The 57,671-nt window shown below is 36.1% G+C and carries 48 protein-coding genes and 2 tRNA genes (1 of these 50 running past the window's edge); 28 read left to right on the top strand and 22 right to left on the bottom strand.

Annotated features, from left to right (window positions below):
- Together porU and porV are read left to right on the top strand one after the other, a co-directional pair.
- On the top strand, positions 1 to 262 hold the end of the coding sequence (gene porU / locus PHP31_00580) for a type IX secretion system sortase PorU (protein MDD3737776.1). 3,557 nt of this gene lie to the left of the window's left edge; 262 of the gene's 3,819 nt are visible here — the last part of the coding sequence; its start codon lies beyond the left edge, outside the window; it ends in the stop codon at positions 260 to 262.
- Positions 263 to 360: 98 nt separating this feature from the next.
- Positions 361 to 1,515 (top strand): type IX secretion system outer membrane channel protein PorV, encoded by a 1,155-nt coding sequence (gene porV, locus PHP31_00575; GenBank protein ID MDD3737775.1) that lies wholly within the window; start codon positions 361 to 363, stop codon positions 1,513 to 1,515.
- A 197-nt stretch (positions 1,516 to 1,712) separates the two neighbouring features.
- Here porV and ispF read toward each other — a convergent pair whose 3' ends face one another.
- From ispF to PHP31_00560, 3 genes are read right to left on the bottom strand one after another with little or no spacing between them, the layout of a single operon-like run.
- Complete coding sequence (ispF, locus tag PHP31_00570) at positions 1,713 to 2,192, bottom strand: 2-C-methyl-D-erythritol 2,4-cyclodiphosphate synthase (GenBank protein ID MDD3737774.1); 480 nt, start codon at positions 2,190 to 2,192, stop codon at positions 1,713 to 1,715.
- A gap of 6 nt (positions 2,193 to 2,198) precedes the next feature.
- Complete coding sequence (locus PHP31_00565) at positions 2,199 to 3,617, bottom strand: AAA family ATPase (GenBank protein ID MDD3737773.1); 1,419 nt, start codon at positions 3,615 to 3,617, stop codon at positions 2,199 to 2,201.
- Between the two features lie 9 nt (positions 3,618 to 3,626).
- Entirely contained in the window at positions 3,627 to 5,969 is a 2,343-nt protein-coding gene (locus PHP31_00560; protein MDD3737772.1) for a BamA/TamA family outer membrane protein, read from the bottom strand.
- Positions 5,970 to 6,098: 129 nt separating this feature from the next.
- Between PHP31_00560 and PHP31_00555 the strand changes: the two genes are divergently transcribed.
- Positions 6,099 to 6,176: transfer RNA gene (locus tag PHP31_00555), tRNA-Val, on the top strand.
- A gap of 117 nt (positions 6,177 to 6,293) precedes the next feature.
- Here PHP31_00555 and PHP31_00550 read toward each other — a convergent pair.
- The 3 genes from PHP31_00550 to sucC all read right to left on the bottom strand — a co-directional run bounded on the left by PHP31_00550 (position 6,294) and on the right by sucC (position 9,206).
- Positions 6,294 to 6,366, bottom strand: a tRNA-Lys gene (locus tag PHP31_00550).
- Positions 6,367 to 6,430: 64 nt separating this feature from the next.
- Positions 6,431 to 7,939: a potassium/proton antiporter gene (locus PHP31_00545; protein ID MDD3737771.1), complete on the bottom strand. Its 1,509-nt coding sequence runs from the start codon at positions 7,937 to 7,939 to the stop codon at positions 6,431 to 6,433.
- Between the two features lie 76 nt (positions 7,940 to 8,015).
- Positions 8,016 to 9,206: an ADP-forming succinate--CoA ligase subunit beta gene (gene sucC, locus PHP31_00540; GenBank protein MDD3737770.1), complete on the bottom strand. Its 1,191-nt coding sequence runs from the start codon at positions 9,204 to 9,206 to the stop codon at positions 8,016 to 8,018.
- A gap of 262 nt (positions 9,207 to 9,468) precedes the next feature.
- Between sucC and PHP31_00535 the strand changes: the two genes are divergently transcribed.
- Both PHP31_00535 and PHP31_00530 read left to right on the top strand, forming a co-directional pair.
- Positions 9,469 to 10,119, top strand: coding sequence for an ABC transporter ATP-binding protein (locus tag PHP31_00535; protein MDD3737769.1), 651 nt, complete (start codon positions 9,469 to 9,471; stop codon positions 10,117 to 10,119).
- A gap of 184 nt (positions 10,120 to 10,303) precedes the next feature.
- Positions 10,304 to 13,279 carry a tetratricopeptide repeat protein gene (locus tag PHP31_00530; protein MDD3737768.1) on the top strand — a complete coding sequence of 992 codons (2,976 nt, stop codon included), beginning with the start codon at positions 10,304 to 10,306 and terminating at the stop codon, positions 13,277 to 13,279.
- 5 nt (positions 13,280 to 13,284) lie between these two features.
- Here the strand turns inward: PHP31_00530 and PHP31_00525 are convergent, their stop codons facing one another.
- From PHP31_00525 to queA, 4 genes are all read right to left on the bottom strand, one after another.
- Entirely contained in the window at positions 13,285 to 14,475 is a 1,191-nt protein-coding gene (locus tag PHP31_00525) for an amidohydrolase family protein (protein MDD3737767.1), read from the bottom strand.
- A 28-nt stretch (positions 14,476 to 14,503) separates the two neighbouring features.
- Positions 14,504 to 15,202 (bottom strand): hypothetical protein, encoded by a 699-nt coding sequence (locus PHP31_00520; protein MDD3737766.1) that lies wholly within the window; start codon positions 15,200 to 15,202, stop codon positions 14,504 to 14,506.
- Positions 15,203 to 15,583: 381 nt separating this feature from the next.
- A complete protein-coding gene (locus PHP31_00515; protein ID MDD3737765.1) occupies positions 15,584 to 16,249 on the bottom strand; it encodes a 2-C-methyl-D-erythritol 4-phosphate cytidylyltransferase in 666 nt (221 codons plus the stop codon).
- A gap of 6 nt (positions 16,250 to 16,255) precedes the next feature.
- The gene (queA, locus tag PHP31_00510; protein MDD3737764.1) at positions 16,256 to 17,311 is read right to left on the bottom strand and encodes a tRNA preQ1(34) S-adenosylmethionine ribosyltransferase-isomerase QueA; all 1,056 of its coding nucleotides are present in this window, start codon (positions 17,309 to 17,311) and stop codon (positions 16,256 to 16,258) included.
- A gap of 391 nt (positions 17,312 to 17,702) precedes the next feature.
- On the opposite strand from queA, the gene PHP31_00505 reads away from it, so the two are divergent.
- Positions 17,703 to 18,596, top strand: a complete 894-nt coding sequence (locus PHP31_00505; GenBank protein MDD3737763.1) for a T9SS sorting signal type C domain-containing protein — start codon at positions 17,703 to 17,705, stop codon at positions 18,594 to 18,596.
- A gap of 14 nt (positions 18,597 to 18,610) precedes the next feature.
- Here the strand turns inward: PHP31_00505 and PHP31_00500 are convergent, their stop codons facing one another.
- From PHP31_00500 to PHP31_00470, 7 genes are all read right to left on the bottom strand, one after another.
- Positions 18,611 to 18,934 (bottom strand): iron-sulfur cluster assembly protein, encoded by a 324-nt coding sequence (locus PHP31_00500; GenBank protein ID MDD3737762.1) that lies wholly within the window; start codon positions 18,932 to 18,934, stop codon positions 18,611 to 18,613.
- Between the two features lie 11 nt (positions 18,935 to 18,945).
- Entirely contained in the window at positions 18,946 to 19,365 is a 420-nt protein-coding gene (locus PHP31_00495) for a SufE family protein (protein MDD3737761.1), read from the bottom strand.
- Positions 19,366 to 19,370: 5 nt separating this feature from the next.
- Positions 19,371 to 20,624 (bottom strand): cysteine desulfurase, encoded by a 1,254-nt coding sequence (locus tag PHP31_00490; GenBank protein ID MDD3737760.1) that lies wholly within the window; start codon positions 20,622 to 20,624, stop codon positions 19,371 to 19,373.
- Entirely contained in the window at positions 20,625 to 22,037 is a 1,413-nt protein-coding gene (gene sufD / locus PHP31_00485) for a Fe-S cluster assembly protein SufD (protein MDD3737759.1), read from the bottom strand.
- Between the two features lie 21 nt (positions 22,038 to 22,058).
- Positions 22,059 to 22,808 (bottom strand): Fe-S cluster assembly ATPase SufC, encoded by a 750-nt coding sequence (sufC, locus tag PHP31_00480; protein ID MDD3737758.1) that lies wholly within the window; start codon positions 22,806 to 22,808, stop codon positions 22,059 to 22,061.
- A 34-nt stretch (positions 22,809 to 22,842) separates the two neighbouring features.
- Positions 22,843 to 24,291 carry a Fe-S cluster assembly protein SufB gene (gene sufB / locus PHP31_00475; GenBank protein MDD3737757.1) on the bottom strand — a complete coding sequence of 483 codons (1,449 nt, stop codon included), beginning with the start codon at positions 24,289 to 24,291 and terminating at the stop codon, positions 22,843 to 22,845.
- 152 nt (positions 24,292 to 24,443) lie between these two features.
- Positions 24,444 to 25,448 (bottom strand): ATP-dependent 6-phosphofructokinase, encoded by a 1,005-nt coding sequence (locus PHP31_00470; protein MDD3737756.1) that lies wholly within the window; start codon positions 25,446 to 25,448, stop codon positions 24,444 to 24,446.
- 251 nt (positions 25,449 to 25,699) lie between these two features.
- Here PHP31_00470 and PHP31_00465 point away from each other — a divergent pair, with 251 nt between their 5' ends.
- From PHP31_00465 to PHP31_00405, 13 genes are all read left to right on the top strand, one after another.
- A complete protein-coding gene (locus PHP31_00465) occupies positions 25,700 to 27,832 on the top strand; it encodes an elongation factor G (protein MDD3737755.1) in 2,133 nt (710 codons plus the stop codon).
- A 269-nt stretch (positions 27,833 to 28,101) separates the two neighbouring features.
- Positions 28,102 to 30,489: a patatin-like phospholipase family protein gene (locus PHP31_00460; GenBank protein ID MDD3737754.1), complete on the top strand. Its 2,388-nt coding sequence runs from the start codon at positions 28,102 to 28,104 to the stop codon at positions 30,487 to 30,489.
- Between the two features lie 11 nt (positions 30,490 to 30,500).
- On the top strand, positions 30,501 to 31,367 hold the full coding sequence (locus PHP31_00455; GenBank protein MDD3737753.1) for an NAD kinase: 867 nt from the start codon (positions 30,501 to 30,503) through the stop codon (positions 31,365 to 31,367).
- 29 nt (positions 31,368 to 31,396) lie between these two features.
- Entirely contained in the window at positions 31,397 to 32,233 is an 837-nt protein-coding gene (locus tag PHP31_00450) for a DUF6089 family protein (GenBank protein ID MDD3737752.1), read from the top strand.
- Positions 32,234 to 32,330: 97 nt separating this feature from the next.
- Positions 32,331 to 33,095, top strand: a complete 765-nt coding sequence (locus PHP31_00445; GenBank protein MDD3737751.1) for an isoprenyl transferase — start codon at positions 32,331 to 32,333, stop codon at positions 33,093 to 33,095.
- A 55-nt stretch (positions 33,096 to 33,150) separates the two neighbouring features.
- Positions 33,151 to 35,772: a POTRA domain-containing protein gene (locus PHP31_00440; GenBank protein ID MDD3737750.1), complete on the top strand. Its 2,622-nt coding sequence runs from the start codon at positions 33,151 to 33,153 to the stop codon at positions 35,770 to 35,772.
- 70 nt (positions 35,773 to 35,842) lie between these two features.
- Positions 35,843 to 36,361: an OmpH family outer membrane protein gene (locus PHP31_00435; GenBank protein MDD3737749.1), complete on the top strand. Its 519-nt coding sequence runs from the start codon at positions 35,843 to 35,845 to the stop codon at positions 36,359 to 36,361.
- An 89-nt stretch (positions 36,362 to 36,450) separates the two neighbouring features.
- Positions 36,451 to 36,969 carry an OmpH family outer membrane protein gene (locus tag PHP31_00430; GenBank protein ID MDD3737748.1) on the top strand — a complete coding sequence of 173 codons (519 nt, stop codon included), beginning with the start codon at positions 36,451 to 36,453 and terminating at the stop codon, positions 36,967 to 36,969.
- A gap of 465 nt (positions 36,970 to 37,434) precedes the next feature.
- Complete coding sequence (gene rplM / locus PHP31_00425) at positions 37,435 to 37,890, top strand: 50S ribosomal protein L13 (protein MDD3737747.1); 456 nt, start codon at positions 37,435 to 37,437, stop codon at positions 37,888 to 37,890.
- A gap of 2 nt (positions 37,891 to 37,892) precedes the next feature.
- Positions 37,893 to 38,279 (top strand): 30S ribosomal protein S9, encoded by a 387-nt coding sequence (gene rpsI, locus PHP31_00420; GenBank protein ID MDD3737746.1) that lies wholly within the window; start codon positions 37,893 to 37,895, stop codon positions 38,277 to 38,279.
- A gap of 108 nt (positions 38,280 to 38,387) precedes the next feature.
- Positions 38,388 to 39,275, top strand: coding sequence for a 30S ribosomal protein S2 (gene rpsB / locus PHP31_00415; GenBank protein ID MDD3737745.1), 888 nt, complete (start codon positions 38,388 to 38,390; stop codon positions 39,273 to 39,275).
- A 45-nt stretch (positions 39,276 to 39,320) separates the two neighbouring features.
- On the top strand, positions 39,321 to 40,157 hold the full coding sequence (gene tsf / locus PHP31_00410) for a translation elongation factor Ts (GenBank protein ID MDD3737744.1): 837 nt from the start codon (positions 39,321 to 39,323) through the stop codon (positions 40,155 to 40,157).
- Between the two features lie 178 nt (positions 40,158 to 40,335).
- Entirely contained in the window at positions 40,336 to 41,004 is a 669-nt protein-coding gene (locus tag PHP31_00405; protein ID MDD3737743.1) for a carbonic anhydrase, read from the top strand.
- Between the two features lie 207 nt (positions 41,005 to 41,211).
- Here PHP31_00405 and PHP31_00400 read toward each other — a convergent pair whose 3' ends face one another.
- Both PHP31_00400 and trkA read right to left on the bottom strand, forming a co-directional pair.
- Complete coding sequence (locus PHP31_00400) at positions 41,212 to 42,684, bottom strand: TrkH family potassium uptake protein (GenBank protein MDD3737742.1); 1,473 nt, start codon at positions 42,682 to 42,684, stop codon at positions 41,212 to 41,214.
- A gap of 8 nt (positions 42,685 to 42,692) precedes the next feature.
- Complete coding sequence (gene trkA / locus PHP31_00395; protein MDD3737741.1) at positions 42,693 to 44,030, bottom strand: Trk system potassium transporter TrkA; 1,338 nt, start codon at positions 44,028 to 44,030, stop codon at positions 42,693 to 42,695.
- A 156-nt stretch (positions 44,031 to 44,186) separates the two neighbouring features.
- Between trkA and pruA the strand changes: the two genes are divergently transcribed.
- Positions 44,187 to 45,812, top strand: coding sequence for an L-glutamate gamma-semialdehyde dehydrogenase (gene pruA / locus PHP31_00390; GenBank protein ID MDD3737740.1), 1,626 nt, complete (start codon positions 44,187 to 44,189; stop codon positions 45,810 to 45,812).
- Between the two features lie 61 nt (positions 45,813 to 45,873).
- Positions 45,874 to 46,707, top strand: coding sequence for a 4-(cytidine 5'-diphospho)-2-C-methyl-D-erythritol kinase (gene ispE, locus PHP31_00385; protein ID MDD3737739.1), 834 nt, complete (start codon positions 45,874 to 45,876; stop codon positions 46,705 to 46,707).
- Here ispE and PHP31_00380 read toward each other — a convergent pair.
- A complete protein-coding gene (locus PHP31_00380) occupies positions 46,672 to 47,757 on the bottom strand; it encodes an LptF/LptG family permease (GenBank protein MDD3737738.1) in 1,086 nt (361 codons plus the stop codon). The two genes, ispE and PHP31_00380, sit on opposite strands and share 36 nt — an antisense overlap.
- 251 nt (positions 47,758 to 48,008) lie before the next feature.
- Positions 48,009 to 49,253, bottom strand: a complete 1,245-nt coding sequence (locus PHP31_00375) for an HD domain-containing protein (protein MDD3737737.1) — start codon at positions 49,251 to 49,253, stop codon at positions 48,009 to 48,011.
- Positions 49,254 to 49,380: 127 nt separating this feature from the next.
- Here PHP31_00375 and PHP31_00370 point away from each other — a divergent pair, with 127 nt between their 5' ends.
- From PHP31_00370 to PHP31_00345, 6 genes are all read left to right on the top strand, one after another.
- Complete coding sequence (locus tag PHP31_00370) at positions 49,381 to 50,940, top strand: bifunctional response regulator/alkaline phosphatase family protein (protein ID MDD3737736.1); 1,560 nt, start codon at positions 49,381 to 49,383, stop codon at positions 50,938 to 50,940.
- A gap of 5 nt (positions 50,941 to 50,945) precedes the next feature.
- Positions 50,946 to 51,371, top strand: a complete 426-nt coding sequence (gene tsaE / locus PHP31_00365) for a tRNA (adenosine(37)-N6)-threonylcarbamoyltransferase complex ATPase subunit type 1 TsaE (protein ID MDD3737735.1) — start codon at positions 50,946 to 50,948, stop codon at positions 51,369 to 51,371.
- 138 nt (positions 51,372 to 51,509) lie between these two features.
- Complete coding sequence (locus PHP31_00360) at positions 51,510 to 51,809, top strand: hypothetical protein (protein MDD3737734.1); 300 nt, start codon at positions 51,510 to 51,512, stop codon at positions 51,807 to 51,809.
- Entirely contained in the window at positions 51,806 to 52,102 is a 297-nt protein-coding gene (locus tag PHP31_00355) for a cell division protein ZapA (protein MDD3737733.1), read from the top strand. Before PHP31_00360 ends, PHP31_00355 begins: the two co-directional genes overlap by 4 nt.
- A gap of 259 nt (positions 52,103 to 52,361) precedes the next feature.
- Positions 52,362 to 53,927, top strand: coding sequence for a ribonuclease Y (rny, locus tag PHP31_00350; GenBank protein ID MDD3737732.1), 1,566 nt, complete (start codon positions 52,362 to 52,364; stop codon positions 53,925 to 53,927).
- A gap of 27 nt (positions 53,928 to 53,954) precedes the next feature.
- Positions 53,955 to 55,016 (top strand): NUDIX domain-containing protein, encoded by a 1,062-nt coding sequence (locus tag PHP31_00345; protein ID MDD3737731.1) that lies wholly within the window; start codon positions 53,955 to 53,957, stop codon positions 55,014 to 55,016.
- 8 nt (positions 55,017 to 55,024) lie between these two features.
- Here PHP31_00345 and PHP31_00340 read toward each other — a convergent pair whose 3' ends face one another.
- Positions 55,025 to 56,269 carry a T9SS type A sorting domain-containing protein gene (locus PHP31_00340; protein MDD3737730.1) on the bottom strand — a complete coding sequence of 415 codons (1,245 nt, stop codon included), beginning with the start codon at positions 56,267 to 56,269 and terminating at the stop codon, positions 55,025 to 55,027.
- A 56-nt stretch (positions 56,270 to 56,325) separates the two neighbouring features.
- Here PHP31_00340 and PHP31_00335 point away from each other — a divergent pair, with 56 nt between their 5' ends.
- A complete protein-coding gene (locus PHP31_00335) occupies positions 56,326 to 57,225 on the top strand; it encodes a purine-nucleoside phosphorylase (GenBank protein ID MDD3737729.1) in 900 nt (299 codons plus the stop codon).
- Positions 57,226 to 57,671 lie beyond the last annotated feature (446 nt).

Raw genomic sequence — 57,671 nt, 5'->3', positions numbered from 1 at the left:
CCAATATTTCTTTTTAGAATTTGATATAAATTTATTCGATGAAGATGTAGATGTTTTGGTTCAATTAGTTGATATTACAGGAAAACAGGTCAGTTATATTCCAAACCGCAGATATAAATCGCAAGGATTCCACATAGGACCTATTGAGTGGCGCAATGCTATGAGTAAAAATCATTTGGAAAAAGGCGTTTATGCATTACAAATTAATGTGAAATACTCAGGAAACAAAACTCACAAAGGTGCTAAACTGATAAAATTCTAATTTTTAGTTTAAAAGCACAATATTTATACTTTTGCACCGTTATCCGATAAACAATTATTTGCAAATAAATTATTAAAAACTATAACAAAAAAAACATAATGAAATACTTAAACAAGTTACTTATAGCTATTTTAACTCTAACAACTATAGGGATTTCAGCACAAAACTCATATACAGGAGCCTATAATCCAATAACTACAACAGTTCCATTTTTAACTATATCGCCTGATGCACGCGGCGGCTCACTTGCCGATATGGGCGTTGCTTCCGAACCCGACGCATTTTCTATGCACTACAATCCTGCAAAATATGCTTATACAAAAAGCAAAATGGGTGTAGGTGTTGCATATAGTCCTTGGCTTGCAAGTATAGCAAAAGACATAGACTTAGCTTACCTGTCGGGATACGCTCGTATTGATAGAAATCAGGTAATAGCTGCTTCGCTAAGATATTTTAATTTAGGAAATATAGCATTTACCGACGAATACAATTATAGCATAGGTAATTATGTTCCACACGAATTTGCTTTTGATGTAACTTACTCTCGAATGCTTACCGCTACATTGTCGGGAGGTATTTCAGCCCGATATATATACTCAAATCTGACTTTGGGACAATCAATTGGGTCGCAAAGCACTAAACCTGGCAACTCAATTGCGGCAGACGTATCGGTATATCAACGTTTGCCCATAGTTATTTCAAATTACGAAGGTTATTTTGCATGGGGTGTCAATATTTCTAATATCGGTAGTAAAATATCTTATACCGACGATAATACCGAAAAAGAATTTATTCCGGCAAACTTGCGTATAGGTCCTGCTTTACACATTGATTTTGACAACTACAATAAAGCAACTTTTATGTTGGAAATCAATAAACTATTGGTTCCAACACCCAGAAGGGTTGGAGAAGACGGCACATTACTTGGGTTAGATGACGATGTTTCGGTTCCTGTGGGAATTATTCACTCGTTTTATGATGCTCCCGGCGGTTTTCAAGAAGAAATGCAAGAATATAACGTTGCTACCGGTGTTGAATATTGGTACGCTGAACAGTTTGCTTTAAGAGGCGGTTTCTTTTACGAAAATAAAAACAAAGGTGGAAGGTCGTTTGCTACATTAGGAGCCGGTTTTAAATACAACGTAATTGGAATTGACGTTTCGTACATTATTCCTGTAGTGAACTACACAACCAACTCTAAACACCCGCTTGCAAATACAATGCGTTTTAGCCTATCGTTTGATATTAATTAGTGTTGGGTGAATGGTGATGAGTGATGAGTGGTGGGTGATAGACTTCGGTTACTAAACTTGTCGAAGAGCCGAAGTCCAAAGCGTTCTCCATTTTCGGCACTTCGATACGCTTTCGGCACTCAGTGACTCCCGAAACTTCGGGATAACCCGTAACCCGCACCCCGAAACCCGCACCACGCACCACGCAACCCGAAACACTACACAAATTCCTTTTCAACCAAAACAACAGCTTGTGCCGAAACTCCTTCTTCACGACCTTCAAAACCAAGATGTTCGGTAGTTGTGGCTTTTATAGAAATCTGATTTACGTCTATACCTAAGCATTTAGCAATTTCTTCTTTCATCTGCGGTATATACGGTGCTATCTTTGGTTTTTGTATCACTACAACCGAATCTATATTAACTATTTTGTATCCTATGTTTTTATACTTTTCGGCTACTGCCTTAAGCAAGACCATACTTCTGATATCCTTGTATTTTTGGTCGCTGTCAGGAAAATTGGAGCCTATATCACCCAAATTAACTGCTCCTAACAATGCATCGCAAATACTGTGTATAAGCACATCGGCATCGGAATGACCAGCCAAACCTTGGTAATGGTCTATTAAAACGCCGCCCAACCAAAATTCTCTGTTCTTTTCAAAAGCATGCACATCAAAGCCTAAACCTATTCTCATAATTAATTATTTTATAAATTGTTTCTCAAAATTAACCAAATATAATTTATCGGTTGCTCTGGTTATCGCAGTGTACAACCATTTTAAATTTTCAACTGTTTGCATGCTCTCGTTGTAAAAAGGATTTTCTACAAACACCGCTTTCCACTGTCCGCCTTGAGTTTTGTGGCAAGTTAGCGAATACGAAAATTTAATATGTAGAGCATTGTAATACTCATCGTTTCTAATACTTTCGTTCCTTTTGGCTTTAGAAGCAATATGAGCATACTTTTGAGCTACCATATTGTACAGCTGATAACTTTTGTCGGAACCAAGTCCTGCCTGCTCCGACCATAAAGTATTGAGCAAAACTTTAACTTCAACTGTAAGCGGCTGCTCGTAATCGATGAGTTTAATTTGAGCATCGGCAAATTTGAATTCGCCAATTTCTTCAAAATTTCTGATGCTCAGCACTTCGCCTATATCGCCATTGGCAATAAAACCACCTTGATCAATATCTTTGAGCCAAAAATAATTGTTTTTTACCACCATTATCATGTCGCCTGCGTTGATTTCAAAATCTTGATAAAAAACGCGTTCGCGAATAGTTTTATTGAATAAATTTGCTCGTTTGTTCGACATTGTAACCAGGACCACATCGTTTTTCCCAAAACGAGAATATGCTGTTTCCAAATTATCTATAAATTCATATCCATCAACAACAGTAACATCTGCAGCATTTTCCTCAATCATTAGATATGGTAAATCTGCATTATTATTTGATATTTTGGTTCTGACAAATTCGGCGAGCGACAGAATTGCCGAATCTTCCGACTGCCGCACAACCTGACTTAAATTCGAATCGGAGACATTTAACGAAAACAACGACTCCATTGTTTTTGCATCCATGGCAGGACTTATAGTGCTATCAATAGGGGGAAGCTGACAAGTGTCGCCTATAAAAATGAGTTTATTATTAGGTTTTGAAAAAACGAAATTAATCAGGTCGGGTAAAACTTGTTGGTAGTTATCAAAGGCACTTGCATTGTACGAAAGTAGCGAGGCTTCATCGACCATAAAAACTGCATTTTCCGATTTATTATTTTTCAACTGCGATTTCCAATCCCCCGACTCATCATAGCTGTAGTAATACAAAAACTTGTGCAAGGTAAGAGCCGTTTCTCCTGTATAGTTTGCCATAACCTTAGCTGCTCTTCCGGTTGGAGCTAATAGCACATAAGGAGTTCTGGTGTTTTTTAAAGTTTTTACAATTGCATTTATCAAGGTTGTTTTACCTGTACCAGCCGAACCGTTGAGTACAAATAGCGAGTACGGGTCTTTTTGCAACAAAAAATCCGAAATTTTGCCTACAACACTCCTTTGATTATCGGTTGGGACATAACCGATATTTGAAATAATAGCATCTTCGAGTAATTGTTTTTGCATTTTATATTTTTAGAACGGATAACCTATCCCAAAATTAAAGTTTCCGTTGCGTAATTTAATTTTATCGACATTGATAAATGCCGAATTGTCGTCGGGATACGATAGAGGTAAAGCCCAATCGACTCTGAAAACAAAAAAGTTGAAATTAAACCTCAAGCCAAGACCAACATCCAAGGCTATCTGCTTGTAAAATTCGGAGAAATTAAATTCGGCTCCTTCAAAATCTTCTACTTTATTTAGCATCCAAATATTACCGGCATCGGCAAATATAGCTCCGTTCAAGAAGCTATAAATTGGAAAACGTTGCTCAATACTACTATGAAGTACGATGTTACCCGATTTATCGAAAACATTAGTCCCTTCTTTCGAATAACTACCAGGTCCAAGCGTACGAAGCTTCCAGCCACGCATGTCATTAGCTCCGCCTAACCAAAAACTTTTTTCAAACGGAACAACTTGAGAATTTCCGTAAGGAATAGATATACCTGCCAAAAACCTGAAAGCTACATTGGCGTCAGGAGCGTAATTCCAATATGAACGGTAATCGACATCGGTGCGGAAATATTGCGCATACCTAACGCCCAAACGACTATAATAGTCTTCTGTAGCAAGTTTAGTTATATACTTATCGTACAAGTAAAAAGCATTTCCCGATGTTTCAATATTGAAACGTACGGAATATTGCCGGGCACTTTTTGAGTCGAAATCGTTGGTCAAAACCATGTTATACCTAATAGTTGTGAGCAAGTGATTGGTAAAAACCGATTTGAAATGCGGGTCGGATAAGGAATCGAGGTAGTTTTGAAAATCCTCTCTAATGTTCAACACATTGATATAGCTAAGTTCTACAGGAGTGAATGTGTGTTTTAAATTTTGATGAAACTGCCAATTGTAGTTCCACGAAAGTGAAATCAGACTTCTTGAGTATTGAGGTCTCAACATGTATCCTATACCAAAATTCAGCGATGAACTTGCCTCTTGAATACCCCAACCGCTTGTTAATTTTAGAGGCAATAATATGCTGGGGAAAGACAAACTAGTTTCGCCACTTGCTTCCAAAGTGTTGAAAATGAGGAATAGATTATCGGCATCTTCCCTCATTGTTAATGGCTGAATTTCGGCATTGGTTCTCAAATTGAACGAAAAAACTTCGGCTCCTCTGAAAATGTTTTTGTGCACTATTCCTGTTCTAATTCCGGTACCGAGCATACCTGCCGAGTTTGTACCTTCTACACCGAAATTGAAAATTTTATTCTTGTTGTGCAACAATCTAATCCTACAATCGACGAAATTTGAGTCGGGACTGTGCTTTTTCGACTCTTGCATGGTAATACTTGCACTTTTTATTATAGGCAACTTTATAAAACGTTTGTAAGTATTATTTACGTTTTGCTGGCTAAACAGCTGATTGTCGTGCACTTGTAAAATAGAGGTCAAAACCGATGGTCGTATCTGCAACTTATCTTGCCAAAATACGTTAGCAGTGTTGACATTGGGAGATTTTCTTCTGGGTTTATAATGAACCGTAAGCGAATCGTACTGCTGAAAACCTACTTCAGGTTTGGCATTAGTAATAATATCTATTTTATTTATGTAAAATTTAGGATGTGAAAGTTCTTGCACAACATCGCTTGTGTCACTCTTTCGCTTCCACTTTTTCATCCTGACTTCAACATCTGCTACGCTTTTATCGTCCGACATATCTACTACATAGTAAATTTCGTTTGGCGAAACCGAATAATAGCCGTTATCTCTGAGTATATCCGACATATATGTTCTTTCTTCGTTCAAAAGATAGGTGTCGAAAATCATCTTAGGCTTAAGTTTGGACGATGTTCCTTGCTCTTTAATGAGATTAATAATATTCGTATCGGGAATAGCATAGTTGATAGTATCTACAATGCATGGCGAGCCACACAAAACGTTGTAATACACCTTAGCGGTTTTTCTTGACAACTTAACCGAATAATCTACAGAAGCGTGATAAAAGCCTTTATTTTTCAGGTATGCATTAAAGTTATCTATGGTTTGCGAAATATGAGCCGAATCCATGTACACTGGCTCTTTTCCAAAGGCTTTGCGTTGAAACCTTTTAAAACCGTTTTCTTTGCCTTGCATACTTTTTTTGTAAAACCAAATTCCGGGTCTGAAAAATGAAGATGTAATGCCTTTGATAGGTTTTTGTGTGGTAAGTCCGGATAAGTCGCCGGATTTAACATACGATTTATCGACTTTGATTGAATTTTTTATCAATAAATACTCTCTCTTTTGTGACGCATTTTTAGTACTTGTACACGAAACAAATAGCAACGATATTATAAAAAGCAGGACAAAAGATTTCTTCATCTTCATAAAACAGAAAAGTAACGACTGCAAATTTAAGTAATTACCGTAATAAACAGATTGATATGAAAATTTTTTATTTTTTTTCTGATTTTTGGTCTGTATATTAAAAAAATATTATCTTTGCACTCTGTTTTTGGGAGCATAGCTCAGTTGGTTTAGAGCACCTGCCTTACAAGCAGGGGGTCACAGGTTCAACTCCTGTTGCTCCCACCACAATAAAAAGCACCTGTCGAATTATCGGTAGGTGCTTTTTTAATTGCTACGTTTATATTCTATTTCAGCAAAAAAAAAGACCTGCAATTGTAACAATGCAAGCCTTTGTATATCAAGTGACCTCGGAGGGATTCGAACCCTCGACCCATTGATTAAGAGTCAATTGCTCTACCAGCTGAGCTACGAAGTCATTTTTTGAGTTTGCAAAAGTAAAGAAAAATTGTTTTTTTGTTCTATTCCAAACTTGTTTTTTTCTATATCTCTTCAAAAAAGTTTTCGCCTTTAATGAACTCGTAGGTTGTTTCCAAAGCTTCCTCGTCGTCAGTAATAACCAAAATTTCATCTCCAACCTTTAGCTCTGTGTTACCACGTGGGACAAAAAAATGCTCATCACGTTTTACCATTATAACTAGCGTATTGTCCGGTATTTTTATGTCCTTTAATTGCGAGCCGTTGGCTAAGTACTCCTCCTTTATAGATATTTCGCTCATAAAAGATTTTATTTCGTCTGCAATCTCTACATCAAACTTTTTTAACTTCCTTTTTTTAGGTGCCACTTCCGATAGCTTTAGCCATTTTGCCATAGCGCCAACTGTGGTTCCCTGTACCAAAAGCGATATGATAGTTATAAAAAACACAATGTTGAAAATCGTTTTAGCATGTTCAAGTTCTGCTACCCAAGGATATGTGGCAAAAATAATTGGTACAGCGCCGCGTAAACCAACCCACGAAACGTAGTGCTTCGCTCTTAGAGTCATTTTTCTGAATGGCAATAAGCAAGCGTGAACGGTGATAGGACGCGAAACAAAAATCATAAACAATCCTATAGGAATTCCCACATTCGCTATCAGCAACAACTCCGAAGGATTAACGAGCAAACCTAATGAAAGGAACATCAGAATTTGCACCAACCAAGTCATTCCATCGAAAAACTTAAGCGTACTACGTCTGTGCACAAATTTACTATTACCAATAAACAGACCTCCTATATAAACTGCCAAATATCCGTTACCTCCGATAAATGTTGTAATTCCGAACAAAAAGAACATGAGCGTAATAAGCAGTACAGAGTACAGAGCATCATTTTCTAATTCAATTTTATTAATAATGCGAACAAATAGCATTTTCCCTAACAAATAACCTGCTAATCCGCCTAAAATTAACTGTTGGAAAAACATTATTATTGCTTTCAAAGTATCTATTTCGGGCGACTGAATAAGTTGAACGAATACAATTGTAAGTATGTACGCCATTGGGTCGTTACTTCCACTCTCAAACTCTAACAAAGGGCGCAGATTTTCTTTTAGCGAAAGGTTTTTTGAACGCAGGATAGAGAATACGGAAGCTGAGTCGGTAGATGACATAACACTGGCAAGCAACAGAGATTCAAGAAGCGTAAATGTTACGGCACTAAAATAGTTGTTGGTTAACCAATATATAAAAACTCCTGTAATAACTGCCGTAAGCAAAACTCCCACAGTGGCAAGTATAAAGCCCTGTACGGCAACAGGCTTTATCTCAGACATTCGAGTATCTAATCCACCGGAGAATAGAATAATATTCAGAGCAACTACGCCTATAGCTTGGGCTATCTTTGGCGAATGAAATTGAATACCTAACCCATCAGAGCCAAACAGTATACCAATGAGTAAAAAAAGCAACAGCGTAGGTACACCAAATCGGCTTCCCATCTTTCCAACCACTAAGCTGACAAAGACGAGAATCGAAACAACTAATAAAAATAATTCTACCGATATGTTCATAATTTTGCAAAAGTAATTTTTTGTTAATTATGAAATAAAAAATTGTAAGAAAATTTGATTTTTTTGAGATATTTCCCTACTTCAGCACCTGATTAATTAAATCGGCTGCCTCTTGCAATTCTATAGCCGGCAGTACGTTGAGCCCCGAATTTTTAATCATTTCCTTGCCTTCAGTTGCGTTGGTTCCTTGCAAACGCACAATAATTGGAACTTCAATATTTCCTATGTTTTTGTACGCATCTACAATACCCTGTGCAACTCTGTCGCAACGGACAATCCCTCCAAAAATATTAACCAAAATAGCCTTCACCGACTTGTCGTTCAAAATAATTCTGAACGCTTGCTCAACTCTTTCGGCATTTGCCGAGCCTCCAACGTCTAAAAAGTTAGCAGGTTCACCACCGCTAAGTTTTATTATATCCATTGTTGCCATTGCAAGTCCGGCTCCATTTACCATACAGCCAACGTTGCCATCTAATTTAACGTAGTTAAGGTCGTGTTTTCCGGCTTCAACTTCGGCAGGATCTTCTTCGTGTATATCTCTGAGCTCAACAAAATCCGGATGCCTATACATAGCGTTATCATCTATTTTAACCTTACTATCAACTGCTAAAATTTTGTCGTCGCTGGTTTTAAGCACAGGATTTATCTCCAACAGCGAAAAATCGGCTCCAATGTAGGCATTGTACAAGTTTTGAACAAACTTTACCATGTTTTTGAAAGCCAATCCGCTCAACCCCAAGTTAAAAGCCACCTTCCTACATTGATGCGTTTGCAAACCTATACTTGGCTCAATTAGTTCAATAAATATACGCTCGGGAGTTTTTTCGGCAACGGCTTCAATATCCATACCTCCGTCGGGCGAATACATGATCATTATTTTATTTTCGGCTCTGTTTAAAAGCAAACTAACGTAAAACTCTTGAGTTGGCGAGTTACCCGGGTAGTAAACATCTTGCTGCACCAAAACTTTTCTTACAAGTTTGCCTTTGGGTCCAGTTTGTGGTGTAACTAAAGTCATACCAAGTATTTGCGATGCTATTTCTTCAACATCTTTCAAAGATTTTGCAAGTTTAACGCCGCCGCCTTTTCCGCGTCCGCCGGCATGTATTTGCGCTTTTATAACGCAAAAATCGGAGTTGGTTTCTTTTTTTATTTGCTTTGCAGCTTCAATGGCTTCGCTAACGTTGTGAGCTACTATTCCTATAGGAATATCAACATTATAGGATGCTAATATTTCTTTTGCCTGATATTCGTGTAAATTCATTTGCGATTTATATTTTTAAAATGATTAATAATGCCAACAACTATACGTATTTCAATATAACAATTGTACTTACCACTGTTGTTTGTTTAAAATAGCCATTAAGTATTTTTTTAAATTTATATCTATTCTAACACCACAACAAGATATATTTTTTGCAAATCTATAATAAATTTAATTATAAAAACACTATCAAAAAAATATTATCAACGCAAACTCATTAATAACGATTTGTAAATAATTGCATACTTTTGTAAAAAAACATATGATAAAAGGTAAAGGCATATACAAGCAATACGGCTCTTTAGAAGTCCTGAAAGGCATTGATATTGAAATTCAAGCAGGAGAAATAGTTACTATTATGGGAGCTTCGGGAGCCGGCAAAACGACTCTGTTGCAAATACTTAGTTCGTTGGACAAGCCTACTAAAGGAGAAGTTTTTGTCGATGGTGTTGAAGTCCACAAACTTAGTGGCAACAAGCTATCGGAATTTAGAAACGCCAAGATAGGTTTCGTTTTTCAGTTTCATCACCTATTACCCGAATTTACCGCACTTGAAAACGTTGCAATGCCTGCTCTTATAAAGGGATTATCCTTAAAAGAAGCCAAAAACCAAGCACGCGATTTATTAAACATGCTAAACCTGTCGGATAGAAGCGAGCACAAGCCTTCGGAACTTTCGGGTGGCGAACAGCAGCGTGTCGCAGTTGCCAGAGCTCTAGTTAACAAGCCTGCAATTATTATGGCTGACGAACCTTCGGGAAACTTGGACTCAAAAAATGCTTTAGAATTGCACAACCTGTTTTTGAACCTCAGAGATGAGCTAAAACAAACCTTTTTAATAGTAACTCATAACAAAGATTTAAGCAATATCAGTTCCAGAACTCTTGTAATGAAAGACGGAGTTTTTGTTTAATCGATTATTAGCTCAAAACCCTTAATTAGTTATGGATTTGCGACATTTATTGTATTATTTTACGGTAAATCTTATTGATAATTTGTCGATTGGTATAAAATTTGCAAATAATATTAACTTTTTTACGTTATACATGTAATTTATAACAACTTAAACTAAAATTTTTGCACAAAAATATTTACAAATGAAGTTTTTAAAACGATTCTGCCTACTGACAGCAACGCTATTAATAAACACTTTTGTCTTAGCACAAGAAAATTCATCTTTTGATTTTCATACACTGATGCAACAAGGCAATGCAGCATTTAATGATAAGGATTACGCAAAAGCAAATTATTGTTTTGAAACTGCTTTGAAAATGGATCAGGAGTCTATTGAAGCAATAAAAATGAAATACAAAGTTGATGAAATTTTTGAAAAGGATCCTAACATTAAAAACAGCATATTTGAAAACATTGTAATAAAAGGAGAAGAATATTACTTAGACGGCTATTACGAACAGGCTCAAACTCTGTTTTTACAAGCTCTTTCACTAAATCACGAATCTCAGTTTATAAAAGACAGGCTTACATCTATTGGTAGAGTTTATACCAATCCAATCCATAAACAATATTATTTGAACGCTATTAACTCCGGCGACCAGCTTATGAAAGAAAAAAAATACAAGTTGGCAATTGCCGAATACGAAAAGGCGTACATTGTTAGACCAGGCGATAGAAACGTAAAATCAATAATTGAAGATGCAATTTTTAAGCTAAATGAAGTTGAAGATAATGAAGTTAGAGTAAACGATTTGATGGCTGCAGGCGACAGACTTTTTGAAAAAAACGAATTTGAACTGGCTCTATATAAATATAAAGCTGTGTTGAAGATGTTTCCCGATAATGCCGAAGTTTTACAAAAATTATCCGAAACCGAAGACATTATCAACAAAAGGATAAACATACAAGCCAACTACGATAAGGCAATTAAAGATGCCGATAGTTTGTACGTGAATAAACTTTTTGAAGCCTCTGCCCTACTTTACAAAGAAGCCATTTACCTTAACCCTGATGCCGTATACCCGAAAGAGATGTTGGAAAAAGCTAATCAGGCGGTAGCAGAACAGAAAAGTATTGATGAAAAATATTTTTCTTTTATCGCAAGTGCCGACAAATTCTTTGATTTGAAAGATTATCAAAACGCTATTACAAGCTATAAATCAGCATCTGAAATCAAACCCGATGAAAAATATCCTAAAATTAAAATTTCGGAAATAGAAGAAATATTTGCCGAAGCTAGACATATTGAAGAAAATTACAATAGAATTATTGAAAAAGCCGACGATTTTTACTTAAAACAAAAATGGGAAGAAGCCTTAGCCGAATATTCTACTGCCATCAAAATAAAACCTTCGGAAAAACTACATGCTCAGCGCATAGCCGAAATAAAAGATTTTATGGCTCAAAAAGCGGAAACGGAATTAAAATACATTGCAGCCATAGATAAAGCCGACTCGCTGTTTAATAAAAAATTGTACGAAAACAGTATTGTAGCATATAAAGACGCATTGGCAATTAAGCAAGGCGAAACCTATCCTAAACAACAAATTGCTGAAGCCGAAAAACTAATAACCGAACAAAAAGATGCCATTCAGCGATACAACTCATTAATTGCCAGCGCTGATGGTTTTGCCGAAAGCAACAAACTTGAAGATGCTATTAGTTCGTACAAAGAAGCTTTGAAGATAAAGCCCGACGAAACTTATCCAAAAGAAAAAATCTCGACACTACAAGCAATTATTAATAAAAACGCAGAAAACGACAGACTGTACAACGAAGCTATCAGTTTGGCTGACAATTTTTTCAACAATGAAAAATATCACGAAGCATTAGAACCCTACTACAGAGCGCTAACTATCAAGCCTGACGAAACTTACCCTAATAGTAAAATTGCCGAAATAAACCAAATTATTAAGGATATAGAAAATAGAGAGAAAGAATATAACAGCATTCTATCCGAAGCTGATAAAAATTTTGAAAACAAAATGTATAGCGAAGCTCTAACCGGCTACAAAAACCTGAACAAACTTAACAGCAACGATGAATATGTTATTGGTAGAATTTCTGAAACCGAAAAAATATTAAGCGATATTGAAGCTAAAAACAAGGCTTACAATCAGAATATTTCGGAAGCTAACTCTTTGTTTGAACAAAAGCAGTACTCGCAAGCTATTGCTGCATACAACAAAGCATTAGAATACAAGCCTAAAGATAAGTTTGCAAGCGATAGAATCGAAGAAATCAATACCATCATCGCCGATATTGATAAAAATTACAATTTGTTTATAGAAGCCGGCGATTTGGCTTTTGAAAACAAAGACTACGACCTAGCTATTGAAAAATACGAGTCAGCCTCCGAACTTAAACCAAAAGAAGAATATCCGAAAAAACAAATAAACGACATAAAAGCTAAAAAACAGGCTATCATCGACGAAATTAACAATAAGTACAATGCACTCATCAGCACAGCCGACGGGCTTATGCAGATAGAAGATTATGACGAAGCCATAAACTATTATAATAAAGCTTTGGAAGTCAAGCCATCGGAAAGCTATCCTAATCAGCAAATTTCGAAAATAAATACATTGTTAGAAAAAATTAAAGCTCAACGTTCGGAAGAGTTTAACGCAGCCATTGCCAAAGCCGACAATTTGTACAAAAACAAAATTTACGACCAAGCAATAGAAGCTTACGAAAGTGCAATATTGATTGTACCTACCGACAAGTATCCGCAAAATCAAATTGCAAAGATTAGAAAATACTTAGCCGACCACGCAATTATTAACATTGCTAATCAGAATATTGTTGTTAATGTTGGAGATGAACATAAATTTGATTTCAATGTTGTAGAATTCCGACTTCGCAAAAACAACTATCTCATAATTAAGGCAAAGGCAGCCGATAACAGCAACCCAAACATTTTTATAAATTACGGTAAAGACGGCATTAAAAACGGCGGTTTTGTTATTAGAGATATTAAACCGGGCGAATATAGCGAATACCTTATCGGAGTTAGCGCCCAGACCAAATGGCAACGCGAAGACAATAATTGGATAATTATTTTTTCCGAAGGTGGCAAAGTGGAAATTTCCGATATTCAGCTATCTATAGGCGACTAATTAAATTACAAATAGCTATTAGCGGCACATACCAAACTGCACTTGCTGTTCGTCGGAACTCCTTTTTCAACATCAAAATTCGGAATATTTACAATTCCGGGAGCTTTCCCAACTTCGATACTACCTAACATCTTGTCAAATTTTATCAACTCCGCTCCGTTTAAGGTTGCCCAACGTAATAGTTGATTAAATTTCAACTGCGGAAAATTATTCATAAAGGTCATAATTTCCGATAGCATATTTAGTTCCGTATTAGAAGCCAAACTATCGGTACCAATAGTGTTTTTGGTATTTTTGTCGACGAATAATGGAACGTTGGGAAGCTTATTTTCTATGTGCAAATTTGAATTCGGACAAAACGCCCAATACAAATCGCTGAAATTTTGAAGTGCAAAGTCAATATCTTCTTCCAAAGCCACAGTATTGTGGACAAACAATGTGCTTACATCTCTGCTCATATTGCCGGATACGCTTTGTAAAGAACGTTTTCCGGTAGCATCGCAACCTGCGTAATTCGGATTGAAATACTTTCGCCTTTCTACGATTGTTCCCGTTCCTTTTATAAAAAGTTCGTTTTCGTCGTCGTTTTCCAACAGATGAATACTTTGCAGAGATTTATTGTTATCGCTAATTTTTTGCATCAACTCCAACGACACCGAATAAGGTGCGTGAGCGGTAATTTCAGAAATTAATTGGTTCGATTGGAATTTGTTTTTCAAACTAAGTCCTTCGGCGAAAATTTTATCAGCATGCTCACTTTCAGAACCGTACAACTCAATAAGATTGTAAAACAAAATATTACTTTTTAATTTTGGAGAAATGCTTATGTCGGTATTGCAAATATCAATCATAGCAACGGTTCCGCTTTTGTATGCCAAATCTAATTCCGACGATATTTTTTCAATTTTCGTACTGTTACTAATTTCAGTCTTAGCCTTTTCCAAATTTTTAATAAAAGAATCCAATCCGGTTTTGGCAGGAATTAAACCCTTAGCCCAACTTAGTTCCGAATGACAATGCGTATTAACAAAACCCGGACAAAGCGCCCCTTTGTAATAAATTACATCATCACGCAAACCGATTTTGTCGGCACTAACAATATCTACAACAACGTTCCTATCATCAATTACCAAAACGCTATTGGTAATTGGTTCCGACGAGACAGGGAAAATAATATCGGCTTGCAAAAATTTCATAAAAGTATTTTGGCAAGATTTTTAGCACTTATTTTTCTATTTCAAATTCAACAGGATATTTGACACTTTGAGGGTAGGCATATTCAAATAGACCTGTTTCTTGAAAATAGTTTGCCATTTTTAAAGCATCTCCTTTAGAGTTTTTGGTAGCTCTTACAGTAAACAGGGTAAGTCTAGAACCATTTTGTCTTACCAATTCAGTATTTGTTTCTTCAATTGTTTGGTTTAAAGCAGTTAAATCGTTTTCGTCAAACACTGAAACATAAAAATTGTTTGTGTAGCTATTTACACATAAATCTCCCATCTTCTCAAAAATCATGTTTGTACAATCGTCTGTCTTCATAGTATAATGAGCATACAATATTATCGGGTTTCGTTTCAAGTAGGAAATTAGTTGGGTAATTTGTTCGCAAGTTTGAGCAGTCCTAAGCTTTATAGGAATTTCTTTGGCATCGAAATGCTGTTGGTCGTAGATTATATACTCGTAGTTCTGGTCAAATTGCTTCACAGTTGAAATAAAACTTCTAATTTGCTCGTCGCTGTATTTTCTGTCAATACCAAGCAAAATATAATCATTCTGCATTTCTCCTAAATCATATTGCTCACCATAATAATACATAAAACCTACAAAATCACATTTAGTATTTTGCTGTTCCGTGCCGTTATCCTTTTTACAACCTGTAAAAAGTAACGCAATAATCGTTGTTAATAAAACCAATTTTTTCATACCTATTCTATTTTTTTGTTAATATATAATTCACTTAACTTTTTTTGCACAAAAAGCACACCATAAATAACAAATATGCATTTTATTATAGAAAAGTTTTTATATTTTATTTCACTAATGAATAAAGTATTCTGTTTTTCAACTCTCTGTTTATGATGAATTAATGCTGCTTTTTTAAACAACATTGCCTAATCTTTTACAAAGTATGTGTTATAGAAATATTGAATAAGATAACAAATTCGCGGATACTCGAAACCCGTAACTCGTAACCCGCAACCTCATCTTACTCTCCATTTTCGGCATTTCGATACACCGATATTTCGCTTCGCTCAACATCGGCACTCAATGACCGAAAATGTCGCACCACTCACCACTCACCACTCACCACTCACTAATTGCTTTAGCAACTTCAATATCATACGGATACGTAATTTTTATATTCCTATTCAGTCCTTCGCAAAGCGATACCGAATATCCTGCATTTTCAACTACCGATGCATCGTCGGTGAACTTTTCGGTATATGGTTGTTGGTAAGCCTTTTTTAAAATACTTGTCTGAAAAAACTGCGGAGTTTGTACTATTTTGTAATCGCTTCTGTTTACAGCTTCCGAAGTATTGTTTTTTACGGCTCTAATCGAATAAACCAAATCAACAACCGGCACAGCCGATTTGTTTTTTACTGCATGCGAAAAAATATCTTTAAGCCATGGTTTTGTGATTATAGGACGAGCCGCATCGTGCACTGCAATGTACTCGGTGTTAATATCAAGAGCTATGGAGTTTTTTACCGACATAAATCGGGTGTCGCCGCCTATTGTTACATTTACTGCGGAATATTCAGGATTTTTAGCTACTATTTCTTTCCAAAGGGGTAATAATTTTTCCGATAAGGCTAAAACTACTTTATCGCAATTTTCATCTGACAAAAACACATCGATAGAATGCAGCAACAATGGTTTATCTATAAACATTGCAAACTGCTTGGGTTTATCGCCAAACCTTGTGCCATCGCCCGAAGCTAATACAATTGCGGTATATAATTCCATTAGATATTACAAAATAAGCATTGCATCGCCGTAGGCAAAAAATCTGTATTTCTGCTGAACGGCTTCTTTGTATGCAGTCATTAGTAAATTATAGCCCGCAAAAGCACTGGTAGTCATCATCATTATTGATTGTGGCAAATGGAAGTTAGTTACCATTGTTGTAGGTACGGTAATATCGTAAGGTGGAAATATAAATTTATTCGTCCACTGATGTCCGGGTTTCAAAAAGCCGTCTATCGTATGCGATGATTCTACAGCTTTTAGTGATGTAACGCCAACAACACAAACCTTTTTACCGTTTTCAATTGCCTTGTTTACGGTATCGCAAGTGTCTTGTTCAATAATCAGCTCTTCCGAGTCCATTTTAAACTTTGTCAAATCTTCAACATCAATTGGTCGGAAATTTCCTAAGCCCGAATGAAGAGTAATTTCGGCAACATCAACACCTTTTATCTCAAAACGTTTTAATAATTCACGACTAAAATGCAGTCCGGCGTATGGAGCAGCAACAGCTCCTTCGTGTTTTGCAATCAGTGTTTGGTAGCGTTCTTTATCTTCATCTTCAATGTCTCTGAGTCTTTGCAACTCGATTGGCAAAGGTGTTCTGCCCAAGCTGTCTATCAAGCTTTTAAATTCCTCGTCGGTTCCATCAAATAAAAAACGTAGGATTCTGCCTCTGGATGTAGTATTATCAATTACCTCAGCCATCAGCACATCGTTTTCGCCAAAAAACAATTTATTTCCTATTCTGATTTTGCGAGCAGGATCGACGAGTACGTCCCACAAACGGCTTTCTCTTTTCAACTCACGAAGTAAAAACACAGTAATTTGAGCTCCAGTTTTTTCCTTTTCGCCTACAAGCAACGCCGGAAACACTTTGGTATTGTTCATTATCAAGCAATCTCCTTCGTCGAAGTAGTTTATAATGTCTTTGAACAACTTGTGTTCTATGGTTTTGGTTGCTCTATCAACGACCATAAGTCTTGAGTCGTCGCGGTGGGTTGTAGGATATTTTGCTATAAGTTCTGTTGGTAAATGGTAACGAAATTGCGAAAGTTTCATATATTAGTTTTTTATTTTTTAAAAGAAGTGTGCAAAGGTAATACAATTTGAAGCCGAAGTCAAGCTTTTTTGCATATTTTTTATTTTCCCCTTATTTTATAAGGGATTGAGAGCCTGATAAATAATTAGTGGGCTTTGCAAAGAAGAAAAAACTGTTTTTAAAGCAAATCTAACTCCAAAGGTCATTCATCGCTTATCATATCTTGATACTATGTTGATAACTAACCTGCGTAAAAGCACAGCATTTTTTGTTAATTTTTGTTAATTTATGGGGGGGGATTTTTTTAATAATTATTTGTAAATATTTTTTAATTTTGAAGTCATTCAGTTTCATTGTTCTAACAAATTGTATTTACAATAATAGAATTAATAACCTTAAAAATTAAACATTATGATTTACAATAACAAAAAACAATTAATACTGCTAGTGTTTGTAGTTTTGTTTTTTACTGGTGGCTTACATTCGCAAAATTACGACACTATATACGGCAAAATAACTACACGACCATGTCCACCTGAAAGCATACCTACACTTCACAATCTGGTTTATGCCGTACGTTACAATAACATAAACTATATAACTACTATTAATGGCGAACATGCCGGTTTGGAATATTTTGGCACTACCTACTTAATTAACGACAGTGTTAAAGCTATTGGTACAATAAGCGTTAAGCAAGATTGCCAATCCGAAGATTACTACGAAATAGAATTAACAAGTATAGAAAAACTTGCACCACCTCCCGAAAATGTTACCTTAGAAGGAGTGATAGTTCCTTCGGGTAATCCCGGTACTACGTATCCTGTTCTACCAGGAATGGTGTGGCAGTTGTTGGCTGACGAAACCTATTATGTTTTGACCATTAATGATTATTGGTTTGGTTTTATAGGAGAAGGATACGATAGTATTCCTGTTGGTGGCAAATTTTATCATTTATTCGACTCGGTTGTAACTACAGGATATATAAGAGTGCATTACGATATTTTCAATAAGCCATATTACATCTTTGAACCCTCTACGATGGACTATATGGGGTTGTCGGAACAAACGGTAAATAAAATTGATATTTCGCCTAACCCAAGCACCGGTCATATCAGAATAAACACAAGTGCGGACATTAAAAGAGTTGATGTTTTTGATATGAATGGTAAACAAATATGCTCAAAAACTGATATTAATGGAGACTTTGCCACAATTGACAATATTAAAGCAAAAGGTGTTCTGTTTGTGCGGGTTACGCTAAAAAACAACCAATTTGTTGTTAAAAAAATAGTGGTGATTTAATTTGTAGGGTTAGTCTAAAGCAAACCCAACTCCAAAAGTCCTTCATCGCTTATCATATCTTGATTCCACGATGGTTCGAACACCAATGTAATATTTACATCTTTTACTCCGTCAATCATTTTAACTTTTTCGTAAACCTCAGCAGGTAAACTCTCAGCTACGGGACAATTTGGCGAAGTTAAAGTCATTTTTATATCAACAGTAAAATCGTCTTTGATTTCAATTTTGTAAATCAATCCCAACTCCCAGATATCAACAGGCATTTCGGGGTCGTAAACGGTTTTTACAGTTAATACTATTTTATTGTATAAATCTTTTTTTTCGGTATCGTTTTGCATTTTTACTCTTGTTAAATTTTCGATTGGAACGCAAAAGCATATAATTTTATTTGCTTAAGCATTGAGACTAATCCGTTGCTACGCGTAGGCGACAAATGCTCGGTTAAACCAATCTCGTTAATAAAATCCGTAGGAGCATTAAATATTTCGGCAGGCGGATTGCCCGAAAATACCGAAATTACTAATGCTGCCAAGCCTTTGGTTATAACAGCATCGGAATCTGCGGTAAAGTAAAGTTTACCTTCTTTTATTTCGGGATAAAGCCAAACTCGCGATTGGCAACCTTTTATCAAATAATCTTCGGTTTTGTTTTTAGTTTCAATCAAAGGAAGCTCTTTCCCTAATTCAATCAGGTAATTGTATTTATCTAACCAATCGTCAAATTGGCTAAACTGGTCTTTTATCGACTGTATATTATCTTCAATAGTCATGGTTTTTATTTTAAAATTGAAATGACTTTTTTTAACGACTCAATAAAGAAATCAACCTCTTCGACCGTATTATAAAAACTTAGCGAAGCTCTTACAGTACCTAATATGTTGAGTTTTTGCATAAGCGGTTGTGTACAATGCGTTCCTGTTCTGACACAAATGCCGAAGTTGTCCAAAAGTACGCCAACATCGTAGTTATGCTGATTTTTAACATTGAAAGAAAAAACACCTACTTTATTCTCAATATTGGCAAGCAAATCAAGGTCTTCAATTTGGTTTAAACGCCTGCTTGTATAGTCTTTTAGCAGATTTTCGTATTCGAAAATAAAATCTCTATCAATCGAATTGATGTATTTGATTGCAGCTTCAAGACCTACAGCACCTCCGACATTAGGCGTGCCTGCTTCAAACTTGTACGGCAATTGGTTAAACGTAGTATCGTCAAAGCCGACTGTTTCTACCATTTCGCCTCCAAACTGATAAGGGATAAGTTTTTGCAAGATTTCTTTTTTGCCGTAAAGCACGCCAATACCCATAGGAGCATACATTTTGTGTCCCGAAAACGCATAGAAATCGCAATCCAACCTTTTTACATCAATTTTAAGATGCGGTGCACTTTGAGCTCCGTCAATAAAAACGGGTATATTTCTGCGATGCGATAACTCGATAATACTTTCAATATCGTTGATTGTGCCGAGAGTGTTGGACACATGACCAACGGCAACTATTTTGGTTTTTTCGCTCAAAAGTTCTTCAAATTTGTTCAAATCCAATTGTCCCGAAGGTAATATCGGAATAAATTTCAGAGTTGCCTTTTTGCGTTTGCAAGCCATTTGCCATGGCACAAAATTAGAATGATGGTCAAGTTCCGAAACAATTATTTCATCACCTTGGTTCAAAAAAAGTTCGCAAAACGACCAAGCCACAAGGTTTATAGATTCCGTTGTTCCTCTTGTAAAAATAATTTCTTCAGCTTCGCCGGCATTAATAAACTCGGCGACTGTTTTTCTTGCTTCCTCAAACAAAGTTGTAGCCTGATTGCTTAGCCTATGCACACCTCTATGAACGTTGGAATTGGTGGTATTGTAATAATCGGCAACTGCGTTAAGGACTTGCTGCGGCTTTTGAGTTGTTGCTGCATTGTCGAAATAAACAAGTGGCTTGTTATCCAAACGAATATCAAGTATAGGAAAATCCTTGCGAATTGCCTTTATTTTATCTTTATAAGATACAAGTTTATTATTTATATGCTCGTTCATCTACATTTGAGATAAAAACTGTAATAATTTACTTTCGTTTTCGTGCTTTCTGCAATTTAAAACACATTGGTTACACATTGCCAACTCGCCTCTGAGGCGCTTTTTAACCATATCGTCAATTTGAGCAAACAGCATAGGTTCGGCTATTTTATTCACAACTTCAACCACAAAAGCGTAAAGCAGTAAAATATTTGCATTTTCGGGACTTATGCCTCGAGTTCTCAAATAAAACATTGCCATAGGGTCTAACTGCCCTACTGTAGCGCCGTGTGAACATTTTACATCATCGTTGTAAATTTCCAAAAACGGACGTGTGTGCATTTTTGCCTTTTCCGAAAGCAAAATATTTCTGTTGGTTTGCATTCCGTTGGTTTGATATGCGTTTTTCTTAACGTATATATATCCGTTGAAAACACCCGATGCTTGGTCGTCTAGCACTCCCTTGTATAGCTGGCTGCTCGTGCAATGTGGTTTGTTGTGATTTACAACAACCTGATTGTCGATATGATGACTCTTGCCCATGATATATAAACCCGAAATATCGGTGTTGGCATTTTCGCCGTTCAAATCGGTGTACACTTCGCTGCGAATTGTTCCGCCATTAAAACAAAACGAAGAAGTCGTAAAATTGCTGTCTCTGTTTTGATTTACGTAAATAGAGCTAACAACAGTGGTTTCGTCATCTTTGTTCAAAATACGACAAAGATCGACTGTACTATTTTCGCCGACAACAATTTCGGAAACGGAATTGATAAATCCGGGTAGCATATTCACCGATTCTTCGCAGTATATCATAGATAGACTGCTGTTTTTGCCCAAAACAATCAGGTTTCGGGAATTAATCATCATACCTTCATTGCCGATAACCAAATCTATTAATTGCAAAGTAGGTTTAAAGTCAATATTGTCGGGGATATAGATGAAAAGTCCGTCTTGAAAAAGAGCCGTATTCAGATTGTAAAAAGGACTGTCGGAAACATTTTCCGCTTTATTGAAATTATCGGCAATTAGTTGCGGGTGGTTTTCAAAAGCTTGCTTTAAGCTGCAAATAATAACGCCTTTGGGCAATTGCATATCAAAACCGTTGCTTACAAAGTAGCCATTGAATTTAAACAGTTTTGGCAGGTCAAGTCCGTGCACGTCGCAGGTAAAAACTTCATTTGGGTCGAAGTTTTTATCAGGTTCTTGATGGGAAAATTTATACTTCTTGCTCAGACTAATGCTTAAATCGGTTTCTCTCCATTTTTCCCATTTTTTTGTAGGAAATCCTAAATTTTGAAAAACCTCCATTGCCTCTCTTTTCATATCATCGATATGAGTTGAACCCGTTAAGAACAATTCGCTGTTTTGCTCCCAACCCTGCTCAATTCGGTTTTTCAAATCGTATTCAGTATTAATAATTGTAGCGTTCATTAAAAATAACCTCCAATTGTATTAATTTGTTTCATTTTTAATCCAGTCGTACCCTTTCTCTTCCAACACAAGAGCAAGTTCTTTTCCACCGGATTTAACTATTTTGCCGTCGAATAAAATGTGCACTTTATCGGGAATAATGTACTCTAAAAGTCGTTGATAGTGAGTGATGACCAAAGCCGCATTGTCGGGTCGTTTAAGCTGATTAACTCCGTTGGCGACAATTCTTAGTGCATCTATATCAAGTCCCGAGTCGGTTTCGTCTAAAATTGCCAATTTAGGTTCAAGCATAGCCATTTGGAAAATTTCGTTTTTCTTTTTTTCACCTCCCGAAAAACCTTCATTTACCGAACGATTGCTCATTTTTTCGGTAATTTCTACCAATTTCTTTTTTTCTTCAACTTTAGCCATAAAATCCTTTGCAGAAATTGGGTCTATTCCTTTATATTTACGTTGTTCGTTGATGGCTGTACGCAAAAAATTCAGCATAGAAACGCCGGGTATTTCAACAGGATACTGAAATCCTAAGAAAATACCTTCGCAAGCTCTTTCTTCAACAGAAAGTTCCAAAAGGTCTTTGCCGTTGTATATGACTGAACCGGTTTCCACCTTGTAGCCTTCTCTGCCTGCAAGTACGTAAGCCAAAGTACTTTTTCCGGTACCGTTAGGACCCATCAAAGCGTGTACTTCGCCGGGTTTTATGTCCAAATTTATATCTTTTAATATTACTTTATCTTGAACTGATACTTTTAAATTTCTGATACTTAACATATTATAATTTTGGTGAAATTTATTATTAATTTGATTATCCTACACTTCCCTCCAAAGAAATTGAAAGTAGCTTATGTGCCTCAACAGCAAACTCCATAGGAAGTTTTTTGAAAATCTCTTTGGCGTAGCCGTTTACAATAAGACCTATTGCATTTTCCATGTCAATACCTCTTTGCTGACAATAGAAAAGCTGTTCTTCGGATATTTTAGATGTAGTTGCTTCGTGTTCAACTATTGAACTTGTATTTTCGACTTTTATGTACGGAAAAGTATGAGCACCGCATTTATCGCCGAGCAACAACGAATCGCATTGCGAAAAGTTTCTGGCATTTTCTGCTCGCTTGTTTATGCTTACCAATCCTCGATAGCTGTTATTACTTCTTCCGGCTGATATACCTTTTGAAATAATGGTGCTGCTGGTATTTTTCCCGTGATGAATCATTTTTGTTCCAGTGTCGGCTTGCTGATAATTATTTGTAACTGCCACCGAATAAAACTCGCCGACTGAATTATCGCCTGCAAGAATTACGCTTGGATACTTCCAAGTAATCGCCGAGCCCGTTTCAACTTGAGTCCACGATATTTTTGAATGACTTCCTTTGCAAATACCACGTTTTGTAACAAAGTTGTAAATTCCGCCCTTACCTTCACTATCGCCCGGGTACCAATTTTGAACCGTGCTGTACTTGACTTCGGCATCCTTCAAAGCAATAATTTCGACAATAGCCGCATGAAGCTGATTTTCGTCTCTCATAGGAGCTGTACAGCCTTCCATGTAGCTAACGTAAGAGCCTTCGTCAGCGATAATTAGCGTACGCTCAAACTGACCGGTATTTGCTGCATTAATCCTAAAATATGTGGATAGCTCAACCGGACATCTCACACCCTTTGGAATGTAGCAAAAAGAACCATCGCTGAATACAGCCGAATTTAGGGCTGCAAAAAAGTTATCGCTGGGCGGTACAACGCTGCCCATATATCTTTTCACTAATTCGGGGTGATTTTGTACGGCTTCGCTAAAAGAGCAGAAAATAATTCCATATTTGCTCAATGTTTCGGAAAATGTGGTCTTAACAGAAACACTATCGATGACAGCATCGACAGCAACGCCTGTAAGGCGTTTTTGTTCTTCAAGAGAAATGCCCAATTTGTTAAAGGTTTCAATAAGTTCGGGGTCAACCTCGTCAAGACTTTCAAGTTCGGGTTTCCTTTTTGGTGCAGCGTAATAAATTATATCGTTAAAATCAATTTCGGGTATTTCCAAATGAGCCCAATTGGGAATTTCCATTGTGAGCCATTTTCGGTAAGCCTTAAGTCTGAATTCCAACAACCATTCGGGTTCGTTTTTCTTTGCCGAAATAAACCTTATTGTATCCTCATTAAGACCAACTTCGGCTGTTTCCATTTCAATATCGGTGTAGAACCCGTATTTATAGTCGCTTTTGGTAAAATCTTTTATTATTTTATTTGGTTCGTTGTCCATTTTATTCTTCTATTATTATCGTACTATAACGTTTAAAACCAAACAAGTTTGTTCAATTTTTTCGCAAAAATACAAAAATCGCACTAACAAGTATTGTAATTAAAAATTACGAATGTAAATTTGGAAATCTTAACTTTTCAGCTTTTTATCGACTATGAATCGCCAAAGCAAATGCCCATTTTTCTAGATTTTTCTATCAAAGGATTGTCGGGGGAAACGAGTTTTATCTTTCCGCCAACTTCGCTAAGTGGAATAGACTCAATGTTATTGCCGTTTTTGCAAACCATTACTCCAAATTTTTGCTGAGCAATAAGGTCTGCAGTATGAGAGCCGAATTCGGTAGCTAATATCCTATCCATAGGCGAAGGAGTACCACCTCTTTGTATATAGCCTAAAATGGTTTTTCGGGTTTCAATCCCAACTTCTTTTTGTATCATATTAGATATATACGATGCTGCGTACTCGTCTTCGGGCTTTTCAATTCCTTCGGCGACAACAACTATAGAATATTTTTTATCTTCTTTAATTCTCTGTTTCAGATATTTGGAAATATTTTTAATATCGTAAGGTATTTCAGGAATAAGAATAACATCGCCTCCACCTGCGACGCCCGAATACAAAGAAATCCAACCTGCATGGTGTCCCATAAGCTCAATAACCATAATTCTGTTATGCGAGTTGGCAGTAGTATGCAGTCTGTCAATTGCTTCGGTAGCAATCATAACGGCTGAATCGAAGCCAAAAGAAACATCGGTTCCATAAACATCATTATCAATAGTTTTGGGAATACCTATAATGTTTAAGCCTTCATCGGCTAATTGCGAAGCAGTCTTTTGAGTGCCATTGCCACCTATCACAACAAGAGCCTTCAAACCCAAATCTTTGTAATTCTTTTTTATAAGCTTAACACTTTCTTTTGAGCCGCTTTGGAAAGGTTTATCTCTGCTAGTGCCCAATATCGTACCTCCTAAGGTAAGTATACCCGAAAGTTGCTCTTCTTTAAGTTCCTGATAGTTTTTTTCGATTAAGCCTCGGTAACCCGAAGAAAAACCCAACACTTTCATACCATATGTAGATATTGCCGTTTTGCAAACCCCTCTAATTGCGGCATTTATTCCGGGACAATCGCCACCGGCTGTTAATATTCCTATTTTCATTGTTATTACTGATTTTTTATGTGTACAAATGTACTACAAAAACCTGCTTACAGATGTAATTTTTTATTTTATTTTTAAAAAATTAATATACATCTAAAAGCGCAATAAAATTAAGGCTATACGGTGGTTTTAAAAATGATAAAAACAACAAAAGTTAGAGTTTTATAAAATAAAGCATTGTAAATATTGATACATTTTGTAACTTTGCACCCATTTTTAATTAATTTTTAATCAATCATATATAACAAAAAATGAAGGTCTACAAAACAAGCGAAATTAGAAATATAGCTATTATAGGCGGTGCCAAATCGGGCAAGACAACAATTAGCGAAGCCATGTTATTTGAAGGTGGCGTTATTAACAGAAGAGGAACAATAGAAGATAAGAACACCGTTTCGGACTACAGAGAAATAGAGTTGGAACGTGAAAACTCTGTTTATTCTACAGTACTTTTCAGCGAATTTAACGGTAAAAAAATAAATATTATCGACTGTCCGGGTTTCGACGACTACGTTGGTGAAGTAATGGGAGCTTTGAAAGTTGCCGATACTGCTTTAATTGCAGTTAACTCTCAAAATGGTGTTGAGGTCGGAACTGAAATAGCAATGCGTAACACCAACAAAACCAACAAACCCGTAATGTTTGTTGTAAATCAGTTGGGACACGAAAAAGCCAACTACGAAGAAACTGTACGTCAGCTTAAAAACGAATTTGGAGGCGGAGTTACAATTATACAATTCCCAGCTTCTGACGGTCATAACTTTGATGCTGTTATTGATGTTTTGCTCATGAAAATGATTAAGTTTGACGATAACGGTAAACAAACTTTGGTAGATATACCCGATAACCACAAAGCTAAAGCTGAAGAGTTGCACAATGAGCTTATTGAAAAAGCTGCCGAAAGCGACGAACACCTTATGGAAACTTTCTTTGAAAACGGTACTTTGACAACCGAAGAATTAGAAAAAGGCTTGAAAGTCGGTTTGATTAACAGAAGTTTTTATCCCGTTTTCTGTTCTTCATCGAAGCAAAATAAAGGTATTAACCGCATAATGGAGTTTATTACTCAAACATGTCCAGCTCCCGATGAAGTTCCTGCTGCTAAAGACACAAAAGGAAACGAAATAAAATGTAGCTCAACCGAACAACCTATAACTTTTGTATTTAAAACAGCTACCGAAGAGCACTTAGGCGAAATTGTTTTCTTTAAAGTTTTTTCGGGCGATATTACCGAATCTATAGACCTTGTCAATTCGACCAACTCAGGAAAAGAAAGAATGTCGCAGTTGTACGCAGTTGCGGGCAGAAAACGCGAAAAATTAGAGAAAGTTTCAGCCGGCGATATTGCTGCAACAATTAAACTAAAAAATACCAAAACAGGCGATACATTGGCTTCGGCAAAAGCTGAAGGAACACAGTTAGAGCCTATTGTTTATCCGGAACCTAAAATCACAATGGCTATAAAAGCCCAAAACACAAGTGATGACGAAAAATTGGGTGCTAGATTAAGTGATATTAGCAAAACCGACCCGACACTTTTAGTTGAATACTCTAAAGAGTTGAAACAAATTTTGATAAAAGGTCAGGGCGAGCTTCATATAAATACAGTTAAATGGAATATTGAAAATATCGACAAAATACCTGTTGAGTTTTTAACTCCAAAAATTCCATATCGCGAAACTATTACCAAATCGGCAAAATCAATGTATCGCCACAAAAAACAATCAGGTGGTGCAGGTCAGTTTGGCGAAGTTCACATGCTTATTGAGCCATACACCCCAGGAATGAAAATGCAAAGCGAATTCCCAATTCGTGGAACCGAAGAACATCAATTACCTTGGGGCGGTAAACTTGTGTTTAACAACTGTATTGTTGGAGGTACCATTGATGCCAGATTTATGCCTGCTATTCTAAAAGGTATAATGGAAAGAATGGAAGAAGGACCACTAACAGGTTCATACGCAAGAGATATTGTTGTCAATATTTACGATGGTAAAATGCACCCCGTTGACTCAAACGAAATGGCATTTAAACTTGCCGGACGTAATGCATTTAGAGAAGCCTTTAGAAACGCCGGACCAAAAATTCTTGAACCGATTTACGACGTAGAAGTTATGGTTCCAGCCGACAGAATGGGCGATATAATGACCGACTTGCAAGGACGTAGAGCCGTTATTATGGGTATGGACAGCGAAGGCAGATACCAAATTATTAAAGCAAAAGTTCCTTTGAAAGAATTGAACAAATACTCAACTGCTCTTAGTTCAATTACATCGGGTAGTGGTACTTACACGCTTAAATTTAGCGACTACAACCAAGTTCCTGCCGATATTCAAACAGAATTGCTTAAAGCATACGAAGAAGAAGAAAAAGACGACGAATAGTTTTTCTAAATTTCTTATAAAACCAACAAGGGCGGAGTTCACCTCCGCCCTTGTTGGTTTATGTGCCGCAAATGCAGATAAAGCATTACAGTAAAATTAAAAACGATTGTTATGCTTTCTGAAAATTAAGTGCAAATTATCCTAACAATTTATTAATGCACAAATAATAAATTTAAGCACCAAAGGCTCTATTTATCTGTAATATTTTTTACTTTTGTGAAAATAAAACGGACTTTTTCTATTTATTGTTTTTTTGAGCTAAATCGTTTATGAAAAATTGCAAATCAATAAAAATAAGTTTACTCGTATTATTACTTCTTTTAGTTGCAAATCAAGGCGTTATTGCTCAAAATGAAACAACATGTCCTAAGGTGGGCTTAACTCTTAGCGGTGGCGGAGCCAAAGGTTTAGCTCATTTAGGATTGCTCCAAATGATTGATTCGCTAAATATAAAAATAGATTATATTACCGGAACAAGCATGGGAGCCATTTTAGGCAGTTTGTACGCATCGGGGATTTCGGCAAAAGATATTAAAACAATATGCTACAACATTGATTGGGAAAGGGTTATATCCGACAAAATGCCTCTATCCCAAATCAGCATCAACGAAAAAAGCGAGTACCGACAATATTTGTTTGAATTGCCAATAAAAAAAGGTTTGCCTACAATACCCACTTCCATCATCGAAGGGAATTATATTTCCTCCTTGTTTAACGAATATACTTACCACGTAAGCAATATATTTGATTTCGACAGTTTGCCCATACCTATTCGCATTATGACTTCCGACATTACAAACGGAGGTACAATAGTACAAAAAAGTGGTTCATTACCCTCAGCTGTAAGGGCTTCTATGGCAATTCCAGGAGCTTTCGAACCGTTTTATATAGATGATAATGTGCTTGTAGATGGAGGCTTAGATAATAATTTTCCCGTTTTGGAAGCCAAAAATATGGGTGCCGACATAGTTATCGGAAGCTACACCGGATATAAAATGTTTTTTGACGATAATATTGATGATGTAGCTCAAATACTATCAAGAGCAGTTGCTCTTAAGTCGATAGACGATGCAAAATACCAAATGCGATACTGCGATATTTTATTAAATCTGAATGTTGCAATAGACAAATACAACGTAGCCGACTTCGCTTCGTTCAAGGAAATAATAGAAATTGGAGAACTGGAAGCACGAAAAATATTGCCGCAGCTTGTCGAAATCGCAAATATGCAAAAGGAATGTGATTTTGAAACCCGCGATATAAACAAAAATATCACAAACGATATATCAAAAATCAACTATTTCTATCAAAACAACCAACCAATTACCGATAAATCGACTATATGGTTCTTAAATAGTACAAGTTTGCTAAAACCAAACAACAAATACGATTTCTATCAAATACAAGAAGGTGTTGATAAAATATTCGGAACCAATTTGTTTCACAACGCATACTTCAACATTTCCGAAGATACCAACAACAAACAACAGCTTAATATTTTTATTAAAGAAAAAAAAGCAGGTATCTTCAAATTAGCAGTACACTACGATACTGAAGAAAAAACCGGACTGCTTTTAAACTATACTTTTTACAACTTACTCGGAAAGCGTTCTCGTTCTTTATTCACTTTCGACCTTAGCGAACGAATAAAAGCTCAGCTAAATCACTATCAGTTTTTTGATCCCACAAAAAACTATTGGTACAAAATTAAGGCTACTTACAAAAATTTAAACAGTAACAATATTATTTTAAACACCGACGACCTGAGCTCGAGCCGACAGCCCAACTACAACAAAGGCGACTTGGTTTTTTCGGTAGGATTAGGATATCTGATAAACAACAACTCTAATTTAGAATTTAATTTCCTGTACGAACTTGAACATTTGAATACCAAAAAAAACGCATTCGATAATGTTATAGACGTTTACAAACCAGGTAACTTTTACGGACACTCTGGGCTTGCAGTAAATTTAACTTACCGACAAAATAATCTTGAAACTTCGTACTATCCAAAAAGCGGCAACAGAACCTATTTTGAACTAAAATACAGCTTTAACAACGAGTACAAGCTAAAAGGACTTAACACTGTAGATACTGGTTCGTATATAATATACGACTATATAAATCCTATCAGTATGTTTTATACAAAGCCTAATACTAAAGCTTTTTTTAGAGGTTTGTTTAGCTACGAACACCGCTTTTTGGTATTGCCCAAATTGACGATAGGAGCAAATTCATCTATAGGCTTCTTCATCGCCAAAGGCAGATTCCTAAAATCTACCGACTACATGTATTTTAACAATATATTTACTCTGGGAGGTTTCTGCGAAAAAGAATTAAGCTCAAACATATCGTTTATAGGCTTAAACGATAGAGAACTACCGTTAAACGGTTTTTTATCGCTTTCTTTAAGCGCACAATACAATGTGTATAACAAAATATACCTAACCCCAATGGTAAGCTACGCGTGGAGCGTTGATAATATCAACGCATTTAGCAATATCCCAAATCACAATTTTTCGGTTTGGGGAGTGGGTGTAAATGTTGGCTATATGTCTATTATAGGTCCTGTAAATTTAAGCATAGGCAAAGCAATAATATGGAACGAACTAAAACTTCCATTTAGAGCGAGCCTAAGCATTGGTTATAAATTTTAATATTTTGTGATATGAATGTTGCCTTGTACTCAAAAAAACTCAGACCCGAACAAATTCCCGAAGTTGTCGGTGTTGTTAAGCTTCTGCTTAAAAAAAATTGCAAACTCCTTATTTGGCATACATTATACGATGATTTAATATCGGAATTGCCCGAGATTGAAAATGTTGAAACCTTTGATGAACCGATAACCAAATGCAGTAACATAGATTTGATATTGTCAATTGGTGGCGACGGTACTATAATAGACACTGTGCATTTGGTCAAATGCACCAACGTTCCTATTGCCGGAATTAATGTCGGAAGTATGGGCTTTTTAGCCAGCATCCAAAAAGACGAAGTTTCGGAAGCTCTCAACGAAATTATTAAAAGAAGATACACCACACAAAAACGTACACTGCTGTCTATTTTGTTTAACGAGCACAAGTATATGGCTATTAACGAAATTTCAATAAACAAAAAAGACACCGGTAGCATGCTTACAAACAGCGTGTGGGTTAATGACCAATTTATTTACTCATTTAGAGCCGACGGAATTATTGTTGCTACTCCTACCGGCTCAACCGCATACTCTATGAGTTGCAACGGACCTATTGTTACACCCGACAGCAAAATTATTTTAATAACACCTATAGCTCCACACAATTTATCGGTACGTCCACTCGTTATTCCTGATAATGGTACAATTAAAATTAAAATTGAAAGTAGAGAAAATATAGCTTTAGTTACTGTCGACGGTAAAAGTTTTAACATCAATAACGACACGGTTATATTGGTGCGCAAGTCTGAGCATAAAGTCAGACTTATACAACGACTGAACGAAAACTTTTTCTCTACATTGCGAACAAAACTAAATTGGGGAAAAGATATTAGAATTTGAACAAAAAGTAAAATAATCGAATATAAACAATGAAAATAAAACACCTTTTCACACTACTGCTATGTGTTTTAGTTATAGAAATACAAACGGGTAAGTCGCAGGGATACGGCGAGTTGGGATTTGCCGGCGGAGTTATGTACTACATGGGCGAACTAAATCCGAACAAACCGTTTTTAATGCCTAAGGCTGCCGGTGGTTTTTTGTACAGGTACAATTTCAACGACCGCGTTGCAGTTAGAGCACAAGGATTTATGGGAACAGTGCAAGCCGACGATGCAGTGAGTAAAGCTAATTTGGAAAGAAATCTTAATTTCAAATCGCAAATTATTGAAGGAAGCGTTCAAGCCGAAGTTAATTTTTTGCGTTACTTCATCGGAAGTATCAAGCATAGAATAACTCCATACATGTTCGGAGGAGTTGGTTTCTTTACGTTTAACCCCAAAGGTTACGTCAACGACAATTGGGTAGAACTTAAACCACTGCACACCGAAGGACAAAACACAGGAAACGACCGCCCCGACGAATACAAATTGGTTTCATTGTGTATTCCATTTGGAATAGGTGTTAAGTACAGCTTGAACAAATACGTTGGATTAGGTTTGGAATGGGGCATGCGAAAAACTTTTACCGATTATCTTGATGATGTAAGTCGCACATACTATATGGATTTAGCTTCCAACCCTAATGCTCCCAACACTAACGAAATCTTAGCCTCCGACCCGAACAAATCGCACATGGACGGTATGAAAAGGGGTAACTCAAAAGATAAGGATTGGTATTCATTTGCTGGACTTACGGTTACTGTTAAATTAAGTTCATTGAAAAATGAAAAATGCTTAAATCAACAGAATTATAGTAACTATTAAACCAATAATTCTCAGCAAACTGTCATTTTGCAATTAAAATATTTTAACACAAGTAAATATACTATGCTAAAATAAATATTACCTTTGTCGATTAATTATGGAGCAAACAAAACTTGATAGCATAATCTCAATGATAGATAAGGAGCGTGTTCCCCAACACGTTGCCGTTATTATGGACGGAAACGGACGTTGGGCAGAACGTAGAGGCGAAGATAGAATATTCGGACACCAAAATGCTATCGACGCTCTTAAAGATACCATCGAGGGTTCTATACAAATAGGTGTTAAGTACCTTACTGTTTATGCTTTTTCTACCGAAAATTGGAATCGCCCCAAAAGTGAAGTCGATGCTCTGATGCAACTGCTAATCGAATCAATTGATACACAAACCGACGGCTTGATAGAAAATAAAGTTTGCTTAAAAACTATTGGCGATACCGAAAGATTATACCCCGAAGTGCAACAAAAACTTTTGCAAGCTATTCAAAAAACCGATGCTAAAGATAGCAACCTACACTTGTACTTAGCTCTTAGCTACAGCGGTAGAAGCGAAATTATTAGTGCAGTTAAAAAAATAGCTTCGGACTTGTTGGAACAAAAAATTTCGGAAAAAGATATAAACGAGCAGCTAATTGCAAGTTATATGTACGACCCGAATGTTCCCGATCCCGAACTTATGATCAGAACAAGTGGAGAAGTTAGAACCAGCAACTTTTTAATGTGGCAAAGCGCATATACCGAACTATATTTTACCAACGTACTTTGGCCCGATTTTAGAAAAAAAGACTTGTTTGACGCCATTATCAACTACCAAAGCAGAGAAAGACGTTTTGGCAAAACAGGTAAACAAATACTTAAGTAAACAGATTTTTAGGCATAACAATTTGATAAATATAAGCTTTACATAGCAAAACCAAATGAAAAACAAATACATAAACATACTTTTAATTATCATTGCGCTACTGTTGGCTCAAAACATAAAAGCTCAAATTGTTATTGGCGAAGAAAAGTTGGAAGTAAACTACGCCGCCCCAAAAGAATATACAATTGGAGGTATAACGGTTACAGGAACACAACATATAAGCACTTCAATGCTTATTTCAATTTCGGAATTGCGTGTTGGCAACAAAATTGAAATCCCAAGCGATAAAATTAAAAAAGCTATTGAAAACATTTGGAAACAAGGCTTATTTGAAGATGTTAAAATAGTGTCTAACAGAATACACAACGACCAAATATTTTTAGATATTATTGTTACCGAACGCCCACGATTATCAAAATTCAGCATTGTTGGCGTTAGAAAAGGCGAAGCCACCGACCTTCGCGATAAATTAAAAATATCGAGAGGCGACGTCGTTACCGAAAACTTAATCAACAGAGTTAGCAATACCATTCAAAAACATTATAAAAATAAGGGTTTTTCGGCTACCAAAGTAAACATCGTACAAGTAGAAGACACATCTCTCAAAAATTTTGTTGACTTAAAAATCAGCATAAATAAAGGTAAAAAGGTTAGAATTGAAAAAATAAACATCTACGGCAACGATAAGCTTAGCCAAACAGCTATCAAATCGGCTATGAAGAAAACCAAAGAAGCCGGAAAATACAACTTCTTAAAATTTACAAACCAAACAATTTACTCGGCTTTCTATCACCTGTTTGATAACAGTATTAACGAATTGCCCAATACGGTAAACGATTTAGCCGACCAAAACATAAAAGTGCGTGTTTTTAAAGGTTCTAAATTTTTAGAAAAAGATTACGAAGAAGATAAACAAAACATAATCAGAAAATACCACAACCACGGCTTTATCGATGCTCACATTACCGAAGATACGGTTTACAATATCAACAAACAACGCCTGAATATAGACCTGCACGTTAACGAAGGCAATAAATATTACTACCGAGACATTACTTTTGCCGGAAACACCAAATTCAATTCCGAGGAGCTTGCATCGTTTATAAGCATTGAAAAAGGAGATGTTTACAACCTTGAATATCTAGAAACGGTCTTAAACTTCAACCCTACAGGTGTTGATTTAATGAGCTTATTTGCCGACGACGGCTACCTTACCTGCAATATTGAACCCGTTATTATGGGAGTTGAAAACGACTCTATTGATATGCAAATAAGAATTAGAGAAGGCAAGCAAATGCGTATAAATAAGGTTACTGTTTCGGGCAACACACGAACAAACGATGGAGTAATAATTCGCGAATTGGCAAGCCGACCCGGACAATTATTCAGCCGTTCGGATGTTTTGCGAAGCCGTACATCTTTAAGCCAACTAAAATACTTTAACGCCGAAACTATGGGAATTACCCCTACCAACATCGACCCCAATAACGGAACCGTGGATATAGCTTATAGCGTTGAAGAAACATCTTCTGACCAATTAGAACTATCGGGCGGATGGGGCTTTAGAAGATTCATAGGAACCTTGGGCGTTTCTTTTAATAACTTTTCCACTAAAAAATTCTTCAAAAAAGAATCATGGAAACCTATCCCTTCGGGAGATGGACAAAGATTATCGCTCAGAGGTCAATCGTATGGCAGAGGTTATTACAGCATTTCAGCATCATTTGTCGAACCATGGTTGGGAGGCAAAAGACCAAACCAATTTAGCGTTTCTATCTACAATTCCAATCTCACACACAACTATAAGGAAGCAAAAGAAGATTGGATACAATATAATATTTTAGGTTTTAGTGTTGGATTAAGTCGTCGTCTGAATTGGCCCGACAACTATTTCAGTTTCTTCCACTCGCTAAACTTACAACAGTATCGACTAAGAAATTACACTCCATACCTTGCTGTTCTCGACGGTAACGGTTTGTATCAAAACTATTCGTACACAATTGGTTTAAGTCGTTACTCAAACGATGCGCCCATTTACCCCAGAGTAGGTTCCGAATTTAGCGTATCGGTAGAAGCTACACCACCCTACTCCATTATGTTTCCTAATGCTTACGAACAAAAAAGCAATGTGGACAAATATCGCTTGGTTGAGTTTCACCAATGGAAGCTAAACGCTACATTTTATCAGCAAATTGTAGGCGACTTGGTGCTTATGGTTAGGACAAAAGCCGGCTTTATAGGAAAATACAACCCCGACTTAAACATTACTGCATTTAACAGATACGTTATGGGTGGAGACGGAATGAGCGGCTACGGCTACATCGACGGAAGACAGGTTATAGGCTTTAGAGGTTACGAAAACGAGTCACTAACCACAACTAAAAAGGGTGCCAGTATATACAACAAATCCACATTAGAGATAAGGTACCCGCTAACCCTTAATCCGAATTCAACAATTTATGCATCTATTTTTGTTGAAGCCGGAAACACTTGGGACAAAATTAAAGACTACAACCCATTTAACGTTAGACGATCGGCAGGTGTGGGATTGAGAGTATATTTACCAATGTTCGGCTTGCTTGGTTTAGACTGGGGTTACGGATTTGACCCAATCCCTGGTATGCCTTCTGCCAACAAGGGTCAGTTCCACTTCTCCATAAACTCATCTATTGATTAAATTTGGCAAGTTTTTTGTTGTTCCTATATCTTGAAAAAGAAAATAATAACTCAAACAAAAATTTTAAGCAATGAAAAAAGTCATTATTATTACCATAGCTTTATTAGCAGGTTTTTTGTCGGCTCAGGCTCAAAAAATAGCTTACGTTAACACGGCATACATCATGCAAAACATTCCGGAGTACGGCGATGCACAAACTCAATTGGAAAATTTCTCGGTACAATGGCAAGAAGAAATTGAAGAAAAGTTTTCGGAAATCGACAATCTTTACAAAAGATACCAAAAAGAAGCGGTTTTGCTACCCGAAGAAATGAAGCAAAAAAGAGAAAATGAAATAATTAATAAGGAAAAGGAAGTAAAAGAATTGCAAAAAAAACGCTTCGGTAAAGATGGCGATTTACAAAAAAAACGCGAAGAACTTATTACCCCAATTCAGGAAAAAATATACACAGCCATTGAAGCAATTGCAAAGGAAGAAAACTACGCAATTATTTTAGATAAAGCCGGTAATGCAACTATTATCTACTCAAATCCAAAATACGATATCAGCGAAATGATACTCGACCATTTAGGTTATACGTACAAATAATTGCTAATTTTTTCTAAAAAACAGCTTAATATAATTTTATTGCTACTTTTGCAAAAACAAATTAGGAACTAAAAAAATAATTAATAACGATGAGAAAATCTTTTGTAAAAATTTTAGCCTTAGCAGGCATAATCTTATTGAGTGGCAGCATGTACGCTCAAAAAGCCGGTAAAATAGGACACGTAAAGTTCAACGAAGTTTTAGAACAAATGCCGGGACAAGATACCGTGAAAACAGTGTTGGAAAAATACATCAACGACTTGCAAAATCAGCTTACTATAATGCAAAATGAATACGAAACAAAAGCTATTGACTACCAAAAAAATGTCAATACAATGTCAAGCATTATAAAATCGACAAAAGAAAAAGAACTTAGCGACTTGGAAACACGTATTGGTGCATTTCAACGTTCGGCAAACGAAGAATTAAACAACAAACAAATAGAACTGATTGAGCCTTTTATTGAAAAGGTAAAAGCAGCTATTAACGAGGTAGCAAAAGAAGGAAACTATGCCTACATCTTTAACCTTGTTGAAGACTTAATTCTGTTTTCCGATGGTGGCGAAGACGTAACACAACAAGTAAAAGCTAAGCTTAATATAAAATAAGTCATAATAATATTAGCGAAAAACGAAAGCCGCATTAGTTATGGCTTTCGTTTTTTTTATGCAAAATTTTTACTTATAACGCCTTATAAATATATTTTTTAGTCATTAGCTTTTTTTGATTAGTGTTGCGTGGTGCGAGTTACGGGTATAGTTCTGTCCCGAAGTTTCGGGAGAGTTCTGAGTGTCTCAACTCTTGTCTCATAACTTAAAACTAGGAACTAAAAACACACCCATCACTCCCGAATACTCGGGACAAGCCATCACCCATCACCCATCACTATCCAACAGCCAACGGCTAACAGTCCCGAAACTTCGGGACTAATGGCATTTATTGGACAACAATGATTTTTAATACAAAAATAATGTTCAATCATTTGGTTAAGTGTAAAAATATATCTACTTTTGCAAACCGTTTTTATCCAAATTAAAATTAAAATAATTGAATAACAGTATTTTATTGAAAAAATGAACACACAAAGTTATAAAACAGCAACACCGTCAAAGTCTGCTATTGAGAAAAAGTGGGTATTGATTGATGCTGAAAATGAAACATTAGGACGTCTATCCTCAAAGATAGCCTATATACTCAGAGGTAAAAACAAGCCTCATTTTTCGCCTCATATGGACTGTGGCGACAATGTTGTTGTTATAAATGCCAGCAAAATTAACTTTACAGGCAAAAAAATGACCGATAAAGTTTACGTCAGACATACAGGCTACCCCGGAGGACAAAGATTTAGAACTCCTAAAGAATTGCTTGTTAAAAAACCATGCTTCATAGTTGAACACGCCGTTAAAGGAATGCTACCAAAAAATAAATTAGCAAACCAACTATTCAGAAACCTTAGAGTTTTTGAAGGACCTGAACACAACTTAGAAGCTCAGAAACCAGTAAAAATCAATTTAAACGAAATTAAATAAAAATGGAAAACATATTATCAGTAGGCAGACGTAAAAAAGCAATTGCAAGAGTATTTATGAAACCCGGTAACGGTAGTATTACAGTTAACGGAAAAGATTACAAAGAATACTTTCCTACCCCGATGTTACAAAACAATATACTGCAACCTTTACAAATTACCGAAAATTTGGATAAATACGACGTTGTTTCTACAATAAAAGGAGGTGGTATGACTGGACAAGCCGAAGCGTTACGTTTGGGCATAGCTCGCACCCTTATAGAACAAGACGCCGAATTACGTCCGGCTCTTAAAGCCAAAGGAATGCTCAGACGCGACCCACGTATGGTTGAAAGAAAGAAATTCGGTCAGAAAAAAGCTCGTAAACGCTTCCAATTTAGTAAACGTTAATATGCATTTTGCTGAAGGAAGTTTAGTATCTAAATTGATAAGACCCTATAATGGCTACTTACCAATTGAAATTAACAGAATGTAAACTAATTAATTGAAGAATAAAAAATGACATCTACAAATTTTGAAGAATTATTAAATGCAGGTTGCCACTTTGGTCACCTAAAACGTAAATGGAATCCGAATATGGCTCCGTATATCTTTATGGAACGCAACGGAATCCACATTATCGACTTATACAAAACTATAGCCAAACTTGATGAAGCAAGTGCAGCTATGAAACAAATTGCTAAATCGGGTAGAAAAATTTTGTTTGTAGCAACTAAAAAACAAGCAAAAGAAATAGTAGCCGAACTTGTAAAACCAACAGGAATGCCTTACGTTACCGAAAGATGGCCCGGCGGTATGCTTACTAATTTTGCAACCATTCGCAAAGCCGTTAAAAAAATGTCGTCGATTGACGCATTGATGAACAGTCCGGCTTTTGATGGTATTTCTAAAAGAGAACGCCTACAAATTACACGCGAAAGAGCTAACTTAGAAAAAAACTTAGGCTCAATATCCGAACTTAACACACTACCCTCGGCGCTATTTGTTGTCGATATTATGAAAGAACATATTGCCGTTGACGAAGCAAGAAAATTAGGAATACCTACATTTGCTATCGTTGATACCAACAGCGACCCAAATTTGGTTGACTTCCCAATACCTGCCAACGACGACGCTTCGAAATCAATAGCTCTTATAGTTTCTAAAATGATTGAAGCAATTGAAGAAGGTAAAAACGAAAGAAAACTTGAAAAAGATAAAATTGAAGACGAAGTTGAAGTAGAAGACGACGATACCAAAGTAAGCACCTTCGACGATGATGAAGATGACGATATGGAAGACAGCAAAAAAGAAAGAGGCAAACGCAAAAGAATCGTTAGAGGCGAAGGCGACGAAGAAGATTCTAGAAAACAACGTACCAGAAAAAACATCAGCAAGAGAAAATAATCCTCTGAAACAAAAACGTATAATCTTAAAAATTTAAATTCTATTATGGCAAATATTACAGCAGCTCAAGTTAATGAACTCAGAAAAATAACAGGAGCAGGCATGATGGACTGCAAAAAAGCATTGGTTGAATCTAACGGAGATATTGAAGCAGCTATCGATATACTACGAAAAAAAGGTCAGAAAGTAGCAGTAAACCGCGCCGACAGAGACGCAAATCAAGGTATTGTTATAGCCAGAACTACAGCCGACAACGGATTTGCATCTGTTATTATGCTTAACTGTGAAACCGATTTTGTTGCAAAAAATCAAGATTTTATCGACTTTGCAAACAAAATCAGCGATGCAACAATTGAACATCAACCTAAATCGTTGGACGAACTACTTCAAATAAAAATTGACGGATTTACTGTAGAAGAAGGTGTTACACATCTTATAGGTAAAACAGGCGAAAAAATGCAGTTGGCTCACTACGAACACATTACTGCCCCTTATACCGCTGCCTACAATCACTTCGATAACAGATTATCTGCAATAGTTGGTTTCAACAAAAAAGATGTAAATGATATTGAACAAATTGGAAATGACATTTCAATGCAGGTTGCAGCAATGAACCCGCTAGCAGTTGATAAAGACAGTATCCCTCAAAGTGCTATAGACAGAGAAATTGAAATTGGTAAAGAACAAGCCAGAGCAGAAGGTAAACCCGAAGAAATGCTTGAAAAAATAGCTATGGGTAAACTTAACAGATTCTTTAAAGAAAACACTTTATTGGAACAAGAATTTATTAACGAAGCTAAGGTTTCCGTTAAAGATTACTTGCAAAGAATTGATAAGAACTTTACCGTTACCGACCTGAAACGCTTTCAGTTAGGTTCGTAATTCTTATTTATGACTTACTTTGATTAAAAAAAGTTGTCTAAGTAATACAGACAACTTTTTTTATCTCAAAGTAAAAAACCAAACAAATTGAGCGACGTTATTACACATAGCAGGCAATAGGAAAACGAAATGTAAAAATTCGCAAACTCAAAAAAACAACCCAAAAAATATAAAGCTTATGGAAACGTCATCATCAAACCCAACACCCGATACCAACAAAGACCGTTTATTGGAAGGTATCCGCGATTTTAACACTCGGGAATTTGTTCCCAATCAACTCCTCTTCGACGAATTAAAAGAAAAACAAACTCCTCACACATTATTTATTGGCTGCTCCGATTCGCGTGTGGTTCCGCACATGCTAACCAAAAGCTTAGCCGGCGAGCTATTCGTAGTTCGTAACATTGGCAACTTCGTTCCTCTTTACAAAAGAAAATCCGTTACTTATGTTGCTACATCTGCAGTAATAGAATATGCAGTAAACCAGCTAGAAGTAAAGAATATAGTTGTTTGTGGGCACTCTAATTGCGGCGGTTGTGCAGCTTTGTACAAAGATAAAGAGTTGAAAAAACTACCCCAAACCAGAAATTGGCTCGAACTTGCGAGACCCGTGAAAGAACGTGTAGAGAAAAAAATTGCCAAAAATAAGTTGAAATTGGAAGAACGTGAAGCCTACACCGAAAAACTTAACGTAGTACTGCAAATCAAACACTTGATGGATTACCCGTATATCCGAAAAAAAGTTAAAGCAGGCGAGCTAAACGTATATGGTTGGTACTACCAAATTGAAGAGGGTAGAATTTATAACTACGATAAAGAACTGAAGAAGTTTGTTAAAGTAGACTAACCTTTTCGACTTTTGGTTTTAACCTTTTATAAATTGTCATTGCTATTAGCTATTAGCTATTGGCTATTGGCTATTGGCTATTGGCTGTTGGCTGTTGGCTGAGTTTGGCTAATGGCTAATAGCCAAAGGCTAAAGGCTAAAGGCAATTAACACAAGCCGCAGAATGATGTCCTTTTTCAAGGTTTTATCGGGCAGTAATAATTAAATTTATTTCCAAAAACTTGGGATAAATAACGAAAGAACCGTAAACACTTCCAACCTGCCAATAAGCATAAGCAGACACATAATAATTTTTGAGAAATCATTGAAGTGAGCGAAAGTACCACAAGGACCACTCGCTCCCAAACCAGGACCAACATTACTAATAGATGTTAGAGATGCTCCAATAGCCTCTTCAAAAGGAACACCGGCAATACTTATTAGTAAAGCACCTATAGCAAAAATAAACAAATAAATAAAAACAAAATTGAAGACCTGCGAAACCACCGGTTTTGGAACAGGATGCTTGCTGTAAAACACTGTATACACAGCCTGTGGGTGCACTTGTTTTTTGAACTCTACTCCTAAGCTTTTAAGCATAATAACAAGCCTAGAAATTTTCATTCCTCCTGATGTTGAACCGGCTGAAGCACAAAACAACATCAGAAATAAGAAAACTATCCAATAAGGTGTTCCCCAAAGAGTATAATCGGCTGTTGCAAAACCTGTAGTTGTCATAACGGACACTACACTAAAAAGTGAAGTACGAATAGCATATTCAACATCAGGAATAATTTTTCGCAAAATCAATGACAATGCAATAATAACAGCGAAAGATATTGCTATAATAAAATACCACCTAAATTCTTGGTCGCGGACAAGCGGTTTAAAACTTTTATTTCTTAATGACAAAAACATCAACGAAAAGTTAGTTCCGCCTACAAACATTATAAATATTAAAACGTATTCAACATAAGATGAATTAAATGCCGCTATACTCGCCTGTTTGGTTGAGAACCCACCTGTTGCAATGGCAGCGAAAACGTGTGTTATTGCATCGAAGGCATCCATAGGACCTAACCAAAGTAAAAAGAAACCTAACAAGGAAAATCCAACATAAATTGCGAAAAGCCTTTTAGCAACTTGTGCAACCCTCGGCTTGATTTGATTTGGTAAAAAGCCGCTTACTTCTGCTCTGAACAAAGAAACGGCAGAGCCGCCAAAAAGAGGCACAAAAACTAATGCAAAAACAATAATACCTATACCTCCAATCCAATGTGTTAGAGCTCGCCATAATAACAACGACTTAGGAAATTCTTCTATATTATTAAGTATGGTGCTTCCTGTTGTAGTATAACCCGATATAGTTTCAAAATAAGCGTCAACAAAATTAGGTATAAATCCGCTTATATAGTACGGTAATAAACCTGTTAAACTAAGTAGTATCCACGAAAAAGTAACAATAAAAAAACCTTCGCGGACATTAATGGAATTTTCAAGTGAAGTACCTCTTTTTCCTGCTAACAGAAAAATCAGTCCGGTTGCCAATGTTATTATTACCGAAGAATAAAAACTACTAACTACAAAACTTTCGTCTAAAAGTAGCTTGCCTACAAATGCCATCACTAACATCATAAGTGATTGGAAAACAATAAGCAATCCCAAAAAGTTTAGTACAAATCTGAAATTAAAACTTTTCATTGCGCTTGTTAATGGAATAGTTTTTCAACCTGTTTTAGCGATTTATTAAAGAAAAACACTACAACTTGATCCCATTCTTTAATTTGCGTTTCGCCATCTATAAGCATTGGTTTTCCCTCTCTAACTAAAGCTCCAAACGTAAAATCAGCAGGTAAGTTTAAATCCTTAACTTTTCTTTTAGTAACCTTCGAACCGGGCTGTGCTGTAATTTCCCCCACATTGGCATCGGCAAAGTTAAGACACTTAAAATTAGAAACATCAGCCTTCAGCAAAAGTTCATATATCTTGCTTGCTGCTATGTGTTTTTTGTTGATAATAGTACCAATATCTAAGCTTTGAGCTATAGATATAAAGTCAAGATTTTCAATTTCGGCAATAGTTTTTTTAACACCGTAATTTTTAGCAGCCAAACACGATAAAATATTGGCTTCGGTATTTCCTGTAACTGCGATAAAGGCATCGGTTCCTTCAATGCCTTCTTCTACAAGAAGCTCATTATCTAAGCCATCGCCGACCAAGATTGTTGCTTTTTGCCCAATATCTTCCGAAAGTTTTTCGGCTCTTGCCTGATTTATCTCAATAACCTTAACATTTACATCATTACCCAACAATCGCGCAACCCACTCCCCTATTCGACTTCCACCCATAATGATAACATTTTTTACGTAGTAAGTCTCTTTACCCATAGGCTCGTTGAGTTTTAAGAAATGCTCTTTAAGCGTAGCGTAATAAACAAGGTCGTTGTGCAATATTTTATCTTTACCGAAAGGAATAATAGTCTTATTATTACGCTTAATTGAAACAACGTGAAATAATTTGCGTTTTTTAGATATTTCTTCAAGAGTTTTTCCACAAATGGGAGCATTATTCCTGATTTTGCAACCTGCCAATATGATAGAACCGTCAAGAAGTTCCCAATACGACCTAGTCCAAGGGTTGCGAAGAGCAGCAACAATTTCTAAAGCAGCAGTTTTTTCAGGATAAATCATTGAATCAACACCTTGCTTTGTAAAAAACACCTGATTGACACCGTGTAAATATTCGTCTTTATCAATACGAGCAAGAGTCTTTACTGCTCCCAACTCAGAGGCAAGCATACACGACAAAATATTAGTCGATTCTTCCGGCGTAACGGCAATAAACAAGTCGCACTTGCTAACCTCAACGTCTGTAAGAGTTTTTTTAGAGATGCTACTGCCGGCGTATGTCAATATCTCAACCTTTTCGCTTACTGCCTGCAATCTGTCCTTATCGACGTCAATCAGCATAATATCGTGATTTTCTTGCGATAATAACTTAGCCAAATGAGCCCCAACCTGTCCCGCACCTGCTATAATGATTTTCATAATTCTGTTAGTGGAAATAATTCATGCAAAAACTGTTTGCAATATACTACGCAAAAGTAAAAAATATACGATATAAACTGTCAAAAAATTAATTATTTATATCAATGCAAAAATATTTGTAACTTTGCAAAAAAATTAAAATTTAATTATAAAATTATGATAAACTCAAATTACAACTTCGAACAGCCTCATAATGAGCCTATTTTACAATTTGCAAAAGGTAGTCCCGAACGTGAAAGTTTGGTAGCAGAACTAAAACGAATGAGCAAAGAAACCACCGATATTCCAATTATTATTGGCGGTGAAGAAATACGCACCGGTAAAACCGGAAAAGTGGTAATGCCTCATAACCACAAAAAGATTTTAGCTACATACCACAAAGCATCTGAAAAAGAAGTAAACATGGCGATAAGAGCGGCTATGGCTGCAAAAGCCGAATGGGAAAACCTCCCATGGGAAGAAAGAAGCTCTATAATGCTACGCGCTGCCGAACTTATTTCGAAAAAATACAGAAGTAAAATGCTTGCCGCTACAATGTTAGGACAAAGCAAAAACGTATATCAAGCTGAAATTGACACTGCTTGCGAAGCAATTGATTTTTTACGCTACAACGTGCATTTTGCATCGAAAATATATGCCGACCAACCTAAATCGGATTCAACACAGCTTAACCGCATGGAATACAGACCATTAGAGGGATTTGTTTTTGCAGTTACACCTTTTAACTTTACAGCAATTGCATCAAATCTTAACATGTCGCCTATTATGATGGGTAACACCACAGTTTGGAAACCGGCTACAACAGCTTTGTTATCGAATTACAATTTGATGCATATATATAAAGAAGCAGGCTTACCCGATGGCGTTATTAACTTTGTTCCGGGAGCAGGCTCGCTTATAGGCGGAGAAATATTGAAAAACAAAGACCTTGCAGGTATTCACTTTACAGGTTCAAACGTTACATTCAACTCATTGTGGAAAGGTGTTGCAGATAATTTATCCAACTACGTTTCGTACCCCAGAATTGTTGGCGAAACAGGTGGTAAAGACTTTATATTTGTTCACAATTCAGCCAATTCTCTAGAAGTTGCTACAGCTATAGTTAGGGGAGCATTCGAATATCAAGGTCAGAAATGTTCGGCTGCATCGAGAGCGTACATTCCTGCATCATTGTGGACAGAAATTAAACAAATATTGCTAGAACAACTTTCGAATATCAAAATGGGTGATGTTGCTGATTTTGGCAACTTTATGAATGCCGTTATCGACGAAAGCTCATTCGATAACATTATGGGATACATCGAAAATGCTAAGAAATCGAAAGATTGTAAAATAGTATATGGTGGTAAGGGTGATAAAAAAGTAGGTTATTTTGTTGAACCAACAGTTATTGAAACAACCAATCCGAACTACGTTTCTATGCAAGAAGAAATTTTCGGACCTGTTATTACTATTTATGTTTACGAAGATAAAAAATACGAAGAATATCTAAATATTTGTAATGAAACATCTCCGTACGGACTAACAGGCTCTATATTTGCTACCGAACGCTACGCTATTGAAACTGCAAGTAAGATATTACGTTACGCAGCCGGTAACTTCTACATAAACGACAAGCCAACCGGTGCTGTTGTTGGAATGCAACCATTTGGCGGTTCACGTGCTTCGGGTACTAACGATAAAGCCGGAAGTGCTCTTAACTTAATACGCTGGACAAATCCACGTACTATTAAAGAAACCTTCCAACCTGCTACGGATTTCACTTATCCGTTTATGTTGTAATAAATTTTAACCAAGGACAAGGGGCTGCATTAGCAGCCTTTTGTTTTATTATACCACAACAATGATAAAATATCCGAATGCTAAAATAAATATTGGTCTGCAAATAACCGAAAAACTGAGTTCGGGATATCACAACATTAGCAGTTGTATTGTTCCAATAAACTTTGTTGATATTTTGGAAATAAATGTTTCCGAAAAGGATAATATCAGCATGAGCGGTATTTCTATCGACAATGATAATATTGAAGAAAACCTTTGCTACAAAGCAATACAACTGCTCAGAAAAGATTTTGATATACCTCCTCTTTCTGTAAACCTGCATAAAAACATACCTTCTGGAGCCGGATTGGGCGGCGGTTCTGCCGATGCTGCATTTACTCTAAAAATTATAAATTCATTATTAAATCTGAATTGTAGCGAAAATAAATTGCAACACTACGCTTCAAAAATTGGATCGGATTGTCCTTTCTTTATCAGAAACAAACCTTGTTTAGTTTCAGGAACAGGAACGGAGATGACGGAAATTAACCTTGATTTGAGTAATTATCAGGTTGTTTTGGTTTTTCCCAATATAAAAATCAGCACAAAATCGGCTTACGGAATGATTACTCCCCAAAAAAGCAGTTTCGATATTTCCCAAATAACCGATTTGCCGGTATCGGAATGGAAAAACCATTTGCACAACGATTTTGAAACTCCTATTTTTAAACTTTATCCTGTTTTGCAGGAATTAAAAAACCGTATGTACGACAATGGCGCACTGTACGCAGCCATGAGCGGTAGCGGTTCAGCCATTTACGGCACATTCGACAAATCACTCAAAATTGGTAAACTCTCGGAGTTTGAGCAAAAAAACACCTTATTTGGGAGCTATTTTGAGCAGATAAATAGCTAATATTAAGTAAATTACATTGGGTAGCCACATTATTATCCACAAAGGCGTTTTGCTGTATATAGCAACCACTCCTGTAACTTGCTGTATAAATATGTAAGTAAACGCAATAACTATCCCCAAACCCAAGTGTATTCCTATACCTCCCCTAACCTTTCGAGATGAGAGAGAGACTCCTATCAGCGTTAGAATAATATTAGCTAACGGAAAAGTTATTCGCTTGTACCGCTCAACCTCAAATTTTTGAACAAACTGAGACCCCTTTAATTTTTCCTTATTTATAAATTCTTTTAACTCTCTGTAAGTCATCACTTTTGCATCTTCAATATCCAACACAAAATCGGAAGGGTAAAATCCCATGAGAGTATCGACTCTGTTACCTGTTTTAATTGTTTCGTGGTCTTCGTAAAAATGCCTTATTTCGTAATTGCTCACAACCCATTTGTTTATGGCACTATCCCAACGAATAACGTCAGATTTAAACCTTTCTACCAACCTGCCATCTTCAAACTGCTCGGCAGAAAATCGGTAACCTATTCTAGAAGGATTGTTATAGTTTTCTACATAAACAAAATAATTTGGCTTAATTTGCATGTGCAAATTCGACTCTCGAACAATAAACGGATTGTGAATATACTTCTTTTCAAAATCTCTTAATCCCTTGTTTGTATGCGGAATAACATAATTCATAAGCGAAAACGAAAATAAAGTCAGGAACAATCCGCTTAATATGTAAGGGTACAAAAATCTGTAAAAGCTGATACCTCCTCCAAGTATTGGGACTATCTCAGTTCTCGACGCCATTTTCGACGTAAAAAATATAACCGAAATAAAAGTAAATAAGGAACTGAAAGTGTTGACGAAGTAGGGAATGAAGTTTAAATAATAATCGAAAATTATTTCGTATAAAGTGGCTTTCTTTTCAATAAAGTCGCTGATTTTTTCAGAAACATCAAATACAACAATTATTACCGTTAGCAATATAATTGAATAAAAAAAAGTTCCCAAAAACTTTTTAATGATGTACCAATCTATTTTTTTTATCCTGAGCACTAACTATTTATTGAGATAAGAATTGCAAAAGTATAATAAAATTCATAACTGTCTGATAAAACCTTGAAAAAGAGGGTTGCTTTGTGGTGGATGGTGATTGGTGGTCAGTGGTGGGTGAATGGTGATTTGCACTCATCACTCATCACTCATCACTCATCACTCATCACCAATAGTAACCTTTTGATTAAAGACATTTATCGGACATTAATAAATAAAATTACAATCTCTACGACTTACATTTGTAATACCGCTTAATCAACTAACCACTTGGGGTAATACAAATAACTTTTTGTAACGGTATGATTGTAAATAGGAATGTTAAGCATATCTGAAAGTTCGCTCATATCCGACACTTTTCCTTTTTTGTCGATAATAGGTATTCCTGTTTCATCGAGCTTATAAGCACTGTTTGATATCTTATTTATTCCGCAAAAACTATCAATAACATCGCTGCTAATCATATTAAGCTTTTGCTTAATCTTTTTGATTCGTTCATTTGCCGTTTCGGTTTCGCTATCACCAAAAATTTCAACTCTAAAAAGTCTTCTGCTGAGCAACCCTGAGCTTAACTCTCTCAGAACGTAATCGTTACATGTGCTCCATATTTTCAGTGCCTGATATACATCATTATCGTCTAGCAAAGCAAATTTATTTAATATTTCGTCGTTATCTTGCACTTCGTCGAAACTGAAATTGTTTTTCAAAAAGAAAAGCATGTTGGAAGGCGCATCAATACTATAGTTTTGAGAAAGCAAAAACCTCGCTCTGTCAAAAATATTTGACATCATTGTTTGAGCAGCCAAAACTGTTTTATGATAATACACCTGCCAATACATCAATCGGCGTGCGACAATGAATTTTTCTATAGAGTAAATACCTTTCAGTTCTATAACTAAATTATTATCGCTGATATTCATCATTTTTACAATTCTGTCGGTACTTATTTGTCCTTCGCTGACGCCTGTAAAAAAGCTATCGCGTTTAATGTAGTCTAACCTATCAGTATCAAGCTGTCCGGAAACCAACTGATGCAAAAAAGGCAATTCTGCCTTATCTTCAAACACCGTTAAAGCCTCGTCTAACTCGCCGTCGTATTGCTTGTTAAGCTTTTTTATAAACAAAACACTAATATCTTCGTGGCTCAGATTTGGCAAAAAAGCATGTTCCAAATTATGCGATAAAGGTCCGTGTCCGACATCGTGCAACAAAATAGCCAACATGGCTGCTCTGTAGTCTTCGCTGCTAATATCGTTGCCTTTTGCAATAATAACATCTAAAGCCATTTGCATTAAATACATTGCTCCCAATGTATGATGAAATCTGGTGTGCAAAGCTCCAGGATACACCAAATTGGCAACTCCCAACTGCGATATCCTTCGCAAACGTTGCAAATACGGATGGTCTATCAGATTTAAAACAAATTTATCTTTTACTGTTATAAAGCCATGTACCGGATCGTTAAACAGTTTTAATGTACTTGGTTTGTGGGAAATCATAATTTTTGTTAAGTTTATTTTTACTTTCGTGGAAAAACAATAATTTTACTTTTTCTGCATTATTATAAAAAATACTCAACCGCAAAAGTACTCAGAAAAACAAAATTAAACAATAAACAAATATATTATGGATAACGGTGTTATTTTATGGATTGACGATGAAATTGATTTGCTTAAACCGCACATTCTGTTTTTAACGGAAAGAGGTTATACTGTGCATACGTCTAACAATGGCGACGAAGGTGTTGACAAACTTAAAAGCATAAACAATATTGATATTGTGTTTTTAGATGAGAATATGCCCGGTTTGTCGGGAATAGAAACGCTTTCGATTATCAAAGCAAATTTTCCTAATTTGCCTGTAGTAATGATTACCAAAAGCGAAGAAGAGCACATTATGGACGATGCTATTGGCGCAAGTATAGCCGATTATTTGATAAAACCGGTCAATCCTAAGCAAATACTGCTGAGTGTGAAAAAGAATTTGGAAAACAAACGATTGATTTCCGAAAAAACCACTTTTGCATATCAACAACAGTTTCAGAATTTAGGAACTGAAATATCGCCTAAGTTAGACCATAATCAATGGACAGAAGTGTACAAAAAATTGGTTTTTTGGGAGTTGGAATTGAGTAAATCTACCGACAACCCTATGCAGGAAATTCTTCAGATGCAGAAATCGGAAGCAAATCAGGTTTTTTGTAAGTTTTACGAAAATAATTACTTAAACTGGATAAACGGCAAAGCCGAAGACAGACCAGTATTGTCGCACCTGTTGCTTAAAGAAAAAGTATTTCCATTGCTAAATGATAATAACACTCCATTGTTTTTCATCTTGATAGACAACCTTAGATACGACCAATGGAAAGTGTTACAACCGATTTTCGAACAATATTATCGCACCGAAACGGAAGATATTTATTATAGTATTTTGCCCACAACTACTCAATATGCACGCAATTCGCTTTTTGCCGGACTACTTCCAAGCGAAATCGAGAAAAAATATCCGAAATATTGGGTAAACGAAGGCGACGATGACACGAAAAACAACTACGAAAGTGAACTGCTTGCCGAATACCTTAAACGACACGGATACAACATTAGTTACTCGTACACCAAGGTTTTGAATTTAACATCGGGGAGAAAATTGATTGACAACTTGCCAAATCTACTTTCAAATCAGCTTAACGTTATTGTTTACAACTTCGTTGATATGCTTTCGCACGCCAGAACCGAAATGGAAGTCATTAGAGAATTAGCCGACAACGAAACTGCTTATCGCTCAATTACTCAAAGCTGGTTCAATCACTCGCCGTTGCACGATATTGTCAAGTTTTTATCTTCCAAAAATGTGCCTTTAATACTCACAACCGATCACGGAACTATTAAAGTTAATAATCCGGTTAAAATTATTGGCGATAAAAACACCAACACAAACCTGCGATACAAGACTGGAAAAAATTTATCGTATAATAATAACGAAGTATTTGAAATAAAAAAGCCCGGCGATGCATTTTTGCCGAAAACTAACGTAAGTAGCACATTTGTATTTTGCCGGAATAATAACTTTTTTGCTTATCCCAATAATTACAATTACTACGTAAACTACTACAGGAACACTTTCCAACACGGCGGTATATCGCTTGAAGAAGTTTTAATCCCGTTTGCAATTTTAAAAGCAAAATAAACAAAATGAAAGAAAAAGAAATTTACAAGGCAAACTCAACGAGCGATTTACAAAATATTGCCGAAGCTTTGCTAAAAAAACACGACGACCACAGGATTTTCACTTTCGATAGCGAAATGGGGAGCGGTAAAACTACTTTTATTAGTGCTATTTGCGAAGTTTTAAAAGTTAGAGACAATGTCAGCAGTCCGACTTTTGCAATCATAAACGAATACCACTCCGACCTTATCAACCAAATGATATATCACATTGACCTATACAGAATAAATAAACCCGAAGAGCTAATCAGTATAGGTTTTCACGATTATTTGCAAAGCGATAATTATTGTTTTATTGAATGGTCGCAAAAGGGGAAAGAATTTATCCCAACAAACGCCATTAGTGTCGATATACGAATAAATGAAGATGGAAGCAGGAGTTTTGAGTTTTAGCTAAACTCAGCCAAAAGCCAAAGGCTAACAGCCAAAAGCTAAAATTTTTGAAATTTCTCAACCCAATTGTAAAAAGAAATAAAAAAATAGTACCTTTGCAATAAGTATTATTAATTTAATGCGATAAAATTTTTTAGAATGAGCAACTTTACTGATTCATTTTTTAGGCTGACGGTAAAAATAAACAACTTAATTTTAAGTTACGAAGATGCAAAAGCCGAACTTAGTCAAACAAAAAAAGAATTGGAAGATGCAAAATTAAAATTAACGGAATTAGAACAAAACAATAAAAACTTAGAAGATAAATATAAAATACTAACATTAGCAAAATCAATACCGGATAAAGGGAACAAGGCAATTGTAAAAAAAAGGATAAACGAATTATTACGGGAACTTGATATATGTATTGAACAGATAAACAACAACAAAATACAATGAAAAAAAATATAGTTGTAAATTTGCATATAAATAACAGACCATATAGATTGAAAGCCTCTAGCACTGAAGAAGAGAGCTTTATAAGACGTGCTGCCGTTGAAGTAGAAAATTTAATTGACTACTACTCAAAAAATGCAAGACACGACGATATGCAAGATCTGTTAGCTATGACAGCTATACATTTTGCGTCTAAATCGTTAAAAACAGAAGAAGAGAATTTATTTATTACTAATGAATTGTCTCCAAAAATTAAAGATTTAGAAAAACTTGTTGACCAAAGTTTAACTGCTTAAATACATATTATACGTTCTTTGAAAATAAACTTATACCCGCATTAATTCAATCCATTTGGAAGCTCAACACACTTTCAACTAAAGGCGAAACTATTTAACTCTAGGGCAGGCCTTAATCTTGAAAAAGATCTTCTGTACCGAAGCGTTGGACGTCCGAAAGTTAGATGTAGCCTTAAACTTATATATTTAGGGGTTTCCTAAATGCAAATTGATGCGGGTTTTTTTTATCTGGTATTGTTGCATAAATAAATATATAAATATGACAACAACCATTATTATCATCGCAGGAGCTATAGGAGTGCTTATAGGAGTAATAATATCGATGTATATTATACGTAAAAGCATAGAGAAAAAAAGCCAAAATATAATTAACGAAGCTAATAAAGAAGCCGATATTATTGTTAAGAAAAAAGAACTTGAAATAAAAGAAGAACTCTTGCACCTTAAAACTCAGCAAGAAAAGCAGTTTCAGATAAAAGAAAGCAATATTTCAAAAGCTGAGAACAGAATCAAACAAAAAGAGCAATCGCTTAACAAGCGTCAGGAAGATTTTAAGGTTAAGTTCGACGAAGTAAATAAAAAGTCGAAAGAACTTGACGAAAAAGAAATAAATTTACAGCAAAAAACCGATGCTATTAAGCGTAAGGAAATCGATATAGAAAAAGCTCACAAAGACTATATCGACAGATTGGAAATTATTTCGGGTTTATCGGCAGAAGAAGCAAAAGAGCAACTTATTGAGGGCTTAAAGCAAGAAGCACGCCTACATGCTGCAAACCAACTCAACGAAATTGTTGAAGAAGCTAAACAAACAGCCAACAACAAGGCGAAAAAAATCATTATCGAGACTATTCAACGCAATGTCGCCGAACAGACTATAGAAAATACAGTCTCGGTTTTTAACATTGATAATGACGAAATTAAAGGGCGAATTATTGGTAGAGAGGGTAGAAACATTAGAGCATTAGAAGCGCTTACAGGCGTTGAAATAATAATCGACGACTCGCCCGACGCAATTTTACTTTCGGGTTTCGACCCAATGCGTAGAGAAATAGCTCGCCTTTCGCTGCACAAACTTGTTACCGACGGCAGAATTCACCCCGCCAGAATTGAAGAAGTTGTGGCTAAAACCCAAAAGCAAGTTGAAGAAGAAATTATTGAAATAGGCAAACGCACAACCATTGACTTGGGAATACACGGGCTACATCCCGAACTTGTTCGCCTTATAGGTAAGATGAAATATCGCTCGTCGTACGGACAAAATCTGCTACGACACTCACGCGAAGTTGCTAACCTTTGTGCTACTATGGCTGCAGAACTCGGTTTGAACGCTAAAAAAGCCAAACGAGCCGGACTTCTACACGATATTGGCAAAGTCGCCGATACCAACGACTCCGAACTGCCACACGCAATATTGGGTATGAAATTGGCAAAAGAATACAAAGAATCTGCCGATATTTGCAACGCTATTGGTGCTCACCACGACGAAATTGAAATGGAAACGCTTATAGCTCCTATTGTTCAAACCTGCGATGCTATATCGGGAGCACGTCCAGGTGCACGTAGAGAAGTGGTTGATGCTTACATACAACGACTTAATAAATTGGAAGAACTTGCTTTGTCGTATCCGGGAGTTGTTAAAACTTACGCTATACAAGCCGGTAGAGAGCTTAGAGTTATTGTTGGAGCCGACAAAATTTCGGATAACGAAGCTAATAACGTAGCAATAGAGCTATCTAAAAAAATTCAGGACGAGATGACCTACCCGGGACAAATTAAAATTACTGTAATCAGAGAAACACGCTCCGTTAGCTACGCCAAATAAAATGTAAGCCACTTTGAAATAAGAACCATGCAGATTTTAAAAAAATTATTGCCGGGTTTATTGCCTTTGTTGGTGTTTATTTTGGTCGATGCCATTTGGTCGCCGCAAATAGGGATTATCGTTGCCGTTATCTTTGGTATTGTTCAACTGTTTTTTATTTACTTTAAAGAAAAACGCTGGGATAAGTTTGTTATTCTTGATACAGCGCTACTATGTGCTTTCGGAATTGTTTCATTAATATTCGACAACGTAATTTTCTTTAAACTCAAACCGCTCTTCATCAATCTTATTCTTGCTGTACTTATAGGAATTTCTGCTTTTAGCAAGCATAACATCATGCTCAAATATTCCGAACGCTTGCTTGGTAACAATGTCAATTTTGATAATTCCGTCCAAAAAAATATAATAGTACAGCTGCGAGTATTTTTCTGGATAATAATAGCACACAGTATTTTGATATTGTACTCAGCATTTTTTATGTCGCAAGAAGCATGGGCTTTTATTTCGGGAGTGCTGTTATACATAATGTTGGGAGCATACTTGGTAATACAATTTGTTTGGGTTAAAATACGAAACAGATACATTGAATGGCTACCTTGGATTGACGAAGAAGGAAACATAATTGGCAAAGTTAGTCGCAATGTGGCTCACACCGATAAAAAATACTTGCATCCTGTTGTTCATACGCATATTATTAATTCTAAAAACCAACTATATCTGCAAAAGCGAAAACACAATTGCCAAGTTGAACCCAACAAATGGGACACTGCAATTGGCGGACACGTTAGTTTTGGCGAGACAATAGAGCAAGCACTTAAACGTGAAGCTGCTGAAGAACTTAACTTCAAAAACTTCGAGCCGAAACATATTGCCAAGTACGTATGGAATAACATTAATGAGTCCGAAATGGTATTCAGTTTTTTAACTTTTTACGATGGAAACATAATCCCAAACAAAAAACACGTTGAAGACGGCAGATTTTGGAACGTAAACGAACTGAAAGAAAACATCGGTAAAAATGTTTTTACACCGAATTTGGAGTTCGAATTGCCTAATATTATTGCTTTATTGGAAAGAAAAAGGAACTGATAATATTTCTATCGCATTACCAAAAACTTGCTTCTGTAAACTTTATTTCCTGCCAATACGGTAATTATATAAGTTCCTTCATTTAAGTTTGAAATATCAATCTGAGCGTTGTTTACAGAGTTCACCTTCATTTGCCTGCCGCTTATATCGGTAATTACTACGCTACTTATTTCTTTATTTAGAAATTGATCGGAGTCGATATTTATAATATTTGTCGCCGGATTAGGATAAACGGAAAATTCTGAGCAATTGTTTATTTCAACTTGAACAGGTTCAAAAATCCTATTTGCACTTTTATAAAGCTTGTTATACACGTACAGGTAGCCGTTAGGCGAAATATACAAGTTCTCAAGTTCAAATGTTTGATTTGTGTTATTATAAATAAGTTCCCAACTTTCTCCTCCATCTGTAGATTTTGCCACATTAGCTCCTGTGAAATTCTCTGTAATGTAGATAACGTCATTAATATCAATAGCTAATGAACAGCTCCAAAGAAATGGCAAGCTATAACTTTTCCAAACAGAAGCCATTTTATCAAAATAATATAAACTGCTTGAACATAGTACATAAGGTGTTTCTTCAGAGTCAAACGCCATATCTATTATATAGCCACTACTTGTAAACTTCTTCAAAACATCCCATGTATTTCCCTTATCTTCGGATTTAAAGACAGCTACTTTACCTGACTCAGTGGGCAAAGAATCAAATAAAAACAATTCTCCATCTTTATTTTCTAACATCTTCCTAAAAGACAAGGTACTTCCCGGTGCTGGATTGGGGATATGATAAACAACCGAACCTGACCAATTTGCGCCAAAATCAAATGTTTTTTTAACAATATTATTGCCAAAAATGTAAATGCTTGAATCATTAACATATATCTTCCTATTATAATAATAAATGTATTCGTGTGGAACCTGAATTTTGGCAAACTCATTACCTCCGTCTAAAGAATAATACACAACAAATGAAAAAATATCGGTGTCAGTTGCAAGTACAAATATCCTATCGTCTTTATCAATAAAAACATCATGGAATTCATATATTTCCAAATCAATTTTAGTCCAATTTAGTCCATCATCGTAAGATTTGTAAAAACTAGTATCTGTTCCTAAAAAGGTTACGCCTGTTTTTGTAACACCAACTGAAAATACATACTCGTCATTAGGAACTTGAATAGGAGTCCAAAAATCTTGCGAAAAGACGCTTAACGATATGGTAATCGTGATTAACAGTGATAATATTTTTTTCATAACACACATTTTTTGGCTAAACAATTAACACACAACAAATTTACAAAATTTCGATAATGAAAACATTTTTAAAGGTTTTATTTTATTATTATTCTGCATTATTTACTACTTTAGCAGAAATAAAAAACATATTAAAAATGGATTGGTACAACAAAGCATTAGAAGCAAAAAATTTCTTATTTGAAAATGGGATTACAAAACCTGAAATCGGTATTATTTTAGGAACGGGTTTGGGTGGTTTGGTTAGCAGCATTAGCATTGAAAAAGAGATAAATTACGGCGATATTCCTCATTTTCCTGTTTCAACCGTCGAAACGCACAAAGGTAAACTGATATACGGAACAATAAACGACAAATACGTTCTTGCCATGCAAGGCAGATTTCATTACTACGAAGGATATTCAATGCAAGAAATAACTCTTCCTGTCAGAGTTATGAAATTGTTGGGGATAAAGTATTTGCTTATTTCAAACGCTTGCGGTGGCTTAAATCCCAACTATACCCAAGGCGATTTAATGCTTCTTACCGACCATATAGATTTACTTCCGGATAATCCTTTGACAGGTAAAAACATCGACGAGATGGGTGTTCGCTTTCCGGATATGAGCGAGCCGTACAGCAGTAAAATCAACAGTTTATTTGAAGAATTAGCGACTGAAAATAACATAAAACTACACAAAGGCGTTTACGTTGCTTTAGCAGGTCCGAATTTGGAAACAAAAGCCGAATACAAGTTTTTGCGTCTGATTGGAGCCGACGGCGTAGGAATGTCAACAGTACCCGAAGTTATTGTTGCCAACCATTGTAGCTTACCTTGCGCCGCAATATCGGTAATAACGGATATGTGCATACCCGAACAACTTGAAAAAGTTTCGCTAAGCGAAATTGTTGACGTCGCAAAAACAGCCGAAGATAGACTCAATAAATTGTTTGTTGAAGCTGTTACACGATTGTAATGTCGGTGGTTGGTGGTCAGTGATGAGTGATGGGTGTGTTGTTAGTTTTGAGTCAGGAGTCGGGAGTCAGGAGTTATGAGTTTGGAGACTCAATACTCGGAACTCAGAACTCAGAACTTACCCCAATCACTAACCACCATTCACCATTCACCACTCACCATTCACCACTCACCACTCACCACTCACCATTCACCACTCACCACTCACCATTCACCACTCACCATTCACCACTCACCACTCACCATTCACCACTCACCATTCACCAACCACTATCCAAAATACTCATTTATAGGTCCATAAGCATGGAAAAATCCTGTACGCATAACTGTGTTAACGTCTTCGGGTTTGTGTGCAACACCTGAGTTTACAAGTTGTGTAGCAATTTTAACGGCATTTCTTCCGTATTCTACAGCTATTTTACAAGCCAAATCCGATGATTTCTTTAT

The organism is Lentimicrobiaceae bacterium (assembly GCA_028697555.1).
Classification (GTDB): Bacteria; Bacteroidota; Bacteroidia; order Bacteroidales; family UBA4417; genus UBA4417.
The sequence above is the reverse complement of the archived record's forward strand: the minus strand, read 5'-3'. Positions and strand labels throughout refer to the sequence as shown.

Bases quoted from the DNA above. Each gene is read 5' to 3' on its own strand.
- porV (MDD3737775.1), top strand. From the start codon at position 361: ATGAAATACTTAAACAAGTTACTTATAGCTATTTTAACTCTAACAACT.
- ispF (MDD3737774.1), bottom strand. From the start codon at position 2,192: ATGAGAATAGGTTTAGGCTTTGATGTGCATGCTTTTGAAAAGAACAGA.
- PHP31_00565 (MDD3737773.1), bottom strand. From the start codon at position 3,617: ATGCAAAAACAATTACTCGAAGATGCTATTATTTCAAATATCGGTTAT.
- PHP31_00560 (MDD3737772.1), bottom strand. From the start codon at position 5,969: ATGAAGATGAAGAAATCTTTTGTCCTGCTTTTTATAATATCGTTGCTA.
- PHP31_00545 (MDD3737771.1), bottom strand. From the start codon at position 7,939: ATGAACATATCGGTAGAATTATTTTTATTAGTTGTTTCGATTCTCGTC.
- sucC (MDD3737770.1), bottom strand. From the start codon at position 9,206: ATGAATTTACACGAATATCAGGCAAAAGAAATATTAGCATCCTATAAT.
- PHP31_00535 (MDD3737769.1), top strand. From the start codon at position 9,469: ATGATAAAAGGTAAAGGCATATACAAGCAATACGGCTCTTTAGAAGTC.
- PHP31_00530 (MDD3737768.1), top strand. From the start codon at position 10,304: ATGAAGTTTTTAAAACGATTCTGCCTACTGACAGCAACGCTATTAATA.
- PHP31_00525 (MDD3737767.1), bottom strand. From the start codon at position 14,475: ATGAAATTTTTGCAAGCCGATATTATTTTCCCTGTCTCGTCGGAACCA.
- PHP31_00520 (MDD3737766.1), bottom strand. From the start codon at position 15,202: ATGAAAAAATTGGTTTTATTAACAACGATTATTGCGTTACTTTTTACA.
- PHP31_00515 (MDD3737765.1), bottom strand. From the start codon at position 16,249: ATGGAATTATATACCGCAATTGTATTAGCTTCGGGCGATGGCACAAGG.
- queA (MDD3737764.1), bottom strand. From the start codon at position 17,311: ATGAAACTTTCGCAATTTCGTTACCATTTACCAACAGAACTTATAGCA.
- PHP31_00505 (MDD3737763.1), top strand. From the start codon at position 17,703: ATGATTTACAATAACAAAAAACAATTAATACTGCTAGTGTTTGTAGTT.
- PHP31_00500 (MDD3737762.1), bottom strand. From the start codon at position 18,934: ATGCAAAACGATACCGAAAAAAAAGATTTATACAATAAAATAGTATTA.
- PHP31_00495 (MDD3737761.1), bottom strand. From the start codon at position 19,365: ATGACTATTGAAGATAATATACAGTCGATAAAAGACCAGTTTAGCCAA.
- PHP31_00490 (MDD3737760.1), bottom strand. From the start codon at position 20,624: ATGAACGAGCATATAAATAATAAACTTGTATCTTATAAAGATAAAATA.
- sufD (MDD3737759.1), bottom strand. From the start codon at position 22,037: ATGAACGCTACAATTATTAATACTGAATACGATTTGAAAAACCGAATT.
- sufC (MDD3737758.1), bottom strand. From the start codon at position 22,808: ATGTTAAGTATCAGAAATTTAAAAGTATCAGTTCAAGATAAAGTAATA.
- sufB (MDD3737757.1), bottom strand. From the start codon at position 24,291: ATGGACAACGAACCAAATAAAATAATAAAAGATTTTACCAAAAGCGAC.
- PHP31_00470 (MDD3737756.1), bottom strand. From the start codon at position 25,448: ATGAAAATAGGAATATTAACAGCCGGTGGCGATTGTCCCGGAATAAAT.
- PHP31_00465 (MDD3737755.1), top strand. From the start codon at position 25,700: ATGAAGGTCTACAAAACAAGCGAAATTAGAAATATAGCTATTATAGGC.
- PHP31_00460 (MDD3737754.1), top strand. From the start codon at position 28,102: ATGAAAAATTGCAAATCAATAAAAATAAGTTTACTCGTATTATTACTT.
- PHP31_00455 (MDD3737753.1), top strand. From the start codon at position 30,501: ATGAATGTTGCCTTGTACTCAAAAAAACTCAGACCCGAACAAATTCCC.
- PHP31_00450 (MDD3737752.1), top strand. From the start codon at position 31,397: ATGAAAATAAAACACCTTTTCACACTACTGCTATGTGTTTTAGTTATA.
- PHP31_00445 (MDD3737751.1), top strand. From the start codon at position 32,331: ATGGAGCAAACAAAACTTGATAGCATAATCTCAATGATAGATAAGGAG.
- PHP31_00440 (MDD3737750.1), top strand. From the start codon at position 33,151: ATGAAAAACAAATACATAAACATACTTTTAATTATCATTGCGCTACTG.
- PHP31_00435 (MDD3737749.1), top strand. From the start codon at position 35,843: ATGAAAAAAGTCATTATTATTACCATAGCTTTATTAGCAGGTTTTTTG.
- PHP31_00430 (MDD3737748.1), top strand. From the start codon at position 36,451: ATGAGAAAATCTTTTGTAAAAATTTTAGCCTTAGCAGGCATAATCTTA.
- rplM (MDD3737747.1), top strand. From the start codon at position 37,435: ATGAACACACAAAGTTATAAAACAGCAACACCGTCAAAGTCTGCTATT.
- rpsI (MDD3737746.1), top strand. From the start codon at position 37,893: ATGGAAAACATATTATCAGTAGGCAGACGTAAAAAAGCAATTGCAAGA.
- rpsB (MDD3737745.1), top strand. From the start codon at position 38,388: ATGACATCTACAAATTTTGAAGAATTATTAAATGCAGGTTGCCACTTT.
- tsf (MDD3737744.1), top strand. From the start codon at position 39,321: ATGGCAAATATTACAGCAGCTCAAGTTAATGAACTCAGAAAAATAACA.
- PHP31_00405 (MDD3737743.1), top strand. From the start codon at position 40,336: ATGGAAACGTCATCATCAAACCCAACACCCGATACCAACAAAGACCGT.
- PHP31_00400 (MDD3737742.1), bottom strand. From the start codon at position 42,684: ATGAAAAGTTTTAATTTCAGATTTGTACTAAACTTTTTGGGATTGCTT.
- trkA (MDD3737741.1), bottom strand. From the start codon at position 44,030: ATGAAAATCATTATAGCAGGTGCGGGACAGGTTGGGGCTCATTTGGCT.
- pruA (MDD3737740.1), top strand. From the start codon at position 44,187: ATGATAAACTCAAATTACAACTTCGAACAGCCTCATAATGAGCCTATT.
- ispE (MDD3737739.1), top strand. From the start codon at position 45,874: ATGATAAAATATCCGAATGCTAAAATAAATATTGGTCTGCAAATAACC.
- PHP31_00375 (MDD3737737.1), bottom strand. From the start codon at position 49,253: ATGATTTCCCACAAACCAAGTACATTAAAACTGTTTAACGATCCGGTA.
- PHP31_00370 (MDD3737736.1), top strand. From the start codon at position 49,381: ATGGATAACGGTGTTATTTTATGGATTGACGATGAAATTGATTTGCTT.
- tsaE (MDD3737735.1), top strand. From the start codon at position 50,946: ATGAAAGAAAAAGAAATTTACAAGGCAAACTCAACGAGCGATTTACAA.
- PHP31_00360 (MDD3737734.1), top strand. From the start codon at position 51,510: ATGAGCAACTTTACTGATTCATTTTTTAGGCTGACGGTAAAAATAAAC.
- PHP31_00355 (MDD3737733.1), top strand. From the start codon at position 51,806: ATGAAAAAAAATATAGTTGTAAATTTGCATATAAATAACAGACCATAT.
- rny (MDD3737732.1), top strand. From the start codon at position 52,362: ATGACAACAACCATTATTATCATCGCAGGAGCTATAGGAGTGCTTATA.
- PHP31_00345 (MDD3737731.1), top strand. From the start codon at position 53,955: ATGCAGATTTTAAAAAAATTATTGCCGGGTTTATTGCCTTTGTTGGTG.
- PHP31_00340 (MDD3737730.1), bottom strand. From the start codon at position 56,269: ATGAAAAAAATATTATCACTGTTAATCACGATTACCATATCGTTAAGC.
- PHP31_00335 (MDD3737729.1), top strand. From the start codon at position 56,326: ATGAAAACATTTTTAAAGGTTTTATTTTATTATTATTCTGCATTATTT.